The sequence below is a fragment of the Solimonas sp. SE-A11 genome (genome assembly GCF_030345715.1).
Classification (GTDB): Bacteria; Pseudomonadota; Gammaproteobacteria; order Nevskiales; family Nevskiaceae; genus Solimonas_A.
The window spans coordinates 1-55,519 of record NZ_JAUASX010000012.1 but is presented as its reverse complement, the minus strand read 5'-3'; the positions used below and the strand labels follow the sequence as shown (position 1 = coordinate 55,519).

59 protein-coding genes (1 of these 59 cut by a window edge) are annotated in these 55,519 nt (G+C 65.0%); 19 read left to right on the top strand and 40 right to left on the bottom strand.

The genetic code is table 11. The features are described from left to right. Together QT386_RS14530 and dmeF are read right to left on the bottom strand one after the other, a co-directional pair. Positions 1-270 carry the 5' portion of a hypothetical protein gene (locus tag QT386_RS14530; RefSeq protein WP_289274479.1) on the bottom strand. It extends 99 nt beyond the left edge of the window, so only the first 270 of its 369 coding nucleotides appear in the window; it begins with the start codon at positions 268-270; the stop codon falls past the left edge of the window. Between the two features lie 97 nt (positions 271-367). Next, positions 368-1,291 (bottom strand): CDF family Co(II)/Ni(II) efflux transporter DmeF, encoded by a 924-nt coding sequence (gene dmeF, locus QT386_RS14525; protein ID WP_289274478.1) that lies wholly within the window; start codon positions 1,289-1,291, stop codon positions 368-370. Positions 1,292-1,347: 56 nt separating this feature from the next. On the opposite strand from dmeF, the gene QT386_RS14520 reads away from it, so the two are divergent. Beyond that, a complete protein-coding gene (locus QT386_RS14520; protein ID WP_104231600.1) occupies positions 1,348-1,614 on the top strand; it encodes a metal/formaldehyde-sensitive transcriptional repressor in 267 nt (88 codons plus the stop codon). 127 nt (positions 1,615-1,741) lie between these two features. Here QT386_RS14520 and QT386_RS23455 read toward each other — a convergent pair whose 3' ends face one another. The 12 genes from QT386_RS23455 to QT386_RS14465 all read right to left on the bottom strand — a co-directional run bounded on the left by QT386_RS23455 (position 1,742) and on the right by QT386_RS14465 (position 13,888). After that, positions 1,742-2,032, bottom strand: coding sequence for a DUF411 domain-containing protein (locus QT386_RS23455; RefSeq protein WP_367401446.1), 291 nt, complete (start codon positions 2,030-2,032; stop codon positions 1,742-1,744). Positions 2,033-2,270: 238 nt separating this feature from the next. Continuing rightward, positions 2,271-3,242 carry a cation diffusion facilitator family transporter gene (locus QT386_RS14515; protein ID WP_289274477.1) on the bottom strand — a complete coding sequence of 324 codons (972 nt, stop codon included), beginning with the start codon at positions 3,240-3,242 and terminating at the stop codon, positions 2,271-2,273. Between the two features lie 81 nt (positions 3,243-3,323). Then, positions 3,324-3,938 carry an isoprenylcysteine carboxylmethyltransferase family protein gene (locus QT386_RS14510; RefSeq protein ID WP_104231597.1) on the bottom strand — a complete coding sequence of 205 codons (615 nt, stop codon included), beginning with the start codon at positions 3,936-3,938 and terminating at the stop codon, positions 3,324-3,326. Then, complete coding sequence (locus QT386_RS14505) at positions 3,938-4,255, bottom strand: P-II family nitrogen regulator (protein ID WP_104231596.1); 318 nt, start codon at positions 4,253-4,255, stop codon at positions 3,938-3,940. Before QT386_RS14505 ends, QT386_RS14510 begins: the two co-directional genes overlap by 1 nt. Continuing rightward, a complete protein-coding gene (locus QT386_RS14500; RefSeq protein ID WP_289274476.1) occupies positions 4,252-7,401 on the bottom strand; it encodes an efflux RND transporter permease subunit in 3,150 nt (1,049 codons plus the stop codon). The genes QT386_RS14505 and QT386_RS14500 overlap by 4 nt, the downstream gene beginning before the upstream one ends. Before the next feature lie 76 nt (positions 7,402-7,477). Next, positions 7,478-8,479 (bottom strand): efflux RND transporter periplasmic adaptor subunit, encoded by a 1,002-nt coding sequence (locus tag QT386_RS14495; protein ID WP_104231594.1) that lies wholly within the window; start codon positions 8,477-8,479, stop codon positions 7,478-7,480. Positions 8,480-8,498: 19 nt separating this feature from the next. Beyond that, positions 8,499-9,773, bottom strand: a complete 1,275-nt coding sequence (locus QT386_RS14490; RefSeq protein WP_104231593.1) for a TolC family protein — start codon at positions 9,771-9,773, stop codon at positions 8,499-8,501. A gap of 95 nt (positions 9,774-9,868) precedes the next feature. Next, complete coding sequence (locus QT386_RS14485; RefSeq protein ID WP_104231592.1) at positions 9,869-10,264, bottom strand: hypothetical protein; 396 nt, start codon at positions 10,262-10,264, stop codon at positions 9,869-9,871. Between the two features lie 177 nt (positions 10,265-10,441). Next, entirely contained in the window at positions 10,442-12,337 is a 1,896-nt protein-coding gene (locus tag QT386_RS14480; protein ID WP_243393653.1) for a cytochrome c/FTR1 family iron permease, read from the bottom strand. Positions 12,338-12,352: 15 nt separating this feature from the next. Beyond that, positions 12,353-12,976 (bottom strand): cation transporter, encoded by a 624-nt coding sequence (locus QT386_RS14475; protein WP_243393647.1) that lies wholly within the window; start codon positions 12,974-12,976, stop codon positions 12,353-12,355. Positions 12,977-12,996: 20 nt separating this feature from the next. Beyond that, the gene (locus tag QT386_RS14470) at positions 12,997-13,272 is read right to left on the bottom strand and encodes a hypothetical protein (protein ID WP_289274475.1); all 276 of its coding nucleotides are present in this window, start codon (positions 13,270-13,272) and stop codon (positions 12,997-12,999) included. Then, on the bottom strand, positions 13,256-13,888 hold the full coding sequence (locus QT386_RS14465) for a cation transporter (protein ID WP_104231589.1): 633 nt from the start codon (positions 13,886-13,888) through the stop codon (positions 13,256-13,258). Before QT386_RS14465 ends, QT386_RS14470 begins: the two co-directional genes overlap by 17 nt. A gap of 94 nt (positions 13,889-13,982) precedes the next feature. Here QT386_RS14465 and cadR point away from each other — a divergent pair, with 94 nt between their 5' ends. After that, a complete protein-coding gene (cadR, locus tag QT386_RS14460; protein ID WP_104231588.1) occupies positions 13,983-14,423 on the top strand; it encodes a Cd(II)/Pb(II)-responsive transcriptional regulator in 441 nt (146 codons plus the stop codon). Between the two features lie 103 nt (positions 14,424-14,526). On the opposite strand, the gene cueR is transcribed toward cadR, so the two are convergent. The 3 genes from cueR to QT386_RS14445 form a co-directional block, all read right to left on the bottom strand. Next, positions 14,527-14,979: a Cu(I)-responsive transcriptional regulator gene (gene cueR, locus QT386_RS14455; protein ID WP_104231587.1), complete on the bottom strand. Its 453-nt coding sequence runs from the start codon at positions 14,977-14,979 to the stop codon at positions 14,527-14,529. Position 14,980: 1 nt separating this feature from the next. Continuing rightward, positions 14,981-17,380, bottom strand: a complete 2,400-nt coding sequence (locus QT386_RS14450; RefSeq protein ID WP_289274474.1) for a heavy metal translocating P-type ATPase — start codon at positions 17,378-17,380, stop codon at positions 14,981-14,983. Positions 17,381-17,476: 96 nt separating this feature from the next. Then, entirely contained in the window at positions 17,477-17,668 is a 192-nt protein-coding gene (locus QT386_RS14445) for a heavy-metal-associated domain-containing protein (RefSeq protein WP_289274473.1), read from the bottom strand. Between the two features lie 183 nt (positions 17,669-17,851). Here QT386_RS14445 and QT386_RS14440 point away from each other — a divergent pair, with 183 nt between their 5' ends. The 11 genes from QT386_RS14440 (at position 17,852) to QT386_RS14390 (ending at position 30,797) form a co-directional block, all read left to right on the top strand. After that, complete coding sequence (locus QT386_RS14440; protein ID WP_289274472.1) at positions 17,852-20,017, top strand: TonB-dependent receptor; 2,166 nt, start codon at positions 17,852-17,854, stop codon at positions 20,015-20,017. Positions 20,018-20,146: 129 nt separating this feature from the next. Further along, entirely contained in the window at positions 20,147-20,584 is a 438-nt protein-coding gene (locus QT386_RS14435) for a hypothetical protein (protein WP_289274471.1), read from the top strand. A gap of 56 nt (positions 20,585-20,640) precedes the next feature. After that, positions 20,641-22,458: a TolC family protein gene (locus QT386_RS14430; RefSeq protein WP_289274470.1), complete on the top strand. Its 1,818-nt coding sequence runs from the start codon at positions 20,641-20,643 to the stop codon at positions 22,456-22,458. A gap of 49 nt (positions 22,459-22,507) precedes the next feature. After that, a complete protein-coding gene (locus QT386_RS14425) occupies positions 22,508-22,822 on the top strand; it encodes a hypothetical protein (protein WP_289274469.1) in 315 nt (104 codons plus the stop codon). Continuing rightward, the gene (locus tag QT386_RS14420) at positions 22,822-24,258 is read left to right on the top strand and encodes a multicopper oxidase family protein (protein WP_289274468.1); all 1,437 of its coding nucleotides are present in this window, start codon (positions 22,822-22,824) and stop codon (positions 24,256-24,258) included. Before QT386_RS14425 ends, QT386_RS14420 begins: the two co-directional genes overlap by 1 nt. Before the next feature lie 18 nt (positions 24,259-24,276). Further along, entirely contained in the window at positions 24,277-25,347 is a 1,071-nt protein-coding gene (locus QT386_RS14415) for a c-type cytochrome (protein WP_104231582.1), read from the top strand. Positions 25,348-25,399: 52 nt separating this feature from the next. Continuing rightward, on the top strand, positions 25,400-27,727 hold the full coding sequence (locus tag QT386_RS14410; RefSeq protein WP_207766128.1) for a heavy metal translocating P-type ATPase: 2,328 nt from the start codon (positions 25,400-25,402) through the stop codon (positions 27,725-27,727). Continuing rightward, positions 27,724-28,719: a rhodanese-like domain-containing protein gene (locus QT386_RS14405; protein ID WP_289274467.1), complete on the top strand. Its 996-nt coding sequence runs from the start codon at positions 27,724-27,726 to the stop codon at positions 28,717-28,719. Before QT386_RS14410 ends, QT386_RS14405 begins: the two co-directional genes overlap by 4 nt. A 20-nt stretch (positions 28,720-28,739) precedes the next feature. Continuing rightward, a complete protein-coding gene (locus tag QT386_RS14400; RefSeq protein ID WP_289274466.1) occupies positions 28,740-29,768 on the top strand; it encodes a transporter in 1,029 nt (342 codons plus the stop codon). 19 nt (positions 29,769-29,787) lie between these two features. Continuing rightward, positions 29,788-30,300 carry a DUF411 domain-containing protein gene (locus QT386_RS14395; protein WP_289274465.1) on the top strand — a complete coding sequence of 171 codons (513 nt, stop codon included), beginning with the start codon at positions 29,788-29,790 and terminating at the stop codon, positions 30,298-30,300. Further along, a complete protein-coding gene (locus QT386_RS14390; RefSeq protein WP_289274464.1) occupies positions 30,297-30,797 on the top strand; it encodes a MerR family transcriptional regulator in 501 nt (166 codons plus the stop codon). Before QT386_RS14395 ends, QT386_RS14390 begins: the two co-directional genes overlap by 4 nt. Positions 30,798-30,904: 107 nt before the next feature. Here QT386_RS14390 and QT386_RS14385 read toward each other — a convergent pair whose 3' ends face one another. Then, positions 30,905-31,282, bottom strand: coding sequence for a four-helix bundle copper-binding protein (locus QT386_RS14385; protein WP_289274463.1), 378 nt, complete (start codon positions 31,280-31,282; stop codon positions 30,905-30,907). Positions 31,283-31,536: 254 nt separating this feature from the next. Between QT386_RS14385 and QT386_RS14380 the strand changes: the two genes are divergently transcribed. After that, on the top strand, positions 31,537-32,787 hold the full coding sequence (locus tag QT386_RS14380; protein WP_289274462.1) for a type II restriction endonuclease: 1,251 nt from the start codon (positions 31,537-31,539) through the stop codon (positions 32,785-32,787). Between the two features lie 51 nt (positions 32,788-32,838). Here QT386_RS14380 and QT386_RS14375 read toward each other — a convergent pair whose 3' ends face one another. The 11 genes from QT386_RS14375 to QT386_RS14325 all read right to left on the bottom strand — a co-directional run bounded on the left by QT386_RS14375 (position 32,839) and on the right by QT386_RS14325 (position 42,817). Next, on the bottom strand, positions 32,839-33,951 hold the full coding sequence (locus QT386_RS14375; protein WP_289274461.1) for a hydrolase: 1,113 nt from the start codon (positions 33,949-33,951) through the stop codon (positions 32,839-32,841). 74 nt (positions 33,952-34,025) lie between these two features. Beyond that, positions 34,026-34,451 (bottom strand): DUF305 domain-containing protein, encoded by a 426-nt coding sequence (locus QT386_RS14370; RefSeq protein WP_289274460.1) that lies wholly within the window; start codon positions 34,449-34,451, stop codon positions 34,026-34,028. Between the two features lie 79 nt (positions 34,452-34,530). Continuing rightward, positions 34,531-34,731, bottom strand: coding sequence for a hypothetical protein (locus QT386_RS14365; RefSeq protein WP_289274459.1), 201 nt, complete (start codon positions 34,729-34,731; stop codon positions 34,531-34,533). Further along, a complete protein-coding gene (locus tag QT386_RS14360; RefSeq protein ID WP_289274458.1) occupies positions 34,728-35,087 on the bottom strand; it encodes a hypothetical protein in 360 nt (119 codons plus the stop codon). Before QT386_RS14360 ends, QT386_RS14365 begins: the two co-directional genes overlap by 4 nt. 252 nt (positions 35,088-35,339) lie before the next feature. Further along, complete coding sequence (locus QT386_RS14355; RefSeq protein ID WP_289274457.1) at positions 35,340-35,720, bottom strand: hypothetical protein; 381 nt, start codon at positions 35,718-35,720, stop codon at positions 35,340-35,342. 22 nt (positions 35,721-35,742) lie between these two features. Then, complete coding sequence (locus QT386_RS14350; RefSeq protein ID WP_289274456.1) at positions 35,743-36,027, bottom strand: hypothetical protein; 285 nt, start codon at positions 36,025-36,027, stop codon at positions 35,743-35,745. A 102-nt stretch (positions 36,028-36,129) separates the two neighbouring features. Continuing rightward, positions 36,130-36,474 carry a hypothetical protein gene (locus tag QT386_RS14345; protein WP_289274455.1) on the bottom strand — a complete coding sequence of 115 codons (345 nt, stop codon included), beginning with the start codon at positions 36,472-36,474 and terminating at the stop codon, positions 36,130-36,132. A 101-nt stretch (positions 36,475-36,575) separates the two neighbouring features. Continuing rightward, positions 36,576-39,719 (bottom strand): efflux RND transporter permease subunit, encoded by a 3,144-nt coding sequence (locus tag QT386_RS14340; RefSeq protein WP_289274454.1) that lies wholly within the window; start codon positions 39,717-39,719, stop codon positions 36,576-36,578. Then, entirely contained in the window at positions 39,716-41,098 is a 1,383-nt protein-coding gene (locus QT386_RS14335; RefSeq protein ID WP_289274453.1) for an efflux RND transporter periplasmic adaptor subunit, read from the bottom strand. Before QT386_RS14335 ends, QT386_RS14340 begins: the two co-directional genes overlap by 4 nt. Continuing rightward, positions 41,091-42,404, bottom strand: a complete 1,314-nt coding sequence (locus QT386_RS14330; RefSeq protein WP_289274452.1) for a TolC family protein — start codon at positions 42,402-42,404, stop codon at positions 41,091-41,093. The genes QT386_RS14335 and QT386_RS14330 overlap by 8 nt, the downstream gene beginning before the upstream one ends. A gap of 71 nt (positions 42,405-42,475) precedes the next feature. Further along, positions 42,476-42,817, bottom strand: coding sequence for a hypothetical protein (locus tag QT386_RS14325; RefSeq protein WP_289274451.1), 342 nt, complete (start codon positions 42,815-42,817; stop codon positions 42,476-42,478). A gap of 237 nt (positions 42,818-43,054) precedes the next feature. Here QT386_RS14325 and QT386_RS14320 point away from each other — a divergent pair, with 237 nt between their 5' ends. From QT386_RS14320 to QT386_RS14310, 3 genes are all read left to right on the top strand, one after another. Further along, positions 43,055-43,822 (top strand): AraC family transcriptional regulator, encoded by a 768-nt coding sequence (locus QT386_RS14320; protein ID WP_289274450.1) that lies wholly within the window; start codon positions 43,055-43,057, stop codon positions 43,820-43,822. Positions 43,823-43,858: 36 nt separating this feature from the next. Next, positions 43,859-44,503 carry a hypothetical protein gene (locus QT386_RS14315; RefSeq protein WP_289274449.1) on the top strand — a complete coding sequence of 215 codons (645 nt, stop codon included), beginning with the start codon at positions 43,859-43,861 and terminating at the stop codon, positions 44,501-44,503. 133 nt (positions 44,504-44,636) lie between these two features. Then, positions 44,637-45,482, top strand: a complete 846-nt coding sequence (locus tag QT386_RS14310) for a sterol desaturase family protein (protein ID WP_165797503.1) — start codon at positions 44,637-44,639, stop codon at positions 45,480-45,482. A gap of 100 nt (positions 45,483-45,582) precedes the next feature. On the opposite strand, the gene arsH is transcribed toward QT386_RS14310, so the two are convergent. The 9 genes from arsH to QT386_RS14265 form a co-directional block, all read right to left on the bottom strand. After that, a complete protein-coding gene (gene arsH, locus QT386_RS14305; RefSeq protein WP_104231564.1) occupies positions 45,583-46,332 on the bottom strand; it encodes an arsenical resistance protein ArsH in 750 nt (249 codons plus the stop codon). Then, the gene (gene arsC, locus QT386_RS14300; protein ID WP_104231563.1) at positions 46,329-46,772 is read right to left on the bottom strand and encodes an arsenate reductase (glutaredoxin); all 444 of its coding nucleotides are present in this window, start codon (positions 46,770-46,772) and stop codon (positions 46,329-46,331) included. The genes arsH and arsC overlap by 4 nt, the downstream gene beginning before the upstream one ends. A gap of 10 nt (positions 46,773-46,782) precedes the next feature. Beyond that, on the bottom strand, positions 46,783-47,190 hold the full coding sequence (locus QT386_RS14295; protein ID WP_104231562.1) for a low molecular weight phosphatase family protein: 408 nt from the start codon (positions 47,188-47,190) through the stop codon (positions 46,783-46,785). Positions 47,191-47,192: 2 nt separating this feature from the next. After that, positions 47,193-47,897 (bottom strand): MIP/aquaporin family protein, encoded by a 705-nt coding sequence (locus QT386_RS14290; protein ID WP_289274448.1) that lies wholly within the window; start codon positions 47,895-47,897, stop codon positions 47,193-47,195. 42 nt (positions 47,898-47,939) lie between these two features. Continuing rightward, entirely contained in the window at positions 47,940-48,449 is a 510-nt protein-coding gene (locus QT386_RS14285; RefSeq protein ID WP_104231561.1) for an ArsI/CadI family heavy metal resistance metalloenzyme, read from the bottom strand. 1 nt (position 48,450) lies between these two features. Continuing rightward, positions 48,451-48,771: a helix-turn-helix transcriptional regulator gene (locus QT386_RS14280; RefSeq protein ID WP_104231560.1), complete on the bottom strand. Its 321-nt coding sequence runs from the start codon at positions 48,769-48,771 to the stop codon at positions 48,451-48,453. A 96-nt stretch (positions 48,772-48,867) separates the two neighbouring features. Further along, positions 48,868-49,257 carry a helix-turn-helix transcriptional regulator gene (locus tag QT386_RS14275; RefSeq protein ID WP_104231559.1) on the bottom strand — a complete coding sequence of 130 codons (390 nt, stop codon included), beginning with the start codon at positions 49,255-49,257 and terminating at the stop codon, positions 48,868-48,870. A 26-nt stretch (positions 49,258-49,283) separates the two neighbouring features. Further along, complete coding sequence (locus QT386_RS14270; RefSeq protein WP_104231558.1) at positions 49,284-49,565, bottom strand: hypothetical protein; 282 nt, start codon at positions 49,563-49,565, stop codon at positions 49,284-49,286. Between the two features lie 65 nt (positions 49,566-49,630). Further along, positions 49,631-50,131: an arsenate reductase ArsC gene (locus QT386_RS14265; RefSeq protein ID WP_104231557.1), complete on the bottom strand. Its 501-nt coding sequence runs from the start codon at positions 50,129-50,131 to the stop codon at positions 49,631-49,633. A 162-nt stretch (positions 50,132-50,293) separates the two neighbouring features. Between QT386_RS14265 and QT386_RS14260 the strand changes: the two genes are divergently transcribed. Both QT386_RS14260 and QT386_RS14255 read left to right on the top strand, forming a co-directional pair. Then, entirely contained in the window at positions 50,294-52,447 is a 2,154-nt protein-coding gene (locus tag QT386_RS14260; RefSeq protein ID WP_104231556.1) for a PhoX family phosphatase, read from the top strand. Between the two features lie 80 nt (positions 52,448-52,527). Continuing rightward, positions 52,528-53,268, top strand: coding sequence for a hypothetical protein (locus QT386_RS14255; RefSeq protein ID WP_104231555.1), 741 nt, complete (start codon positions 52,528-52,530; stop codon positions 53,266-53,268). Here QT386_RS14255 and QT386_RS14250 read toward each other — a convergent pair. Both QT386_RS14250 and QT386_RS14245 read right to left on the bottom strand, forming a co-directional pair. Then, positions 53,265-54,356: an NAD(P)/FAD-dependent oxidoreductase gene (locus tag QT386_RS14250; protein ID WP_104231554.1), complete on the bottom strand. Its 1,092-nt coding sequence runs from the start codon at positions 54,354-54,356 to the stop codon at positions 53,265-53,267. The genes QT386_RS14255 and QT386_RS14250 overlap by 4 nt on opposite strands. Then, complete coding sequence (locus QT386_RS14245) at positions 54,353-55,354, bottom strand: TauD/TfdA family dioxygenase (protein ID WP_104231553.1); 1,002 nt, start codon at positions 55,352-55,354, stop codon at positions 54,353-54,355. The genes QT386_RS14250 and QT386_RS14245 overlap by 4 nt, the downstream gene beginning before the upstream one ends. Positions 55,355-55,519 lie beyond the last annotated feature (165 nt).

The following is a 55,519-nucleotide window of genomic DNA, read 5'->3' as shown; positions in this document are numbered from 1 at the left end:
TGGGACGCCATCGACGTCGATGGACAGAACGGCACTAGGTGCCGGTCCAAGCTGGGGCAGGTCCAGGGAAACGCGGGTCCCCAGCTTGTTGCTGTCATCATCCTGGCTGCCCTCGGCGTGGGCCTGGGCGTGGTCGATATCCAGCGCAGAAACAACGTAGCTGTGTGCCTCATCATGCCCGTGCGCATGCCGGTGCACATGCGGGCCCAAGCCGCTCAGGCCCGCCAGCAGGCACAGCGACAGCAGGATGGGGGCGAGGCGCGCGAACATCAGCGGACAATAGTCGATTTAGATTGAAGGTGGCCAGCAGGCTGGACGGCCGCAGGCCGAAAACCGCCGTGGACGTCAGAGCTGGGCATGGTTGTCCCTACGCTGCGGCGATCTCGACCGTGACGTGGACCAGTTCTTCATGCACCGCCAGTTGCCGGTGGAACTCCTCGGCCGTCGCATGGCCAGCGACCGAAAGCCGCAGGATGCATGCGTACTTGCCCGTGGCCACGCGCCAGACATGCAGATCGGAGATCGAGGCCTTGACCGGGCTTTGGGCAATCACCTCGCGGATTTCCTCGACCACGGGCGCATCCATCTCCGCATCGAGCAGCACGCGGCTGGTGGACTTCAGCAGGCCAATGGCCCAGGTGCCGACCAGCACGGCTCCGACGATGCCCATCGTGGGGTCGAGCCAGTCGGCCCCCCACAGCTTTCCACCGAAAAGCGCGACGATGGCCAGAACCGAGGTCATTGCGTCGGCCACAACATGGAGGTAGGCCGACCTGAGATTGAGGTCGTGCGCGCCGTGGTCGTGGCTATGGCTGTGTCCATGATCGTGCGCGTGATCATGGCCATGCTGCTGATGTCCGCCGGCATGCAGGAGCTTTGCGCAGACCAGATTGACCGCCAGACCGACAAAGGCAATGACGATCGCCTGGTCGTAGTGAATCGGAGTGGGTGAGTACAGACGCTCGATCGATTGATAGGCCATCGAGAACGCCACGAGCAGGAGCAACAGCGCGCTGGTGAAACCACCCAGGATCTCGATTTTCCAGGTCCCGAATGCAAAGCGATGGTCGTTGGCAAGCCGGCGGGCCAGCGAGTAAGCGAGTGCCGCCAAGCCGAGCGCAAGAGCGTGGGAACTCATGTGCCAGCCATCGGCCAGCAATGCCATTGAATTGTAGAACCAACCGCCGGCGATCTCGACCACCATCATCAGCGAGGTCAGTGCTACCGCCCAACGCGTGCGGCTCTCCGCCAGAGGGTTGCCTTCGTTGAAGGCGTGGGTGTGTGTCGACATTTGGCGGGGACCTGCGGTTTCAATATACTCACCCCCAGTATACAGGACGATCACCCATGGCGCATACCTCCGAGAACAAGAAACCGCTCCTGAACCGGGTTCGGCGTATTCAGGGCCAGCTCAAGAGTCTGGAACTGGCGCTGGAGGAAGGCTCGGAATGCAGCGGCGTGCTGCAGCAGATCGCCGCGGTGCGCGGCGGCATCAACGGGCTCATGATGGAAGTCGTCGAGGGCCATCTGCGCACCCATCTGGTGCCGGTGGATGGCGGCCATGCCGACGAGCTGGACGACCTGATCAAGATTTTTCGTTCATACATGAAGTAACCGCGGGGGGCTACTTCACCGCCATGGGGGCATGTCGGCAATACGACGAGTTGGTGGCCTTCCTCGCGACTGTCCACTCCACAAGGTCGCCCTCGCCTCCCTGGTCAGCCCTCTTTCGGAAACAAAGTCAGGCGCCGAGTCCACTCCACCAGGGATGGGCATTTCCGTTCTGGTCGTAAAGAGTAACCCCTGGGGTCCCGCCTGCATGCGAGGATGACGGAGGCTCATGTCGAGCTGCAGCCGATTCTGCCCCTACCCCAAGCCCGGCAGGGTGCTGGCGCGCCAGCACTCCCAGCGCTTCGGCGGGCACATGCCCCTCGACGAAATACTCCATGTACCGTCCTACATGGCATCCCCGTAGAGATGGTGGAGTCTTCAGGGCCCCACGGATGGTCTTGAGCGTTTCGGGCTCATACATCGTGACGACGTATCCCTTGGATTCCAGATCCCGTGCCCAAGTGAAGGCGCAGCGACAGCCATGCGTGCGATAGATGGTGACCTGCCGCATGGGATCAATGGGGAACCACCGGGGCCACTGTGCCAGGATTCCCGCAAGCACACTGCAGGCAAGGGCGAGTACCACCCACACCTTCACCGTCCTGGATACCCCTTTCCAGCCCCGAGGACGTTCCCGCGGCCGAATCTTCTTGGCCATGTCAGTGCTCCGGCGATGCGCAGCGCTCAAATTCAACCTGGACGGTAACGTGCCGAGCCCCGAATTCCGCATGCAGGTGTTCCCGAACATCAGCGATAACAGCATCCACGGACAGTCCCACTGATGCCCTCACATGCAGGGAAACATAGATATCGTCAGCCGCGACCGTCCAGGCATGCACGTGGTGGGCGTCCAAGAGTCCGGGAATGGTTCTGAGGAGGGACTTCCGCACACGATCAACGTCGTAGCCGACAGGACTCCCTTCGAGCAGTGCATGTGCCGATTCGCTTGTGATGCGCCAGCCGGTGCGCACGATAAGAACGGCAACGACGACCGATAGCAGCGGATCTGCAGGGCTCCAGCCCGTCGTCAGGATGATCACGGCGGCCCCAATGGCGGCAACTGACCCCAATAGGTCGCCAACAACATGAGCCAAGGCTCCGCGGCTGTTCAGGTCGGATCCACCCCGAAGAATGAGGTATGCCAGAACATTCACGCCCAAGCCGGCCAGGGCTACGCCCAGCATCGGCCCTGCCAGGATCGGTACCGGCTCTTGAAGGCGCTGCGCCGCCTCGATCGCGATCCAGGCCGCAATCAGCAGCAACGATAGCCCGTTGACGAAAGCCGCCAGCACGCGAGCACGGCCATAGCCGTAGGTGCGGCGGTCATCCGGGCTGCGTCGGCTGGCTTTGGCTGCATATAGCGCCAGCGCGAGCGAACCGGCGTCAGTCAGCATATGCCCGGCGTCCGCCAGCAGAGCCAGGGATCCGCTCCACAAGCCTGCGACCACCTCCAGCCCCATGAAGCCCGCGGTCAAGGTGAGCGCCCATTTCAGGCGGGCGTCCGAGGCAGTAATGGCGTGATCATGTTCGACACTGTCGCCAGGGGCATGCTTCTCACCCTTTGCATGGTCATGTGACATATCACCTCCTAGACTCAACATCGGCAATCCCGTCGTGCCCAGCGGCCGCATACGGGACTGCATCCAGAAAAGTGGGGCCGCACCCGCGTTCTCTACGGCTGCGGCCCCGAACGTATCGCTACGCCTGCGCCCCTATGGAAGAACCAAGAGCGTCGGCAGGCTCAGCACCCCGCGCAAATCGTGAAGCGCATGAATCGACACTGCGGCGATGACAAACCAGATCACTTCGCCCATCGACCGGCGAAGCGCCGATGGGCTGATCTCCCAGCGCTGTGGCTCCACGTAGGCAGTGGTGCGCGGGATGAAGCGCGGGACCATAACCTGATAGGTCGCATAGTCCTCTCCATGGTCAACCTGCAGCCGCTTTTCCTCCTCCGTGATCACAAAGTGGTAGTACAACGCAAAGCCCGCTACGAACAGCGCCGGAATCGTGAAGGTTTCCGTCGTGATCGCGACCCCCAAGCCTCCCAGGAAGGAAAAGCCGTAGAGCGGATTGCGGGTCAGCGAGTACGGTCCCTCCCTTAAAAGCCGGGCGTTCTTGTTGCCTGCCGCGTAGCTGCTGCACCAGAGGCGCCCGATCGCACCGATGGAGGCCAGAATCAGCCCCAGCGGTGTAATCAGGTGAGCCATCAAGCTTTCCTGGTCATGCCAAGCAGGCAACGAGACTAAAAACAGCCCGACAATCGCCACGCAGAACAAGCGTGTGATCCAGATTCGCCAGCGGGAAAAGAAGGGTTGCTTGCTCATTAATCCCCTCCAATGGGCAAGGCCATATCCACCGGGCTGACGTAAACCCAGCCGGAGATATGGGGCCCCACTTTCGCGACGAACTGGATGATGGAAGTGACAGCTTCCACGTCGCTGTCCTCGCAGACCAGCGAAAGCCGGGTTTCGGAGATGACAGGTCCCGCGGCATCTCGGGAGAATTCCCGCTCGTCGTCACTGAGGGGCTTGAGGATGCCCTTCACGTCCTGCAGCGTGATGTTGCGAAACCCCGCGTCGGCGAGCGCCTGAACCACGTCCGGCGTCCGGACGTGGTGGATAAAGGCCTTGATCAGTTTCATGCATGGGACTCCTGAATGCGCGCCGAACCGTCAACCGGCTCCGGCCGGGGCCGCCAGGCCATCCGGTACAAGCCCGGCAGCACCAGCAGCGTGAGTAGCGTCGAAGAAATGATTCCGCCGATGACCACGGTCGCCAGCGGGCGCTGGACCTCGGCGCCTGTGCCGGTGTTCAGGGCCATCGGGAGGAAGCCCAAGGCGGCCACCAGGGCCACCATCAGGATCGGGCGCAGTCGCATCATCGCGCCCTCGCGGATGGCGGTCTCGATGTCGATGCCGTTGGCCAGCCGGTCACGGATAGCCGCCACCATGACCACGCCGGTCAGCACCGCCACGCCCGATAGCGTGATGAAGCCGACACCGGCCGTGATCGACAGCGGGATGCCGCGCAGCCAGAGGGCGATGACGCCGCCGGTCAGGGCCAACGGCACGCCGCTGAACACCAGGGCAGCATCCTTGGCCGATCCGAAGGTCATCATCAGCAGGGCGAAGATCATCACCAGCGTGATCGGCACCAGCACGGTCAGGCGCTGGGTTGCCGACTGAAGCTGCTCGAAGGTGCCACCGTAGGACAGCCAGTAGCCCGGCGGCAGCTTGACCTGCTGCTCGATCTTGGCCTGGGCCTCCGTCACGAAGCCGCCGAGATCGCGGCCCCGCACGTTGGCGGAAACCACCAGGCGGCGCTTGCCGTTCTCGCGACTGATCTGGTTCGGGCCCGGGGCGAGGTTGAGCGTCGCAACCTCGCCCAGCGGCACATAGCCACCGCGCGCAAGTGGCACCGGCAACCGTTCCAGCGCTCCCAGGTCATTGCGCAGACGCTCCGGCAGTCGGACGATCAGGGAGAAGCGCTGATCGCCCTCGAAGAGCTGGCCCGCCTCTTCGCCGCCCGTAGCCGCTGCCAGAACGTCCTGGACGTCGGCGACATTGAGCCCGTAGCGATACAGCGCCTCGCGCTTGGGCTCGATCGACAGGACCGGCAGACCGGCCACCTGCTCGACCTTCACGCCTTCGGCGCCCGGTATGGCGTTCAGCACCTTGGCGATGGCGTTGCCGTTCTGCAGCAACAGATCCAGGTCGTCGCCGTAGACCTTGATGCCGAGATCGGAGCGCACACCGGAGATCAGCTCATTGAAGCGCAACTGGATCGGCTGGCTGATCTCGAAGGCATTACCGGGGATTCCCTCCAGGCGCTTTTCGATCTCTTCAGCCAGCTCCGCCTTGGTCTTGCCCGGATCGGGCCAGTCCTTGCGCTCCTTCAGCATGATGTAGCCGTCGGAAATGTTGGGCGGCATGGGGTCGGTTGCGACCTCGGCCGTACCCACGCGCGAGAAGTAGGTCTTGACCTCCGGCATGGCCTTGACCGCCTTCTCCAGCTGGAACTGCATCTCCAGAGACTGCGACAGGCTGGTCCCCGGGATACGCAGGGCCTGGACCGCCAGATCACCTTCGTCAAGGCTCGGGATGAACTCCGAACCCATACGCGAGGCCATCCAGCCACAGAGGGCGACGAACAGCACCGCGCCCGCCAGGAACGGCACACGCAGACGCAGTGCAGCATCCAGGACAGGGGTATAGAGGCGCTTGGCACCCGCGACGAGACGGTTGTCCTTCTCCTCGATCTTCCCCGACAGGAACAACGCAACAGCCGCCGGCACGAAGGTGAGCGACAACGCCAGGGCAGCCAGCAGCGCCATGATCACGGCCAGGGCCATCGGGCGGAACATCTTGCCCTCGACACCCGTCAGAGCCAGGATCGGCAGGTTCACCAGGATCACGACCAGCACGCTGACCAAGCTCGGCGTGAAGACCTCGCGGGTCGCACTGAAGACGGTCTGGAAGCGTTCCTCTAGGGTCAACAGCCTCCCGAGGTGATGCTGACGATGTGCCAGGCGCTGGATGCAGTTCTCCACGATGATGACCGCGCCATCGACGATCAGGCCGAAGTCCAGCGCGCCCAGGCTCATCAGGTTGGCGCTGACCTTGGTCTCGACCATGCTGGTCATGAGCATCAGCATCGACAGCGGAATCACCATGGCGGTCAGCAGCGCCGCGCGTACGTTGCCCAGCATCAGCAGCAGCACGACCACGACCAGGATGGCGCCTTCCAGCAGGTTCTTCTGGACGGTTGCGATGGTCTTGTCGACCAGCACTGTACGGTCGTAGACCGGCTCGGCGGTGATGCCCTCGGGCAGCGTCTTGTCGATTTCCGCCAGCTTGGCGGACACCGCGCTGGAAACCGTGCGGCTATTGCCACCGATCAGCATGACCGCGGTGCCCAACACCGCTTCCTCGCCGTCGCGGGTCGCGGCACCGGTGCGCAGCTGCTTGCCGAAGGCTACTTCGGCCACATCGCGTACTGTGATCGGCACGCCGTCCCGGTCAGCCACGATCACGCGCTCGATGGCGGCGATGTCGGCGACCTGGCCCGGGGAGCGGATGAGGTACTGCTCGCCGTTCTTCTCGATGTAGCCCGCACCGACATTGGCGTTGTTCTTTTGCAGCGCCTGGACGACGTCATCGAAGGTCAGGCCGTAGGCCAGCATTCGCGCGGGATCAGGCGTGACATGGAACTGCTTCTCGAACCCGCCGATGGTGTTCACCTCGGTAACGCCCTTTACCTGGCGCAACTGCGGCCGGATCACCCAGTCCTGCAGCGTACGAAGGGCCGTGGCATCCCAGGGTTGGCCATTGGCCTGCCGGGCCTTTTCGTCAGCGTGGACGGTGTAGAGGAAGATTTCCCCCAAACCCGTGGCGATCGGACCCATCTCCGGCTCGATGCCGTCGGGCAGCTGGCTCTTGGCCGTCTGCAGACGCTCGTTGATCAGGTTCCGGGCGTGGAAGATGTCGGTGCCATCGTCGAAGGCCACCGTCACCTGCGACAGGCCGTAACGAGACAGCGAGCGGGTGTACTCGATTCCCGGCAAGCCGGCGATCGCGGTCTCGACCAGGTACGTAATGCGCTGCTCGACTTCCAGCGGTGAATAGCCTTCGGCCTGGGTATTGATCTGGACCTGGACGTTGGTGATATCGGGGACGGCATCGATGGGAAGGCGCTGGTAGCTCCAGGCACCCGCGGCGGCAACCGCGAGCACCAGGAACATCACGACCCAGCGACGCGCAATGGAGAAACGCAGAAGTGCGTCAATCATGGGGAAATCCTTTCAGAGCCGGCGCGCAGGCGCCGGTATTGGCTTCGGACATGGCGGAGATTCATAGCGCGCATGCTCAGTGGCCGTGCTCAGCTTCGCCCTTGCCGAGCTCAGCCTTCAGGATGAAGCTGTTGTGCGTGGCATAGGTTTCGCCCGCGCGGACTCCGCCCAGAACCTCGGAGGTCTCGCCGTCGCTGCGGCCGAGCTTCACGGGACGCGGCTCGAAACCCTTGCCCTCGGCCACGAATACGACGTTGCGGCCTTCCATGTTCTGGACCGCCTCGTTGCGAATGGCCAGGTTTACCGGCGACTCCGCCAGGGTGACGTCCGCCGTCACGTACAGGCCCGGGGACCAGCGGCCTTCGGCGTTGTCCAGAAGCACGCGTGCGGTCAGCGTCTGGTTGTTGCTGCTGCCGAAGGGCGCCACGTAGACCAGCTTGCCGGTGGCATTCAGGTTGGTGTCGGAGTTCTTCACGCGGACCTCCTGGCCAACTCGGACCTTGGCCACGTCACGCGGGAACAGCGACAGTTCAACCCAGACGGTCGACAGATCCGCGACCGTGAACAAGGCCTTCTCGCCGGTTTGCTCGCCGGGGTTGGCGTTGCGCGCGGTGACAACCCCGGACAGCGGTGCGGTCACGGTGTAGGTCTCCAGGCTCTCATTGCTTTCGACCGTTGCGAGGCTTTGGCCCTGGCGGACGGTGCTGCCAATCGCAGTCGTGACGCTGCGGATGACGCCCGGGTAGCGCGCAGCGACTTCACGTACGCGTTCGGCGTTGGGTGCGACGACACCGTACAGCGGCAGGGTCTCGCGGATCGTGGCGGGTCCGGCTTGGGCCAGCTCGATACCGGCCGCCTTGATCTGCTCAGGGGTCAACGCCAAAACGCCCTCTTCATGACCGCCTTCACCCTCCTCGTGCCCTTCCTCACCTTCTTTGTGGCCGGCTTCGCCTTCTGCGTGCTTGCCGGACTTCTCGGCACTTTCGGGCTTTGCCTCCGCCGAGGCGGGTTCGGAGCCACCGCAGGCGGAGAGCGCCAAGGGCAGCAGCAGCGTCAACATAATCAGCTTGGAATTCATTTCAGGATCTCAATTCGTTTCAAGGGGTCGATGCCGCCAGGGGCGCGTTGGTCAGGCGCTCAATTTCGGCTCGCAGGGAATGGGCGTTGGCGCTGGCCTCAATCAGGCTGGCCTGCAAGTCCAGGTACTCGCGCTGGGCGTCCACCAGCTCCAGGTAGCTGTAACGACCGCGCTCAAAGGCGTACTCGGTCTCACGCAGGGCTTCTTCGGTGCGCGGCAGGATGTCGGTCCGCAGCGACTGTGCTTCGGCCACCGCCCGGGTCAGCTCGCGATGCAGCTCATAGAGCATCGCGCGGGCCTTGACCTCGGCCACACGCTGTTCGGCACCCACGAGGTCGCGGTTGGCCTGGGCTTCGGCGATGAAGCTCTCGGCTCGGCGGCCACCAAACAGCGGAATGGACACGGACGCCACGAAAGCCTGGTCGCCGCCCTCCTGGAAACGGCGGAAGCCACCGCCCAGCGTCAGGTCAGGTTTGCGCGTCGTGGCGGCCAGTCGCAGCTCTGCGTCACGCAGGCGGGCTTCCGAGGCGAACCGCAGGAAGTCAGGACTGGAAGCCAGGCGCGCCGATAGAGCCTCATAGGCGTCAGGAGACGGCAGCGAAAACAAATCAGCCTGCACCTCACCCATCAGCCGCCCGTTGATGACCGGCTTGGATTCGCCCCAGGTGGCCGCCAGCTGTCGCCGGGCGGTGTCCAGTTCGGTCTCTGCGCGACGTTCGTCCAGCTTGGCCCGGTCCAGGGCGATGCGTGCCCGGTCCAGTTCAGCATGGGGAGATTTGGCGGCATCGACGCGACGTTGAGCGCCGTTGACGGTGCGCTGCGCCAGCTGGGTGGCCTTGCGGGCCAGCTGCAATTGCTCCTGCTGGGTAGCCACCGTGATGAAACGGCGGGTGACCTCCGCCAGCACATCCAGCTGGCGTGCCTGGCGCTCCAGATCCGCAGCGCTACGGCCCGCCTGGGCTGCAGCGATGCGCGCGTCGCGCTTGCCGCCAAGCTCGATCACCTGCGACAGCGCAAAGGTGTACTCGGCGGCGTCCGTGCCCTTTACGGCACCGGTGCCGAGCACATTCTCGACGTCGATCGAAAGCTCCGGTGCCGGCCGCAGTGCGGCCTGCCGGCTGCGGGCTTCCAGGGCCTGGAATTGGAACGCAAAGGTTTGCAGCTCGGGATTGCCACCCAAAGCGGCATCAACAGCCTGCCGCAACGTCAGGCCGTCAGCGGCCTGTGTCCCCGGCGCGAAGGCGGCCAGGGTGAAGAGACACGCGCCCATGGCACGTGCGGAAAAACGATTCATTGAAACCTCCCATCGGCACCGCGCGTTCAGACGCGCGAATGCCCCAATGACGCCGCAGCAGCGCAATGACGCGCGCGCGGGAACACCTCAAGACTTCAGAGGGAGGTCAGCTGGGGAGGTCCGCGCAAGGGCGGCCGCAGGAAGGCGGGGCTTGCCGGAATGAGTGCCGGCAGCAGGGGGAGAACGAACCGGCGCGGAGTCTGGAAGAGAATCCAGACCAGCAGTGCCGCGAGCAACACAATCGGCAAATCATCAAAGCTGATTTGCTTGCCGGTCTTGGAGACGCCGTCCACCGCCAGGGACACATCTGTGTCCCGGTGTGGGGCACCGTGACTGGCCGTATGGTGCAAGCCAACGTCCAGGAAATGGACACTGGCAGGCGCTTCCTGCCCGTCAAAGCATAGGTGCAGATGAGGCCCCGCGACGCGCACGATCAACAGCAGGACGCACATCAGCGTCAGCAGCCGTTGGAGTGTCGGAGCGTGGGTCATGAGAGCTACTCTAGCAAAATTGGCCGAGGATCGATCCCGGGCCGTCAAAGACAGTCGTGACGACCTGCCCGCTTAGTACGTAGCCCCAGTATCTGAGTTCCGCGTACTGGCCTGTCCCCATTCTGGTCTCCAGAAAACTCAAGGCCTTGCACTCCATGGCGGGCATGCGTACCGGCATCAGGCGACGGCTTGGCGACGGTTGTAGGCAAAGCCAGCCGCCAGCACCAAGGTACAGGCCACCTGAGCCACAAGGCCCTGCAAGGTGGGATAGAACCCAATCCAGTCAAAGCGCGGCAGGTCCAGCAGCCGGGCTGAAATCATGTTGGCCTCCTGCAGGGCGGCGATGCCCTTGCCGGTGAGCATGACCGCCAAGATGGCCATCAGCACGGCGCTGATTGTGAAGAAGGTACCTACGGGCAGCTTGCGCGAATAGCGCAGCATCAGCCAGGCGATCACCGCCAATGCGGCGACGGCCGCTACGGCGCCCGCGATGACCGCTCGCTCGGCTCCCTGGCTCCAAAGCGCGACATAGAACAGGATGGTCTCGAAGACCTCGCGATAAACCACGACGAAGGCAAGCAGGAACAGGAACCAGGCCGAGCGGCGCGACAGGGCTGCACCGATCTGCTCTTTGACATAGCGCTGCCATGCCCCGGCTTGGCTCTTGCCGTGCATCCAGATACCGACGAACAGCAGCACCGCCGCCGCGAACAAGGCCGCGACGCCTTCAGTCAGCTCGCGGCTGGCACCGCTGATATCGATCAGGTAGGTCGCCACCCCCCAGGTGGCCACACCCGCCAGCAGCGCTACGCCGGTGCCGGCGTGGACGTAAGGCAGTACCTCGGTGCGGCCAGCCTTGCGCAGGAAAGCAATGATGGCGACCACGATGAGCAGCGCCTCCAGTCCCTCGCGCAGCAGGATGGTGAAGGCGCCGACGAAGGCCGAGCCGGCATCCGCACTGGAGTCCTTGAGGGCCTGCTCCGCAGCGCCGAGCCGGGATTGCAGTTCCTTGACCCGCCCCGCTACCTCGTCTGCCGGTGCGCCGGCCGAAATCCGGCCCCGCAGTTCGGTCATCGCCATTTCGAGGGTGCGCATCAACTCGGGATTTTTGACGGCGAGGATCGGCTCCACGGGCTCGAATCCATCGAGGTAAGCGGAAACAGCTGCCTGGGAGGCGGTATCACGTTCCCCCGCCCGATAGGCAACGACCGCCTGCTCCAAGCGGTCGCGCACGAGCTGCAGAGAGCCTTCAGTGGACCGCAACAGAACAGACGGATCACGACGCAGGTATGCCGTCACAGCCCGCGCCTGTTCAGCACCCAGCCGCGCCTCCAATGTAGCGGGCGTCAAGGTGGCCAGTGCAGCCAGATCGGGAATGGCTTCATGAGTCGATGCTTGCTGCCAGAGCCGTGCGCCAGCCTCCACCTGCCCCTGCGGGAATGCGAACTGCCCGACAATAAAGGCCAGCGCCCAGCGCTCGGTATCCGGCAGCTGAGCGAACGAGGGCATTGCCGTACCTTCCAGGCCCTGGCTGATCACCTGGTAGAGCGCGAAGATGCTGCGCTCCCGCGCCCGGTCTATGGCGGTGAAGTCCACTGGAGGCGGATCCATGCCGGCGGCGAGCTGCCCATCGCCATGGCCGCTGGAGCCATGACAACCCGCGCAGAGTGTGGCGTACTGAGCCAGCCCTTTTTCGAGGTCCGGCGCGGCCTTCGGTGACAGAGGCACCGGGTAGGCTTCCAGGAGTTTCGCGCCCAGGGCGCGCGCCAGTTTGGCGACAGTGTCGGGATCGGCCTTGGCGTCGATGGCAGACTTCAGCCCCTGCGCATCCTGGACCAGCGTTGGCTGTGCCGGCGTTGTCGCCAGCGTGCCGAGCTGACGATTCACCGAATCGGCGAATTCACTCATTTCCGCGTATTCGGCCGCATCGGCCACATTCCCGCTCTTGTCCACCGCGCCGGCATAGTCGACGGCGATGTAGTCGAGCAGACGCCAGGTGGTCTGGGCATCGCCGGCTGCCAGCGACATCAGGGGCCACAGGAGCAGCAGAGCAAGCAGGGAGCGCAGGCGCATCACGGTATTGTTCTTTTAAGAGGTAGAAGAGGATTTGGACGCTTCTTCGGCGATCTCGAGGATTTCGCGGCCACCGCGGAAGGCGATCGCAGCCACGAGCAAGCCGATCACCAGATCGGGAAGCGGTGATTCGAGCCAGAGCACGAGGGCGCCGGAGGCCACGATACCCAGGTTCACCAGCGTGTCATTGCTGGTGAAAATCCACGAGGCCGCAAAGTGCGCGCCCTCCCTCCGGTGGCTACGCAGCAGCTTCAGGCACACCAGATTCAGGGCTGCATTGCAGGCCGCCCAGATCATCATGGCAACGCCGATGGGCTCGGCACCAGAGAAAAAACGGCGCAGCACCTCGAACGCCAGCATCAGGCTGAAGCCGACCAGCAGCCAGCCACTGATGCGTGCCGCACGGGCCTTGTGCGCGGCACTGCGGCCCTCGGCATACAGGGAGATGCCGTAGACGCCGGCGTCGCCGAGATTGTCCAGGGCAGCACCGACCAAAGCTGTGGACTGTGCCCAGGCACCGACGCCCCCGCCGGCCAACGACTGGAAGAGATTGATGGCCAGCACCTTGCGCAGCGCAGACCGATTGGCTTGCGCGGCCATCTTGCAGGGGTCACCCGGCTTGCCGCAGTTGTCGCTCATGTCGGCTTCCTAAGTCGGGATCAGCCCAGGGTCGCCCAGAGGCTCTTTTCGTCGCCGCAACCCGGCGACAGGCGCCGAATCCAGAGGCTGCCGACCAGTTGGACCAGGATCAGGCCCACGTGGAGGATCATCAGCAGCAGTCCGGCCGCCGCTCCTGCCGGAATCGGGATGAGCAGTGCGGCTCCAGCCAACACCTCCACAATACTGATGTGGCGCTTGGCCAGCAGATGATGCAGCAGGTGCAAGGTCTGGACGGCCAGCAGTGCCATCCAGGTGGTTTCAGGCGTGAGCGACATGGGCGATCTCCTTCAGTTCGGCGCGAGCCTGGGTCATGACGGAGCGGGCCGCCGACAGGCCCAGACCCGCCATGATCACGGCGACCATCAAGTCCGGCCAGGCGGCACCGAGCCCGAACACACCGCCGGCGGCGAGGATCACGGCGATGTTGCCGATGGCGTCGTTGCGCGAGCACAGCCACACTGAACGCATGTTGGCGTCGCCATCACGGAAGGCATAAAGCATGACCGCCACGGACAGATTGGCGGTCAGCGCCAGGGCGCCCACGACACCCATGGTGTACGCCCCCGGCACGACGCCGTTGAATCCATTCCAGGCAGCCTGGGCCAGCACGAGGACCCCATAGAGCCCCATGGTTGCGCCCTTCGCCAAGGCAGCCCGTGAACGCCATACCAGGGCCATGGACAGCACCAGCAGGGAGATGCCGTAGTTGGCCGCGTCCCCGAGAAAATCGGCCGCATCGGCCAGCAGGGAGACGGATCCGGCAGTCCAACTGGCTCCCAACTCGACCGCGAACATCGCCGCGTTGATGGCCAAGGCGATCCACAACGCCCGGCGGTAGCGCGGGGTCACCTCGCTCTGGCAGGAATTGCTGGCGCAGCAGGAATCGCCCATGGCGGTCTCCAATGAATCTGGGCGCCATTGAACACCCTGTAGCCGCTACAGGGTCAAGGGGCTAGTATTGGGCTCACTTTTCCGGAGAGGCGGCATGCGGATCGGCGAACTGAGTGAAGCCACCGGCGTGGACACCGAGACCATTCGCTACTACGAGCGCTCCGGCCTCTTGCAAGCCCCGGAAAGACAGGCCAACGGCTATCGGGCCTATGGTCCTGTCCACTTGGAGCGGTTGTCCTTTATCCGGCATTGCCGGGCCTTGGACATGCCGCTGGCGGATGTTCAGCGCCTACTAGGCTTTGTTGACCAGCCGCAGGCGGATTGTGGGGACATCAACCGGCTGATCGACGAGCAACTAATCCGGGTCCGGGCCAGGCTAAAGTCGATGCGCGCCTTGGAAAAGCAGCTGACGACTCTTCGAACTCATTGCGAAGCCGGCCATACAGCCAGTAACTGCGGCATCTTGCAAGAGTTGGTGTCCGCAGCACACGGTGAGGCCTGCGCATGCCATACAGCACCCTCGTCGGAAAGCTGAAGGAGCCTCAAGCCTGGCTTTACGCGCATTTTGGCGGATTCGACGCTTATGACTTCGTGCTTCTTCGGCTACCTGGATGCGTGACGAAGGCTAGTTCAAGCAATCAAACCAATGGCGAACGCCCGAGATCCTCAAGAATCGGACAATCCGGTCGGTGATCGCCATGGCAGGCACCGACCAGGTGCGTCAGCGTGTCGCGCATGCCTTGCATCTCGGCGATCTTGGCATCGAGCTCCTCGATATGCCGGGCGGCCAGGCGTCTCACTTCTATGCTCTTGCGGCGGCTGTTCTGCCATAGCCCCAGCAAGGCCTCGATTTCCTTCATCGAAAAGCCGAGGCTGCGGCCGCGCTTGATGAAACGCAGCACATGCAGATCGCGATCGGAGTAGATGCGGTAGTTGGACAGCGTCCGCTCGACCCGGCTCAGCAGGCCGAGCGACTCGTAGTGACGGATCATCTTCGCCGTCACGCCCGTCGCCTCGGCGGCCTGGCCGATGTTGTGATACCCGCTGCTGAGCGCTTCAGCGGTCTCCAGAGTCGGCTTTGAACGGCGCATCCTAGTCTCCCCGTCCCTGGTCTTCGGGACGCCATCTGGCCAGTGTAAGGGCATTGGCGACGACGCTGACGCTGCTGAGGGCCATCGCGGCGCCGGCAACCATGGGGCTCAGCAGGCCGAAGGCGGCCAGTGGAATGCCGGCCACGTTGTACAGAAAAGCCCAGAAGAGGTTCTGGCGGATCTTCCCGTAAGTCTTTCGCGAAATCTCGATCGCTGCCGATACCAGGGCGGGATCGCCCCGCATCAGCGTGATGCCGGCGGTGTGCATCGCCACATCCGTACCGGTTGCCATGGCAATGCCGACGTCGGCTGTTGCAAGCGCCGGGGCATCGTTGATGCCATCGCCGACCATGGCCACGCGGCCGCCCTGCTCCTTCACCCTCTGGACCTCATGCGCCTTGGCTGCAGGCAGGACTTCGGCACGCACCTGATCGAGTCCCAACTGCTGGCCGACCAACCGCGCACTGCCCCAGTTGTCGCCGGTCAGCATGACGGTACGTATGCCCTGACGACGGAGCACGTCAACGGCGAACCGGGCTGTCGGCTTCAGCGGGTCCCCGAATGCCAGCAGCGCGATCAGGCGCGGCGCCTGCGCGGCTTCCGCCAGCCAGGAGATCGTGCGCCCCTGTGCCTCCAAGGCACTGCTGTGCTGCCGCAGCATTGCCTCGGGCAGACCCAGTTCGATCATCAGACGCGTACTGCCGAGCACCAGGCGGCGTTCGGATACGACGCCCTCCAGCCCCCTGCCCGGCAATGCCCGAAATTCGGTGACCTGCGCCGGGATCAGGGTCTTCTGGGCAGCGGCCGCCACTACCGCTCGTGCCAGCGGGTGCTCGCTGCCGGACTGCAGCGCGGCCGCGATGGCCAGGCTCGCCGCTTCGTCACCCTCGAAGGCTTTCAGGGCGACCAGTTCAGGCTGGCCGGCCGTCAGCGTGCCGGTCTTGTCGAAAATGACGGTGTCGACCTGGTGGCCCATTTCCAGGGCTTCCGCATCCTTGATGAGGATGCCGTGGCGCGCGGCCACGCCAGTGCCGGACATGATGGCCGTAGGGGTCGCCAGGCCCAAAGCGCAAGGACAGGCGATCACCAGCACGGCAACGGCATGCAGGATGGCCGCCTCCCAGTCGCCTGATACCAGACCCCAGCCCAGCAGCGTGGCCAATGCGATCACCAGCACGACGGGAACGAACACCGCACTGACGCGATCAACCAGCTTCTGAATCGGTGCCTTCTTGGCCTGGGCCGACTCCACCATGCGGATCACCCGGGACAGCGTGGATTCGGCGCCCACGGCGATGGTCTCGGCAACCAGCAGGCCCTCGCCATTGACCGCGCCGCCGGTCAGACGACTCTCGGGCTCTTTGGCCACCGGCATGCTTTCGCCGGTGATCAAGGACTCGTCGACGTGGCTGCGTCCCTCCAACACCTTGGAATCAACCGGAATGCGTTCGCCCGGCCGGATCACGACGAGATCGCCGATCGCGACCTGCGCCAGCGGCACCTCCCGATCTTCGCCTCCTCGGCGCACACGCGCGATTTCCGGACGCAGGGCCTGCAGCGCCCGGATGGCCTCGGTCGTCTGCCGTTTGGCGCGCGCTTCCAGCCACTTGCCGAGCAGCACCAAGGTGATCACGACAGCCGAGGCTTCGAAATACAGGGTATCCGCCGGACGTCCCTTCAGGATCTGATACACCGAAAGGCCGTAGGCCGCGCTGGTCCCGATGGCCACCAGCAGGTCCATGTTGCCGGCGCCTGCCTTCATAGCCTTCCAAGCGGCTCGATAGAAACGGGCGCCGAGCAGGAACTGCACGGGAGTGGCCAGCGCCCACTGTATCCAGCCGGGCAGCATCCAGTGCTGTCCGAAAATCATGCCGATCATCGGAAGCAGCAGCGGCGCCGAAAGGACTGCGGCCGCCGCAACCGGCGCCCAGCCAGGCCACCCACCCCTGCCGGGCACCGACGGCGCAGCCTGTGTCGCCGGGCTGGCGGCATAGCCGGCATGTTCAACCGCCACGGTCAGGGCCGATACGGGCGTTTCGCCGCTGACCCGGACGGTCGCCCGCTCGGTCGCAAGGTTCACCGAGGCGTCGAGCACACCGGGGATCTCACGCAGCGCCTTCTCAACGCGCCCGGCGCAGGACGCGCAGGTCATTCCTTCGATGGCGAGTCCCACCGTGTTCTCAGCGATCCCGTACCCCGCGTCTCGGACCGCGTTCTGCAGGGACTCGATCGATGTGCCCGGTGCGGCACTGACCGTGGCATTTTCCATTGCCAGATTGACCGTGGCTTCTTGGACGCCCGGAACTTTCAGCAGGGCTTTCTCTACCCGGCTGACACAGGAGGCGCAAGTCATGCCCTCGATCTGGAACTGCCAGAGTTCGGATGCTGTGGTCGTATTCATGGTCAATCTCGCTGATATGCGGACAAGCTAAGGGTTACCACCATGGCAAGGTCAAGGCACCGCGAGTTGTTCTCGCCGAGCGCCTCGAGGGTTGGGTCAGTGCACCGGGTAGCCGGCGTCGCCGAGGGCCTTGCGCAGTGCGGCGTCGCTGACCGTCGATTCGACGCTGACGGTCTTGCTGGCCAGGTCGACTTGGACTTGCGCGCGGTTGTCGGCGGACTGCAAGGCCTTGGTGACACGCGCAACGCAGTGGCCGCAGGTCATGTTGGGGACGTGGAACTGGTACATGAAATTCTCCATCTGTTGGTTATCCGCGGATCGGACGGTGACACTTTCCAGCTTCCCATGGTGGGAAGGTCAAGCACTCGTTCCGCAGAGCCCTCAAAACCTTGGAGTTCACTTCACCGGTGCGAATGACAATCGTTCTCGTATATTCTCCGCGCCGCCATGAACAACGATTGGACAACGAACATGAAACACAAGATGGCGTGGGGTTTGGCGTCGGCCGCATTTACGGCGAACCCGGTCGCAGCAGAGCCGATCGAGTCGGCCGCCGGACGGACAGCGCCCGTGGTCTTGGAAGCAGTCACCGTCGTCGGCTCGCCGCTGGAGGCGGACGCCCTGGCGGGCAGCAACGCCACGATCGACTCGGAGACTCTGGAAGCCTCCCGGGTCTTCACGACCAATGAGGCACTCCGAAAAGCCCCCGGCGTAAACGTGCGCGATGAGGAGGGACTGGGACTGCGTCCCAACATCGGCATTCGGGGCCTGAACCCGACGCGCTCCACGAAGATCCTGCTCCTGGAAGACGGGATACCGTTGGCCTATGCGCCCTACGGCGACAACGCGAGCTACTACCATCCTCCCATCGACCGGTTCGATCGCATTGAAGTCCTGAAGGGTTCGACCATGAACCTCTATGGCCCGCAGACCATCGGCGGCGTCATCAACTACATCACCCCCATTCCACCGCAGGAACTGTCTGCCGGCGTCGCCCTGACGGGAGGAAGCCGGGACTACTTCAATGGCCATGCCTTCGTCGGCGGCAAGGGCTTGCTGCTGGACTACGTGCGCAAACAGGGCCAGGGCGCGCGCGACAATACGGATACCGAGCTCAACGATCTCAACCTGAAGGGCGTTTTTGACCTGTCGGCCGAGCACCAGCTGATTGCCCGGGCGAACTACTACACCGAAGATTCGACCGTCACCTACTCGGGCCTGACGGACGCCGAGTACGCCAATTTCGGAGCCCGCTACAACCCGTTCAAGAATGACGAGTTCGACGCTGAGCGGATGGGGCTGTCCTTGAGCGAGCGCTGGACCATCAATCCCGCTTCGTCTCTGACTACCCAGGTGTACTGGGCCGATTTCTCGCGAGACTGGTGGCGACAGGCTTCCAGTACCACGGATGGCCAGTGCGGCGCGGCCTTCACCGCGGCCCGGCGTGCCGGTACCGTGGTCGACCCGGATACCTGTGCGAGCGCTCAGGGACGCCTGCGCGACTACTACACCTATGGTGTCGAACCCCGATACCGCCTCAGCCACGGGCTGTTTGGTCTGAACAATGAACTGCAAGCCGGGGTGCGCGCGCACTTTGAATACCAGGACCGCCTGCAGTTGAACGGTACATCGCCCACCGCCCGCACCGGCGCGACTGCCGAGAGCAACGAGCGGCGGACCGACGCGTACTCTGCCTTCATCCAGAACCGCTTTGGCTTCGGCAAGCTGTCGCTGATTCCCAGCCTGCGACTGGAGAACGTCCGATATGAGCGCAAGAATCGGTTGACCGGTGACAGCGGTGACTCCGACCTGACCGAACTGCTGCCTGCCCTTGGTCTCAATTACCAGATCAGCGATGCCTACACCGCGTATGCCAGCGTGCATCGCGGCTTCGCCCCGCCCCGTACCGAGGACATCGTCAGCAATAGCGGCACCAGCGTGGATCTGGACGCAGAGCAGAGCGTCAACTACGAACTCGGCCTGCGTGCGCGACCGGTTGCCGGCGTCGCCCTGGAGCTCACCGCCTTCCGGACCGACTTCCGCCGGCAGATCGCCGTGGGCTCGATCGCGGGCGGCAGCACCCCCTTGGCCGTGGGAGAAACGCTGTACCAGGGCATCGAGTTCTCCGGCCGCGCGGAGATCGGTCGCCTGCTCGGCTGGAACCAGCGACCCTTCATGGAGATCGCCTACACGCTGTTGCCGACGGCGAAGTCGGAAACGCCCTTGCGCTGCGTCGTCGCCTCCGGAACCACCTGCGCGGCCGGCGATCCGGTTCCGGGCAGCGCGGCTGGCAAGCGGCTGCCGTATGCGCCCAGGAACCTCTTCACCGGGACCATCGGCTATGAACACACGGCTGGCTTTGACCTGCGCCTGGAGGGCGTATTCATCGACGACCAGTTCAGCGACTTCGCCAATACAGAGCAGGCCCCGGCGGACGGAACTGGCCAGATCGGGAAGATCGACAGCAGCCTGATCTGGAACGCCGCCGCGAACTACCGGGTGCCATCGGTCGCGGGTCTGAGCCTCTTCATCACCGGAAAGAATCTGGCCGACAAGGACTACATCGTCGATCGAACCAGGGGCATCCTGACCGGTGCGCCTCGCCTGGTGCAGGGCGGTTTCGAGTACAAGTTCTGACGCAGTGGGGCCCGGGCGAGTCAGCTCGGGCCCTATAACCCCGGAGTCGGCTCCAGACTCAAGCCTTTAATGTTCAGGCAGATGATGAACTTTCCCCACTTGCCAGCGACTAAGCGCTGGTAAGACACTATGACGATGCGCCTGCTCAAGCCCTTTCTGGCCGTACTGCTCGCCTGGACGTTCTCGTTCCAGGCGATGGCCGGCGTCGTGGGCATGTCCTGCAGGCATCCACCGGGCGCTATGTCGGCTCCGGCCGCACAGGCGATGCCGGCGGATCATGCGGCCATGCATCACGACCACGCGGCCATGATGCAGCAGCAGGCAGAACACGCCGGCCATATGATGGCCGCCGCTGATGGCGAGACCAAAACCATCAAGGTCCCTGGCTGCGAGTGCGGCTGCGACTGCGCCAAGGTAGGCTGCAGCGGCGCCTGCCCCGGTGTCGCGGCGATCTTCTCTCCCTCCACTCTCGACATTCCCGTCGGGAGTCAGCACGCCGCTCCGGCGTCTGTCGCGCCCTCGGGCGCGCATATCCTCGCCCTGATCCGTCCCCCCAGTATGTCCTGAGTTGAAGCCGCGTTTGCGGCGCAGGAGACCCCTGCGCGCAACCCCGTGGCTATGCCGTGGCCCCAGCGCCGCGGAACAACGCTCATGGATTCCTGGGAGGATTTGTGGTTCCCCGAAAATATCTCTATGTACCAGCGCTTTCCGCAGCGCTGCTCAGTGGCTGCGCCAGCATTCCTTCGGACTGGGGACGCTCCGACGTCGCCGACCTGGCCCGCTCGCATGGTCGATCGGCGCCGAGTGGCGGCGATGCGGCCGCCTTTACGCGACAGGCGCTGGACCGACCGCTGACCCCGGAGATCGCGGTCCAGTTGGCCCTGCTCAACAACCCCGGCTTGCGCCGCGATACCGCCGAGCTGGGGTTCGCCGCCGCGCAGGTCTATGACGCCGGGCGCCTGGCCAATCCGGTCCTGAGCGCGGTGCGCCTCTCACCTGGCGACCCCACGGCAGCCAACGCCAGCCTCACGCTCGGCATCGCCGTGAATTTCGTCAACCTGCTGTTTCTGCCAGCCAACTCCCGCTTCGCCGGCGCGCAGTTCGAAAGCGCCAAGCTGTCCCTCGCCTCCCGGACATTGAATCTGGCGAGCGAAGTCGAGGCGGCCTACTACGAGGCGGTGGGTGCCGAGCAGCTGGCGCAGATGCGCGAGGCGGTCGCGAAGGCCGCTCGCGCCTCGGCGGGTCTCGGTCAGCGCTTCTTCGATGCCGGCAACATCAACCGCCGCGAACTGGCCATGGAACAGGCCTCGGCCAGCCAGGCGGAGCTTGACGCCCTCGCCGCCAGAGCCGAAGCCATCGAGGCGCGCAGCAAGCTGCACCGCTTGATGGGCCTCTCATCCTCCCAGGACGTTTGGGCGCTCGAGGCCCGCCTGGCCGAACCGCTGCCGCGCGAGGACGAGCTCGATGCCCTGTCCAAGCTCGCTGCCGAGTCGCGGCTGGACGTCGCGAGTGCGCGCAAGAACGCCGAAGCCCTGGCTGCCCGGTTCGGATTGGAGCGCCGCACCCGCCTGATCAATGGCACCCAGATCGGTGCCGAGCGCGAAAAGGACTTCGACGGCTCGATCAATGTCGGCCCCACGCTGGAGCTCGAGTTGCCGCTCTTCAACTGGGGCGGCGGTCGCGTTGCGGCCGCGCAGGCCTCGCTCGCCCAAGCCGAGGCCAGCCTCGACGAGGCGGTTCTCGACAGCGGCAACGACGTCAAGCTGGCCTACGCCAAGCTCGTTTCGGCCAAGACCCGGGCGGAGCGCTACCGCGATGCCCTGATTCCGCAGCGCGAAGCCGTCGTGGCCCGCATGCAGGAAGAGGTCAACTACATGCTGGTGGGCATCTTCGAACTGCTCGTCGCCAAGCAGCAGGAGTACGAAGCCTATGCCGGCTATCTGGAAGCCGTGCGGGACTACTGGATCGCCCGCGCCGAACTCACCCAGGCCGTCGGGCGCAGGCTGCCCAGTAGCGATCAGCCGGTCGAGGCGACCCTCGATCCGGCCGAGCTGACGCGCCCCAAGGGCGCTGCTGCGATGGACCACTCGAAGATGGGCATGCCGGGCATGGATGGCATGGAAGGGATGGACGATATGGAAGGGATGGAGGGCATGGAGGCCATGCCAGGAATGCCGGGCATGAAGTCCTCGCAACCCGATTCCGCGCCTTCCAACTCCGGCCACGCCGGTCACGGCATGAAACCTGGCAACGGCCCGGCAATGCCGATGGACCACAGCCAGCACGGCCAATCCTCCACGCCCGCCAAGGACGCCCAAAGCAGCGATCACGACATGGGCGACATGCCGATGCCCGGCATGAAGCACGAAACGCCGGCGCCGCCCAAGCGACGCAAGGATGTCGAGCAACCCGTGATCCAGGAGCAGCCGCATGCCCACTGAAACCTTTTCCCCCGACGCCCCCCGGCGTTTCTCACGTAGGAGTTACCCGATGAACACGCTTTTCCGCAGCACCCTGGTCGCCGCCGCCGTTCTGTTTGCGCAGGGCAGCTGGGCCCACGATCCGGCCGAGCACGCCAAGGAAGCCGCCGCCGCGAAGGCCGGCCCCGATTGCGCCTCGATGAAAAACATGGACATGTCGAAGATGGACATGAACGACCCGGTGGCCAAGGCGATGCACGAAAAGTGCATGGGCCAGAAGAAGCCGGCCGACGGCATGGGTGGCATGGACCATTCCCAGATGAAGGGCATGGATCAGAAGTCGGGTAGCGGCAAGCCGCCTGCCGACGGTCACGGAGGCCACTGATGGTCACACGACGCGACCTGCTGCAGATGATGGGCGCGAGTGGCGCTGGCCTTCTGGCCAGCGCTCCTGCCCTCGCCCAGCACGAGGGCCACAACATGGCCGACATGCCGGGCATGAGCGGCGCCGGGACGGCCAGCACCCCTGCCCCTGGGCTGAAGGTGCCCTCCACGATCAAGCGGCATTCGCAGGGCTACCTGCCGGTGCGCACGCTCAATGGCTGGACCCTGCCGTACAAGATGAAAGGCGGCGTCAAGGAGTTCCACCTGGTCGCCGAGGAGATCGAGCACGAGTTCGCGCCGGGATCCCGAGCCAAGTGCTGGGGCTATAACGGGACGACCCCGGGGCCGACGATCGAGGCCGTCGAGGGCGATCGCGTGCGCATCTTCGTCACCAACCGCCTGGGCGAGCCGACCAGCGTGCACTGGCATGGCATCGACCTGCCCAACGGTTTCGATGGCGTCGGCGGTCTGAACCAGCCGCACATCCAGCCGGGCGAGACCTTCGTCTACGAGTACACGCTCAAGCAGCACGGCTCGCACATGTATCACCCGCATGCCGACGAAATGACGCAGATGGCGTTCGGCATGATGGGCATGTTCATCATCCATCCCAAGGACGGTGAAGGCGTCCAGATCGACCGCGACTACACCTTCCTGCTGCACAACTGGGCACTGCACCCGGGCACCTATCGCCCCGACCCCAGCATCATGCAGGACTTCGATCTGTGGACCTTCAACAGCAAGACCTTCCCGGCGATCGAAAACCTGGTGATGCGCACCGGCGAGCGAGCGCGCATCCGGATTGCCAACCTGTCGATGTGGAATCACCCGATACACCTGCACAGCAATCCGTTCTGGGTCACCGGCTCGGATGGCGGTCGTTGGCCCGAGGCGCAATGGCGTCGCGAGGTGACCGAGATCGTAGGTGTCGGACAGATCCGCGACATCGAGTTTGTCGCTACCGAACCCGGTGACTGGGCCTTCCACTGCCATATGGCGCATCACACGATGGGGCCGATGGGACATGGCATCCCCAACCTGGTCGGCGTCGACCAGTCCGGCGTGGAAGCCGACATCCGCAAGATGCTGCCCGGCTATGGGGCCATGGGCCGCTACGGCATGGCCGAGCACGGTGGCCATGTGGCCATGGGCCTGAAGGGTCCCGAGAACACGCTGCCGATGATGACCGGCGAAGGACTGTACGGCCCCATCGAGATGGGCGGCATGTTCACGGTCGTGAAGGTGCGGGACAACCAGCCGGCCGGGGACTACCGCGATCCGGGCTGGTACCGCAATCCACCCGACAAGATCGCACGGCGTATCTCCAGTGATCCCGACTTCGGCAATCCGCCGCGGCGTGATCCGTATGGACCGCGGCAGGAGCCGGCAGCGACGCCGGCCATGCCGAAGATGGACCACTCCCAACACGGCGGCTGATCTCCCAAAGGCCTGGTCATGAAATTCCTCAAACCCCTGCTCCTGCTATTGGTCGTCGGCGTACTCGGCGCCATCGGCTTCATCTACTCCGGGGCCTACCCCATCGGGGCCGACGACGCTCACACCAGGCCGGTCTACCTGGCCCTGGAGACCCTGCGCGAGCGCTCGATCGCGGTTCGCACCAAGAACATATCTGTACCGGCGCTCGACGACTCGCAGATGCTGCTGGCCGGCGGCGCGGACTACAACGACATGTGCGCCGGCTGTCACCTGAAGCCGGGGAAGAGCGAATCGGACATGTCGATCGGCCTGTATCCGAAGCCTCCCAACCTGGCCATGCCGGCCGGCATGCACGGGGAAGGACAGGATGAGCACGACCACGGCGACGAGAAGGCCAGCGCCGCCCGCCAGTTCTGGATCATCAAGCACGGTCTGAAGATGACCGCGATGCCGGCCTGGGGCGCGACGCACGACGATCAGCGCATCTGGGCGATGGTGGCGTTTCTCCAGAAGCTGCCCTCGCTGACCCCGGAGCAATACCAGATCCTCACGGCGCGGGGCGAAGGGGATTCGGGCATGGATCACGACGACGCGGCGCCGGCTGCGGCGCCTCCATCGGGCGGCGATGCTCACGGTGGCCATGGCGGCATGGACATGTCGCAAATGCAGATGCCGGAGGCTGGATCGGCCGCGCCGGAGGCCGAGAAGGCCGTGGAAGCCTTCCGATCGGCCTTGAAGGCGGGCGATCGGGCGGTCCTCTCGTACTGGCTGACCGACGACCTGCTGGTCTACGAGGGCGGCGGCGCCGAGCGCTCGCGCGACGAGTTCCTGGCCTTGCACGCCGGCGCGGATGCGGCCTTCCTCAAGGCCTCGAAGATCGATCTGCTCAAGCGCGTTTCCGGCAGCAGCGGCGACAGTGCCTGGGTCAACTCGGAGTACCGCATCCGTGGACAGTCGTCCAAGGGCCGGCCCATCGACGTACTGAGTACCGAGACGATCCTGCTGCGCAAGACCCCTCAGGGCTGGCGGGTGCAGCACGTCCACTGGTCCTCGCAGGACTACGCTGCCGTCGCGGCGCCTTCGACCTGAGCGCGGGGATAGAGCCATGAGCGACTGCTGTGGAGACTCCGGAAGCACGCCGATGGCACGCGATCCGGTTTGCGGCATGAAGGTGAACCGGGTCACGGCGCTGCGCCACGAATTCCAGGACAAGGTCTTCGTGTTCTGCAGCGAACGCTGCCGCCAGAAGTTCATCGCCGATCCGGCCCGGTATCTGGCGCCGCCGTCACCGCCCGCCGGTGATGGCTCTCCCTCGCATGCTCCGCGGCTCGACAGCAGCGTGATCTATACCTGCCCCATGCACCCCGAAGTGCGTCAACCGGGACCGGGAAGCTGCCCCAAGTGCGGCATGGCCCTGGAACCGGAAGCGCCGTCGCTGGAGCAGGACGACAGCGAATTGCGCGATATGCGCAAGCGCTTTCGCATCGGGCTCGCCCTGACCCTGCCCCTGCTGGTCCTGTCGATGGCCGAGTTCGTTCCCGGCCTGGACCTGATGCGCCGCCTGGGGCACGGGCTGTGGAGCTGGAGCCAGCTCATCCTGGCCTCGCCGGTGGTTCTCTGGGCGGGCGCCCCCTTCTTCGTCCGCGGCTGGCAGTCGATCCGTCAGCGCAGTCTCAACATGTTCACGCTCATCGCGCTGGGCATCGGCGCGGCCTACGCCTTCAGCATCGTGGCGACCCTGGTGCCGGGGTTTCTGCCCGAGACGTTCCGCATGTCAGGCGGTGCGGTGCCGCTTTACTTCGAGGCCGCCGCGGTCATCACGGTCCTGGTGTTGCTGGGACAGGTCCTGGAGCTGCGCGCACGCTCGCAAACCTCCAGCGCCATTCGCTCCCTGCTCGAACTGGCGCCCAAGACCGCCCACCGGGTCGACGACCAGGGCAACGAGTCGGATGTGGATGCGCGGCACCTGCAAACGGGCGACCGCCTGCGGGTGCGGCCGGGCGAAAAGATTCCGGTGGATGCCGAAGTCGTCGAGGGCGAGAGCCATGTCGACGAGTCGATGATCAGCGGTGAACCCGATCCGGTTCGCAAGCAGGCCGGGGACAGTGTCACCGGCGGCACCATCAACGGCCGCGGCAGCCTGCTGGTGCGCGCCGCCCGCGTCGGCAAGGACACCCTGCTCGCGCAGATCGTGCAGATGGTCGCGGAGGCACAACGGTCGCGTGCGCCGATCCAGCGCCTGGCCGATGTGGTTTCGGCCTGGTTCGTGCCGGCGGTCATCGCCGTGGCCGTGGCCGCCGCGGTGATCTGGGCCTTGGCAGGCCCACCGCCGCAGCTGGCGACGGCGCTGGTGGTCGCCGTATCCGTCCTGATCATCGCCTGTCCTTGCGCGCTGGGCCTGGCGACGCCGATGTCGGTGATGGTCGGGATCGGTCGCGGCGCCCAGGCAGGCGTCCTGATCAAGGACGCCGCCGCCCTGGAGCGCCTGGAGAAGATCGACACTCTCGTCGTCGACAAGACAGGCACCCTGACCGAAGGCAAACCCAGCCTGCGCTCGGTGCTGCCCGTGGGTCGGTTCTCCGAGGCGGAAGTATTTTCCCTGGCTGCCGCCGCGGAGGCGCTGAGCGAACATCCCCTGGGTCGCGCGATCGTCGAAGCGGCCGCGCAACACACTTCGGGGTCCATCCCTGCAGCCACGGAGTTCGGCTCCGATCCGGGACTCGGCGTCTGGGCAACCGTCGGCGATCGCAAGGTCCTCGTGGGGAACCAGCGTCTGCTTGAAGCTCGCCGGATTCCGACGGAAGCCCTGATCAGCCCCGCGGAACTGGCCCGGCTCAAGGGACAGACCGCAGTATTCGTGGCCATCGACGGCCGGCCCGCCGGCATCATTGCTGTCGCCGACGCGATCAAGGCCTCCACGCCAGAGGCCGTTACGGCCCTGAAATCCGCTGGCCTGCGAATCCTGATGCTGACCGGAGACAATGAGCGCACCGCACGCGCGGTCGCCCAAGAACTCGGCATTGACGAGGTCATCGCCGACGTCCTGCCCCAGGACAAGGCCGGCGTCGTGCAACGCCTGCAGCGCGAAGGCCGCCGCGTTGCCATGGCGGGTGACGGCGTCAACGATGCTCCGGCGCTGAGCTCGGCCGATGTCGGCATCGCGATGGGCACGGGCACCGATGTGGCCATGCAGTCTGCCAGCGTTACCTTACTCAAGGGCGACCTGCGCGGCATCGCGCGCAGCGTGGCCCTGTCCCGCGCCACGATGCGCAACATTCGCCAGAACCTGTTCCTGGCCTTCGTCTACAACGCCCTGGGCGTGCCTATCGCGGCCGGTGTGCTGTATCCGTTTTTCGGCCTGCTGCTGTCGCCCATGCTCGCCAGTGCCGCGATGAGCCTGTCCTCCGTGTCGGTCGTGGCCAATGCGCTGCGGCTGCGTTCGGCACAGCTCTGGCCGGAGGCCACTTGAGCATCGGCCGCATCACGCCCGCAGCGTTGAGCGAGCGGCTTCGGCACTCTCCCGCGCCGCTGCTGCTCGATGCCCGGCGCCGTGACGCGTTTCGACGTGAGCCGCTGGCGCTGCCGCATGCGGTTCCGATCCATATGGACGAGCAGCCGCCACAGCTTCCCGATCTGCCGCGCTCGACGCCGATCGTCGTCTACTGCCTGTGCAACGGACAGGCTTCGAGCACTCGCGTCGCACGTTGGCTCGACGCGGCGGGATACCGCGACATCGCGGTCCTGGACGGCGGATGGCCCGCCTGGCTTGCCGGCGGCGGCGTCACTGCGGTGCTCGCCCCCGAAGCCCGGCGTCAGATTGCCGGGTGGACGGTCCTGGCCGAGGAACCGCAGGGCGATCTCATTGCGGAAGCCGCATTCCTGAGAGGCCTGGCCCTGCCCGCCCGCCGAGACCTGGCCGTGCTGTTCGTCGACATGGTCGACTCCACGCGCCTGTTCGCGACCCATGCCCCCGAGCAGGTACTCGGCCTGGTGCAGGCCTTCATGGAGATCGTGACGGAGATCGCCGTAAGCCACTGCGGCGATGTCCATGACTTCGAAGGTGACGGTGCCATGCTGTACTTCGCCAGTCCCACGGAGAGCCTACCCGCGGCCTTCGCCATTCGTGATGCGCTCGCCGAACGCCGCGTAACCCGCCCCGACCTCCCCGAGGTGCGCATGGCCCTGGACTTCGGTCCGCTGGTTATTGGCCGGATTGGCGGCCGCGAACGCCGTGGACTTTCCTTCATCGGCACGGCTGTGCACACCGCGGCACGCCTGCTCAAGCTCGCCCCTCCGGGCGGCATTGCCGCAACCGAAGCGGTCATGAACCACGCGCGTACTAGCCACCAAGAACATGCCGATGCCTTGGTGCTGCACGCAGAGCCGCAACACCTCAAGGGCTTCGATGCCCCCGTCTCGGTGTATCTGACTCATCAGTCGCCCAAGAGGAGAAAAACATGAAGCCATACCCGCAGGCTTCTGTGCTGACCGCATTGCTGGTCAGCGCCATTCCGGCGCTCGCCCAAGATCGTTCCGCACCGGAGCTCGGGACCTATCCCGTCATTCCCGTGCCGTCACGGAACATGGACCAAATGGCCACCATGACCCATGGGTTACAGCCGGCGGCGTTCATGCTGGGTCATGGCAGCAAATGGATGGCGGCCTACGAATACGGCTACGAGCGGATGAACCGAAACCTTGATGGCACCGGGCGGATCAGCGAGGGTGAAATCCTGCAGAACTACTTCGCCGCGCCCACCAAGATGAGCATGCAGATGCATATGGGCATGCTGATGTACGCGGCGACCGACGATCTGGCGCTGATGGCAACGCTGCCCTACCTCGTCAAGTCGATGGAGCATCTCACCGCCGACGGCGAGCGATTCAACGAACGCACCAGCGGCATCGGCGATGTCGGACTGCGTGCGCAGTACGTCGTCTATGCGCAGCCCGATCTGCGCCATCGCGTTGTGCTCAATGCCGGCCTCAGCCTGCCGACCGGCTCGATCGACGAGCGCATGAACGGCATGCGCCTGGAATACCCCATGCAGCTGGGCACCGGCACCGTTTCCCTGAGTCCGGGAGTCGCCTACCTGGGACAGGCCGCGCAATGGGGCTGGGGCGCGGAGTTCCTGCCCAATCTGCGTGTCGGCGACAACGACAACGGCTATCGACTCGGCAACGACTATCGGATGGGCCTGTGGTTGATCCGTCGCCTCAACGAGGTGGCCAATGCCTCGGCTCGCGTCGAGGCCCGCCGCGTCGAGAACATCCGAGGCGCCGATGCGGAACTCGATCCTGCGGACGAGCCGACCAAGGATCCGTCCCTGCAGGGCGGCAAGCGGCTGGACTTCCTGGTCGGCTTTGACCTGAGGCCAGGCCAGAGCCCCAGCTCCGAGCAACAGCGTGTGTTTCTTGAGGTCGGCGCGCCGGTGTACCAGGACCTGGATGGACCGCAGCTCAAGACCACTTTTCTCGGACGGCTGAACTGGCAATGGCGATTCCTGTAGTCCTTATGAGATGCCAAGCATGAATCCACGCACTGCCCATCGGGACCGCCGTCCCCTCCTCGTCGCTCTCGCCGCTGGCCTGACCGCGCTGCTCCTCATTGCCGGGGCCTACTGGCAGCTATCCACGCCTCCCGCGGCGGCGGCCGCAGATTCCGTGGTCGTCTACAAAAGCCCCACCTGCCACTGCTGTTCCAAATGGGTCGAGCACCTTCGGAACGCTGGCTTCTCGGTCGACGTGCGCAATGAAAACGCGATGAATCCCCTCAAGACCCGGCTGGGTGTGCCCGGCGACCTGGCGTCCTGTCATACGGCCATCGTGCGGGGATACCTCATCGAAGGCCATGTGCCCGCGGAAGACATCCGACGGCTGCTGGCCGAGCGTCCCAAGGCCAAGGGTCTCGCGGTGCCGGGCATGCCGATCGGCTCTCCCGGCATGGAGCAAGGGGATCGCGTCGACCCCTACGAGGTCCTGCTGTTCAGCGATGATGCCCCGCCGGCGGTATTTGCTAAACACGGACCGGCGGCGCCATGAGCACGCACCGACGAGGCACCCCGCCGCGACGATCGGGTGGACTCTCTGCGCTGCCGACTTCCGAGGATGCTCAGGCGCTGCCGCGCGTCACCATCGGCCGTCTCGCCAAGCTGACGGACACCACGGTCGACACGATCCGGTTTTACGAACGCCTGGGGCTTTTGCCCAAGGCGCGTCGTGCGACATCGGGATATCGCAACTTCGGCGCGGAAGACGTCGATCGATTGCGGTTCATCCGGCGCGTGCGCGCCCTGGGCTTCAACCTGGACGAAATTGCCGACATCCTGCGCCTTGAGCATCAGGGTGACCTCAGCGGCAAGTTGGAATCCGGTATCGAACCGAGGGTTCGCGAGATCGAGCGCCGCATTCAGGATCTCACCGCCATCCGGGACCGCTTGCGGCAGCACACTGGCAAGGCAAAGGGCCGCGCCGCGGGTCGCGCCTCCATCATCGCCGCGCTGCTGGGGCCTGACAGCTACCAGGCCAAGGTCCGATGAACGCCGCCATGCCAACGCCGGCATCAGCGGTCCACACCCTCTGGTTCCCGACGAAGGGCCCGGCAAACGTCACTGCCGTGCCGGACCCTCTCGCGAGCCTGCATCGACTAGTGGGCGGCGGCGGCCGTGCCCTGCCCGGTACCGCGTGCCGGAGCCTTGCTCGCCATCTGGCGGCAGGCCTCCGCGCAGCGCCGACAGGCCTCGGCGCACTGCTGGCAGTGGTCAGGCGGATGGCGTTCGCATTCCTCGCCGCAGGCCTCGCAAATCTCCGCGCAGATCTGGCAAATCGCGCCAGCGAACTCACTGCCGCGCGCCATCACCGAAGCGGCAAAGCGGCAGACCTGCGCGCAGTCCATGTCGAGCGCGATGCAGCGGGCCATCTCCCCGACGTCGGGCTCCTGCAGGCAGGCCGTGGCGCAATGGTCGCAGGCGTCGGCGCAGGCCTGGCAAGCCTCAATGCATTCTCGGAATTGATCGTGGGCCATGTCATTGTCTCCGTAAAAAGTGGGCTACGGACCGACAAGGCCCGCCGCCTTTCGCGTGCAGCAGCCATGCCTGCTCCAGAAGGACAAGCGCTTCAGGTGCTTGGCCCGCAATCTCTGGACCATGATCCGACGCCGTTCCCTGCAATATGGAGAGGTTCTGCCGCAGGCACTTGCAGACTGCAGGCTCTCTCCCAACAACGCGCTCCTCAATGAACCTCCCTGAACCCGAAGACATCGCTGCCGCGACCCGGCAAATGCTGGAGGTCTGGCGTGAAGACCCCGCCGCAACCTACCGGAGCTGGTTCCTGTGGGAGGAGCGACTCAAGAACTTCCGCTCCATCCGACGAGGCCTCGCCGCAGTCGTCGAGGAAATCGACGCCGGGCGCTTCGGCAACGCCTATCGGGGATCATCGCTGGAGACGGTGGTCAGCAGCATCGCAGAGCAGCGCCAGATCTTCAGGGGCGCGGATCACGCCTTTCTCTGGAAGCCGAAACTACGCATCCCGGATATCTACGAGAACCTCGACAATCAGCGCGCTTTCGGCCGCTTCCTGCATAGCTGCGCCTGCTGCCAGACTGAAGAACCGGTGCTGGCTGCGATCCAGCAACTGGACGCGCAGCGCATCAAGGGTCTCGGCCCTGCGGCTGCGAACCTGCTGTACTTCCTGCATCCCACCCTGATACCGCCCTTCAACACCGCGATCGTGCGCGGCTACAACCTGCTGACCGGAGCACAGGCCAAACTCGGCAGCTGGAAGGAATACCTGGCCATGCGCCTGGGCATCCTCGAATTCAACCAGCGGCATCGCCAGTGGCTCTCCAATGACCTCGGCGCCATCGGCGGGCTGCTGTTCGATATCGGTTCCGGCCGCTATACGGCGCCGGCGATCGGTGGCGAAGAGGAGCTGATCGCCCAATGGCGGGCGGACCTCGCCCTGGTGCGCGAGCAGTCGGCCCGACTCAGCAACACGCTGCGCACGGCGGCCGAGAGTGATCTCACTCATACCGAGGTGCAGGGCTGGCTAAGGGACCTGGGTCAGGCGCTGGGCTATCTGGTCTGGATCGCCGCCAATGACCGATCCAGGCCCTACGGCGGTGGACGCCTGTCCGATGGCTGCGTCGACACTTTGCCCCCCAGGATCGCCGCGACCGGCAGTGCTGAATCGATCCGGCTGATCGATGTGCTCTGGATCGACCCCGACCAGGAGCGGATTGCCGCAGCCTTTGAGGTCGAGCACACGACCAGCATCTATTCAGGCATCGTGCGCATGCTGGATCTCGCCCTCTCGTTCGACGAACCGGCGTCCGGCAATTATTTCCTCGTCGCCCCCGACGATCGGCAGGAGCAGGTGCGTGCGCAACTGGGTCGGCCGGCCTTCAGCCGGGTTTCCGACCTGAAGCTCCACTACCTGCCCTACGGCGCCCTGCGCGAACACCGCACTGCCTTGGCGCGGTTCGGCACCGGGCTCAAGGGCATGCTCAGCCTCGCCGCCCCGTTGCGTTAACCTCGGGTCCGGGCACCAGTACGGGCTTGCGGCGAATTTCCTAGCGGAGCCTCAGGCCCACCGAGGCCTCAAGTGCGCGGGTATCCTCGCTATAGGTCCACAGACGATTGAAGCCGCCTCCGTCCAGCCCTTCACATCCCAGGTGCGAGGCTGCGTGGCAGCCTGACGTTCAAAACCAGCGGGCAAAAATTCCGCCAGTCTGCGTCCGAGCCAGCAGTAGGGTCGGCCAAGCGTGCCGGCACTGACAAAGCCGACATGCCCGCCGTTGTGCGCCAATTCCAGTGTCACATGGGGCGACAAGGCTTCCACATTGGGAACGATGTCGGCCGTCATGAAGGGATCATCCAGCGCGTGTACCACGAGGGTCGAGCGCTGAATATCCTTTAAAAATTGACCGCAGGAGGCGTTCGCATAGTAGTCCTCCGCGCTGCGGTAACCCGCCAGTGGCGCGGTGCAGGCCTCGTCGTACTCGATGAAATCCTGCGCCGCTAGTGCGGCGGACAGATTGACCAGAGGCGATAGCGGAACCTGGCTATGCTTGCGCCGCAAAGCGATTTTCACCGCGTCGAGCAAACGCTTCTGGTAAACGCAAGAGAAGCCGGTGCGCAGGCGCTCTGCACATGGTCGGATAATGAAGGGCACGGAGGCCGCTGCGGCGATATTGATCGGCGCCAACTGGCCCTCCTCCGCCAGCGCCTTGAGGGTGACGTTACCGCCCAGAGACCAGCCCAGCGAAGCGATGAACGCCTTGGGTTCTCGCTGACGCAACAGATGCCAGAAATAGCGCAGGTCTTCGGTATCACCCTGGTTGTAGCAGCGGTGCAAGCGGTTCGGCTCTGGACCCGCGCCGCGCAGTTGCAAGATCACCGTGCGCCAGCCTTTCGCTATCAGTTGGCAAGCAGTACCCAGCAGATACTTGGACTCGAAGCCGCCGGCAAGGCCATGTACCAGCACCGCCAAGGGACCACTGGCGTTGTGGTCCCCGCTCCAGCCCAGATCCACGAAGTCTCCATCAGTCAATTCCAGCCGCTCGCGGCGAAGGACGAGCTTGGGTGCGGGCCGCAACAGCGTCGCGATGGTTTGCAGATGCGCGCCCGGCAACAGAGGATGCGGCCGGAAACGGCTTTGCAATATTTGACCGTAGCGCTGGCCACGCGGCGTCATGCATTGGTCCTCGGGTTCAAGTCGGCCCGGGTGCCATATGCCGTCCAGACCGGCGGGGTGACCGTCGTCAACTGCTATTTCGGCCCCTTGTGCGCCGCGAGCCAGCGATCCAGTTCGGCGATTTCCTTTTTCTGCGCGGCGATGATGTTCTTGGCCATCTCCAGCATCTCCGGATTCTTGCCCTTCTTGAGCTCGGCTTCGGACATTTCCACGGCCATCTGGTGATGCTTGCGCATATTGGCGGCGAAGTCATAGTCCGCGTCACCGGTCATGGACATACCTTCCATATGCTTCATGCCGCCCATGTCCTTCATGCCTTTGCCGCCTTTTGTCCCCCCGGTCTTAATGGCTTCGGCTGCGGCCAAGTATTGGCCGTTGCCGTAGTCGATGGCTTTGAACATCGAAGACTGATCCGCATTCGCGGGCGCGCCGACGAGCGCACACACCAGGCCAAGCGCGAGTACCGCGGTCTTTCTGGTGAAAAAATTTGACTTTGTCATGATAATTCTCCGTGGGTGAGATGACCCGGTCGGGTCGTAGCAAACGATCTTTTGAATGTGAGCCGGGGGTGCGTCCAAGCTACGTTCCCTGGCGATGCCACCACGCGTCGGCAAACATGCCCAGCGACAGCAGAGCGAGGACCGTGGCGTCCGCGAAAAGATGCGCAGAACTCAGTCCCAGCAGCGGACCGAACAAACCCGCGATCCAGGCGCCGACCAGCGCTACGAATGCGGCAACCCACAAGAGCCGCGCACAGCGCACGGCGAAGGTGGGGCTCATGCCACGGCCCTCCTCGGCGGGGCCGGGAGACGAAGTAGTTGCAGGCAGCTCTCGGCCAGTACCTGGCAAATCTGCGCACAGTCCTGCAAACCCGTCAGGTCTTGAAGCGCCTCGGCAGAGGTGCGGCTCACTGTCGCGCAGGCCTGGACTACCGCGTGCTGCTCAGGTGCCCTGGCCATCAGAAAGTGCGCGTTCACCATGCTGAGTTCCGCACAGTTGAGCAAGGTCGCGGCAGGGTCTGAGCCGATCCGGATGCCGGCCGATTGCGGTCGCAACGCGGCCTCGGAACACAGGCGGTGGCATTCGAGAGAGGCCTCGATACAGAGTTGGATTGAAGGCGCTTCGACATCGGGCATGGCGGTCACTCCCACTTTTACGGTTGTTCGTCAGCCATATGGGGGCAGTTGGCGTGCCATCGCTGGAAGGGCTTTCTGCGTCAGCGTCTTATGGCTGAAAACCTTGGATAGCCGTCCATTCGTAGTGCGTGAGCTTTGCAGGCCTGAGGCTGCCTTTCCATGCAAACTGCAACCCGTGGCTCAGCAACGTCGGCGGGCCCGGAAGAAAGCGGGGCGCCCCTGTGGCGCCCCGCTTGTTTACCAATGACCTCCTTAACGCCGACAGGGCTCAGGGCCGAAGCGCCCCGGATCCTTCACCGCCATGACGGCTTCGTAGGAACCCGGTGACGCGGACTGTGTCGGGCAACCGTCATGGTTGACGCCGGCCTTTGGCCCCCAATGCGCGGGGTCCTTGACGGACATCACCGCCTCGAACGATCCCGGGAGCCCCTCGCCGCGCGGTGATATCGGGGCATCACTGACGGCTTTCGGACCGTAGTTGCCCGGGTCCTTGACGCTCATGATGGCCGCGAAGCTTCCGGGTGCCGGGGGTTCCTGAGCCGGATGTGCCCAGGCACCGGTGGCGGCCGCCCCCAGCAACGCAGCGGCGGCCATGGCGCGAGTGAAGCGAACAATTAACAAATGGATGTTCATGATGATCTCCTTGAGAGGAAACTTACGGAGCGACAGGGATCGTGCCCCGAGGGCCGATCCATCTCGTCGGTTGGGGTTGCGGCGCGATGTCGCAGGGTTCCAGGAAAGCGACCTCGACACGGCGCTTGTTGGCGCCGTCCCAGAGCTGCCGCGTAACCGCAGGGGCCGTGCAAGGCGTCGCTGGCGCACTGACCTGGAGGGTATTGCGGGGGCCGTAGGTCGGCGCGGCTTGCGCCGCCTGGACCAGGCTGATGATCGCGACCAGGCCCAGGCCGAGCCGGCGGATCGGGATGACTGTAGTGTTCATGGATGACCTCTTCGGGCAACAGGAATGCAAGGCATGACGGGCATGCCGGTCTTTGTCGTCGAGGTGAATCCAGGCCCGCTGGCACGCGGGCCCTCGCCGCTCCTACAGTCGCAGGCGGGCCGTAACCAGGTAGGTGCGGGTTCCGGCGAAGCGCGGCGGAAACGTGCCGGGAGCCGTCAATGGCGGTGGATGCCCAATCCAGTCGGGCGCAAGATGCGACAACGGTGGTGGAGCGGGCGTCTTGTCGCCGGAGAAGGTCGGAAGCGCGTCGGCTTCGGCGTCCTTTACCTGCGCCTGCAGGGCGACGACCTGCTTGCAGCATTTGCCGACGCCGCTGCTGACCTGCGGGCACGGCGCCATGGCGTCGGTGCAACAGCAACGCTGCTGCATGGATGCAGCGTCATGGGCACAGGCCAGCGCGACCCGCCACGGCAGCAGCGTCGCCATGACGATCAGAACGGCCCAGACTCCTCGGCGCACGCGGTTACTCCTGCTCGGCCTACAGGACTTTGACCGGGTGCTTGCTGTCCCGTTCCGGCGAAGGCCTGTCACGGACTCTCTTCCTTCGATAGCCGACGTCCACGGAGCAGCAGATACGCCGCCGGCAGCACGATCATGGACAAGAGGGGCGCGGTGATCATGCCCCCCACCATCGGTGCCGCGATGCGCTGCATGACCTCGCTGCCGGTTCCCGCGCCGATGAACAAAGGCAGCAGGCCGGCGATGATGACCGCCACGGTCATGGCCTTCGGACGCACCCGCAGCACGGCCCCCTCGATCAGAGCGTCGCGCAGGTCGGCCTGGGTCCGCATCCGACCGCGCTCCTGCCGCTCCCCAATGGCGTTGTCGAGGTAGATCAGCATCACCACGCCGAACTCGGCGGATACGCCGGCCAGGGCGATGAAGCCGACACCGGAGGCGACCGACAGATGATGGCCCAGCAGGTAGATCAGCCAGAACCCACCGACCAGGGCGAAGGGTAACGTCGCCATGATCAGTGCCGCGGAGGCGGCGCTGCGGAAGGTCAGGTACAGCAGCAGGAAGATGATCGCCAACGTAAACGGCACGACGACCTGCAGGCGCTTGGTGGCCCGTTCGAGATATTCGAACTGGCCCGACCAGGCGACCGAGTAACCGGCCGGCAGTTGCACCTGCTCGGCCACGGTCTTGCGAGCCTCGGCGACATAGCCGCCGAGGTCGCGGCCACGGATGTCGACGTAGATCCAGCCGTTCGGGCGGGCGTTCTCCGACTTGATCATGGGCGGACCATCGGTGATCTGCACGGTCGCGAGGCTGCCCAGAGTGATCGTCTCGCCGCGCATCGTCACCAACGGCAGGTCCCGCAGGTCCTGAACCGAATCCCGCAGCGCCCGCGGATAACGCAGGTTGATCGGAAAGCGCTGCAGGCCCTCGACCGTCTCGCCGATGTTCTCGCCGCCGATGGCCAGGGAAACGATGCGTTGCACATCGGCGATGCTCATGCCGTAGCGAGCCGCCGCGAGGCGATCGGGAACGACCTCGATGTAGCGCCCACCCGAAACCCGCTCGGAGAAGGCCGAGACGGTGCCGGGGACCTGCTTCACCACGGCCTCGATCTGCGCACCCACCCGCTCGATCACCGCCAGATCGGGGCCCGCGATCTTGATGCCCACCGGCGACTTGATGCCGGTCGCGAGCATGTCGATGCGGTTGCGAATCGGCTGGACCCAGACATTGCCCATGCCCGGAATCTTCAGTGCCGCGTCCATCTCCTCGATCAGCTTCTCGGTGGTCATGCCCTCCCGCCATTCCGAGTGCGGTTTGAGCCTGACTGTGGTCTCCACCATCTCCAGCGGCGCGGGGTCGGTCGCCGACTCGGCGCGCCCGATCTTGCCGAACACCCGCTGCACCTCGGGAAAGGTCTTCAGGATGCGGTCGGTCTGCTGCAGCACCTCGGCGGCCTTGCCGACCGCCAGCCCCGGCAACGCCGTCGGCATGTACAGCAGGTCGCCCTCGTCGAGCGGTGGCATGAATTCGCTACCGAGACGCGTGGCCGGCCACAGCGTCGCCAGGGCGGCGACCAGAGCGATTACCAGCGTCGCACGGGGATGCGCCAGCACCTTGTCGATCACCGGGCGGTACACGGCGATCAGCGCACGGTTCAGGGGGTTGGCGGTCTCGTCGACGATCCGCCCGCGGATGAAGGCGACCATCAGGACGGGGATCAGCGTGACCGACAGGGCAGCCGCGGCGGCCATCGCGTAGGTCTTGGTGTAGGCCAGGGGCGCAAACAGCCGGCCTTCCTGGGCCTCCAGCGTGAAGACCGGCACGAAGGACAGGGTGATGATCAACAGCGAGAAGAACAGCGCCGGTCCCACTTCGCCGGCGGCGTCCGCCATCAGTTTCAGCCGCTCCGCGCCAGCCGGGTCCTGGCCCTCATGCGCGTGTCGCCACTGCTCCAGCTTCTTGTGGGCGTTCTCGATCATGACCACCGCCGCATCGACCATCGCGCCGACCGCGATGGCGATGCCGCCCAGCGACATGATGTTGGCGTTGATGCCCTGGGCGTGCATGACGATGAATGCCGCCAGGATGCCGATCGGCAGGGTGATGATGGCCACCAGCGCCGAGCGCAGGTGCCAGAGGAACAGGGCGCAGACGAGCGCCACCACCAGGAACTCCTCCAGCAGCTTGTGCGAGAGGTTTTCCACGGCCCGGTCGATCAGCGCCGAACGATCGTAGGTCTCCACGACTTCGACACCCTGAGGCAGGCTGGCCTTCAGGGTTTCGAGCTTCTCCTTGACGGCTTCAATCGTCGACTGGGCGTTCTCGCCTGAGCGCAACACGATCACTCCGCCGACGACCTCTCCCTCGCCGTCCAGTTCGGCGATGCCGCGCCGGGTCTCCGGGCCCAGTTGCACGGTCGCGATATCGCGCAGCAGGATCGGCGTGCCGTTGTCTCCGAGGCCCACGGGAGTCTCGCGAAAGCCGTCGAGCGACTTGAGGTAGCCCCGCGCGCGAACCATGTACTCGGTTTCGGCCAGTTCCAGCACCGAGCCACCCGATTCGCCATTGGCGTCCTGCACCGCGGCGACGACGGTTTCCAGCGGCAAGCGATAGGCACGCAGCCGGTCCGGATCGAGCACGATCTGGTACTGGCGGTTGAAGCCGCCGATGGTGGCGACCTCGGCCACGTTCGGGACCGTCTTGAGTTCGTACTTGAGAAACCAATCCTGCAGCGCGCGCAGCTGGCTGATGTCGTTCTTGCCGGTGCGATCGACCAGGGCGTACTCGTAAATCCAGCCGACGCCGGTCGCGTCAGGGCCCAGGGCCGCACGCGCCGTTGCCGGCAGCCGGCCCTGGACCTGCGACAGGTACTCCAGCACGCGAGAACGCGCCCAGTAGAGATCGACGCCGTCCTCGAACAGTACATAGACGAAGGACTCGCCGAACAGCGAGTAACCGCGGACCGTCTTGGCGTGCGGCACCGATAGCAGGGTCGTCGTCAGCGGATAGGTGACCTGGTCCTCCACGACCTGCGGTGCCTGGCCAGGATAGACAGTGCGGACGATCACCTGCGTGTCGGACAGGTCGGGAATCGCATCGAGCGGCGTGCGCGCCGCCGAGTACAGGCCCCAGGCCATTACCAACACCGTCGCCAGCAACACCAGGAAGCGGTTGTGGACCGACCAATGGATCAGGCGGGCGATCACGGTGCCGCCTCCGGTGCCATTGCAGCCTTACCCATGTTTGCCGGACCGCCCATGCGCTGGTAAGCCCCGCGCAGGCTGGCCTCGGAGTCCAGCAGGAACTGGCCGGAGACGACCACCTGCTGCCCTTCGGAAAGCCCCGACAGGATCACCGTCTGGTCCTGCCGCTCGGGGCCCAGCTCGACGTGAACCGGCCGGTAGCGGCCGGCAGCCTCGGCCACCAGCACTACACTGCGATCCCCGGTACGGATGACCGCCTCGCTCGGGACCATGACGACGTCGCGCTTCGCCCCGCCGAAGAGGGTCACGTCGGCGAACATGCCGGGCTTGAGCGCCAGGTCGGGATTGTCGAATACCAGGCGCACTTTCAGCGTCCGGGTCTGGGTGTCGAGCATCGGGTACACGTAGTCGACAGTGCCTTCGAATACCCGCTCCGGCTGGCTCTTCAGGCGCGCCTCCGCGGCCTTGCCTACGGCGACCCAGCCGGCCTGCGTCTCGGGCACCTCGACCAGGATCCAGATGCTCGACAGGTCGGCGAGCTTCATCAGGGGCATTCCCGGGGTCACCTGCCCCCCTTCGCGAACCATCAACTCGGTGACGACGCCGCCTTGCGGCGCGACGATGCCGACCTGACGCTGCGGACCACCCGAACCGCCTCCGACACCCAGCAGATTGAGCCGGGTCCTGGCGGCATCGATCAACGTCGGGTCGCCCAGTTTGCGCGCCAGGGCCAGTTCCTCCTGAGCCGCCAGCAGATCGGGGGCATAGACGCCGGCCACGACCTGGCCGCGGCGCACGGTATCGCCGGCCGCCCGGACTTCCAGGCGCTCGACCCAGCCGGCGGCGCGGGCTTCCAAGGACACGATGCGACGCTCGTCGACCGCGACGCTGCCGACGGCATCAATACGCTGCCAGAAGGTGCCGCGCTCGACCGGCGCGGTGCGCATGCCCAGGTTCTGGGCCATGCGCGGATCGATCTCGATATTCATGCCTTCGTCGCTCGAAGCGGCCGACTCCTCGGCATACTTCGGCATCAGGTCCATGTCCATGAAGGGCGACTTGCCGGGCTTGTCGAAATGCACCTCCGGCTTCATGGGGTCGTACCAGTACAGCACCCGGCGCTCGGCCGCAGAGGACTTGGCAGGCGCGGCAGGGGGCTGGTCCTCCCGCTTCACCAGCTTCATGCCGCAGATCGGACAGTTGCCCGGATGATCCTGGCGTACCTGCGGATGCATCGGACAGGTCCAATACGCCTGGCCCTGGGCATCCACCTTCTTCACCAGCTCGTGGCGGTGCCCTTCTCCCTTCTGTGCGTACCACCAGCCGAAGCCTGCGGCTGCCGCGAGCACGAGGGTCAAAGCAATCAAGATTTTCTTATTCATGGTTGGGGTCTCCGGTACCCGAGGCGTCCTCGAAGGCACCGAGATAGCTGAGTTGGATGGTGTGCATGGTGAGGTCGGACTGCAGGTCCAGGCGGGCCATCTGCAGTTCCAGGGCGCCGCGGCGAGCGTCGATCACGTCGCGCAGCAGCCCGCGTCCCGACCGCCAGCCCGCAAGCGAAGCGGTGATGCGACTACTGCTCTGCGGCAGCAGGCCCTCGTCGTAGGCCTTCAGGCGCGCGATCAGGCGTTGCCAATCCTGGTGATTGAGACGGGCTTCCGAGAGCAGTTGCCGAGCGGCATCATCGACCGCCGCGGCCGCGGCCTCCTGCTGAGCATGAGCCGCAGCAACGGCGCGGTCCTGGCGGTTGCGGGTGAAGACCGGCAGGTCGATGCCGACCTGCAGCATGGCCATCTCGGAGAACTCCGGCCGGTATCCGTAGCCGACTTCGACGCGCCAGTCCGGCTTGTAGGCGGCGAAAGCCAAGTCGGCACTGGTCTGAGCCATGGCGACCTGCGCCGCGGCACCGGCCAGGTGCGGGTGCTGTCGCACACGCTCCAGCACCACGTCCAAGGACGGCAATGCCGGCAGCTCAGGCAGATCCGCGGCGACGGGGCGGAACGCTTCGTCACCGATCCAGCGGGACAGCCCATTGCGGGCGTGCGCCATGCTCTGTTCGGCGGCGGCTGCAGCGTCCTTCAGCCGGTCCACTTCCTGGCGCGCGGTCAGGAACTCGGCTTGCGTGGCGCTACCGGTGCGCAGCGCAATTTCGACGACCTGCATCTGGGTCTCGGCCTCCCGCAAGCTCTCCCGCGTCAGGCGCAGGGTCTGGTCGTACTTCCAGACCTGCAGCCAGGCCAGGGCCGCGTCCCGCCGGACCGTGCGCCAGGCCAGGTGATGCTCGGCCTGCAGGCGCCCCGCTTCGCGTTCGTGCAACTCGCCTCTCAGGCGGCGCTTCTCCGCGCGCGGAAACTCCTGCATCAGGCCGGCCTGGATCTGCGTGTCGGAATCGCGCCGCAGGGACCAGGCATCGGACGTGTTGACGGGAACGTCCTGGATGCCCGTCACGAATTGCGGGTCCGGCAGCTGGCGCGTGGCCACCGCGGTCTCTCGCGCGGCGCGTGCCTGGGCTTCCAGGCCGATCAGGATGGGCTGGCCGGACACCGCCAGGCGCTCGACTTCACCGAGCGCCAGCGCGGCGCTGTCGGCTTCGGCCAGGGACGGCAGGACAGCCGCCGCCAACAGGACCGCGGCGACGGCCGGCGGCCATCGGTACCGCGCCGGGGCGCGGCGATACAAGGGATACATGCACTCTCTCCACGATAGGGCCGCGCAGCGGCCCGGAACAACTCAGGCGGCGCCCGAGTTGCGGCTATGCATCAGCCGAGGGAGAGGATGGGAGGTCGCAACAGGGATGTCGACGTGCGCGCAATTTCACGCACTGCAAGCGGATCGGGCTCAGCGATGCCGCCGCGAGGAGGTTCCAGCGTCAGGCTCACCGCCGAGGCGATGTGCCCCAGGGCGCAGGTGGTCATATCCGGGCAGTCGGCGTTGCAGCAGGAAGGCTTGCCGGCTTTCTCGGCATCGGCCTTCTGCCCATGGCAAGGCATGTCCATCTGCATGGCCATGTCGGCGTCGAGTGCCTTGATGAGGTTTGCCCGGGGCGCCGCAGACACGGCATAGCCCTGCAGCAGGAGCACCAGCCCCAGCAGCACGCTCAACCATGTCCGGCCCATTTTCATGACGCCTATGAGTCTAAGTCCCGCTACGGCGTTCCGCAATGATTTTCATGCGGTTGCACGTCCCCGCTGGTCAGCGGCCCAAGGGTAAAGACGGAGTCAGGTCCCGGAGCCCACTCCAGGCAATCGGCCGCATGTCCTTGAAGCCTGGATTATTGCTGAGACATATCCGCTACCTATGCGCTGGCCCGGCCGAAAATGCTCCTTGAACCTCCAGCCATGGGCCATGAAGATGCCGCCATGTGGACAGGCAAGGCCAGCATTCAGCCCGGGTGGGCGCTATTCAGCGGCACGGCCGGGGATCACTCCCTCCATCGCCATCACGCCGTTCAACTCGCGATAGGCCTGAAGGATGCCGTCGAGCTACGGGTGGGAACGGGGAGCCTGATCCGGGTTCCCGGAATCATCATTCCTGCCGATCATCCCCACCAGCTCACCAGCGGGCCGAATCCGCTGCTGTTGCTCTATCTGGAACGAGAGTCGAGCCAGGGGCGAAGACTCGATCAGTGGTGCGGTCCCGGACCGCGCGCCCTGACGGAAGCTCAGTGCCAACGCCTGGTCGAACTACTGTCAGCCGACACGGATCGGATGCTTGAACGCGCTATCGCTAGTCTGCTGGGATCTGCCCCGGCGGCATCGGAGCAGCCCTTCACGGACTCGCGTATCCAGGATTGCCTTGGCGCGCTTCCCAGGCCCTTGCCCGAATCCCTGTCCGGCGCTCAACTGGCGAAAAAGGCCGGCCTGTCGTCTGGCCGCTTCGCACACCTGTTCCGCGCGCACACCGGCATGCCCCTGCGTCCGTACTTGCGTTGGCTGCGCCTGCAACACGCATTGGCCGCCATCGCCAGTGGCCTCAATCTCACTGAGGCCGCCCATGCCAGTGGCTTTTCCGACTCCGCGCACCTGTCGCGCAGTTTTCGCAGCACGTTCGGGATTGCACCGAATGTCCTGCTGCACCCTCTTCTGACCCTGCGCGCAAACGCCTGAGTCCCCCACCGCCTTTCGGCACTGGAACGAACCGCCATGATCATGACGTCCAACATCCGCAAGCTGATGCTGACCTTCCACGTCACCGCGTCGATCGGCTGGGCCGGCGCGCTGGCCGTGTTCCTGGCGCACTCGCTGGTGAGCCTGTCCAACCAGGATCCCGCCATGGTGCGGGCGGCCTGCCTGATGATGGGGATCACGGCCTGGTTCGTCATCCTGCCGCTCGCCGCGACCTCACTGGTGACAGGGCTGATGCAAGCCATGGGCACCGCATGGGGGCTGTTCCGGCACTACTGGGTGACGATCAAACTCCTGCTCACGGCGTTTGCCACCGCCGTACTTCTGCTGAAGCTGACACCGATCAGCGCACTCTCGGCCGCCGCTCAGACCGCCTTCTCGTTACAGGATTTCGCCGGCCTGCAGCTCTCGCTGTTGGTCCATGCCGCGGGAGGCCTTGGAGTGCTGCTCGTGACTACCGCCCTGGCTATCTACAAGCCCGCCGGCCTCACCCCATACGGTACCCGGATGCTGGGCACTCGCAGCACCGATAGGCGTGATGCTGGATCAATCGCTGGATTGCCCCGTTGGGTGAAAGGCTTCCTCGCGGCCGCGGTGGTCTTCTTGCTCTTGCTCGTTGCGATGCTCATGCACGGTGGACACGGTCCTGGGGCGCACATGTAGGCAGCCAGCTCGTCTGCGGGAAAGCTGCCCCAGCCGCGTCAGGGCGCCGTGCCGAAGCGATAGCCAATACGTTCAAGCCCGGTACCCGGCTCCTGCGTAGTCTGCATCCCATCGCAGAATCCAAGGAGCCCCCATGCGGACCGCAATTCGATACCTCGCCTATCCCCTGATCCTGGGGACCTTGGCCGTTTTCCTGGTCGTACTGGCCGGTCGCGGCGTCGCGTACTGGCCGGCCTTCCCCCTGCTCGTGGTCATCGGCATCGGCACCTTGGCAGTGCTGGAGCGACTCGCACCGTATGAGCCGGCATGGAACCGTGACCATGGGGGCGATACCCGGGTCGATGTCCTGCACCTGCTGGTGAGCCACGCGCTAATTCAGGGAGCCGTCGCTTCCGCTTTCGGACTGCGGGCGCTCCTCCCCGAACTGCCCAGCTTGTGGCCCACCTCGGTCCCCATGTGGGCGCAGATCCTTTTGGCGGGCGCGATCATGGACCTGGGCCTCTACACCATGCATCGTGCCAGCCATATCAGCGGCTTCTTGTGGCGGCTGCACGCCATCCATCACATGCCCGAACGGCTCTACTGGCTCAATGGTGGACGCCGCCATCCGCTGTCGGCACTGGTCCTGGCGGGGCCCGGCTTGATCACCCTGCTGGCGCTAGGCGCAACACCCATCGCCCTGGGAGCGTGGCTCAGCATCATGAGCATCCATCTCGCATTCCAGCATGCCAATCTGGATTATCGGCTGGGGCCTTTCCGGCATGTACTCGGCGTGGCGGAAATGCACCGGTGGCACCACAAGCGCGAGTTCGAGGATGCGCAGGTGAACTTCGGCGAGGTGTTCCTCGTTTGGGACCTACTGTTCGGCACCCATCACGACGCACCGCGAAGCCCGGCGCGCGGCGAGGTCGGCCTCAAGGATGACGATATTCCCTCGACCTACCTGGGGCAGATTCTCTGGCCGATGCGAAATCGCTGATGGATCAACCTGCCCGTCCCAAGGCGGTTTAAGGACATGGGCCTTCCCCACTCGGCGGAACGTGCTCACGACAGAGCAGCAGCTCCTGAATCGCGACCGCTCAGCGCTGGTGAGCCGTGGCAATCGCCGAAAGGTCCGTCGCCATGTCGACCGGCCGGCCCTCTTCCTTGCGCTCGGAGTAGCGGTCCACCAGCAAGCCCGCATGGGGCCGCAGCAACACGGTGAAACGGACCAGCTCCTCCATCACGTCCACGATCCGGTCGTAGTACGCCGAGGGACGCATGCGCCCCTCGGCGTCGAACTCCTCGTAGGCCTTGGCGACACTCGACTGGTTCGGGATCGTGAACATGCGCATCCATCGGCCCAGGAGGCGCAGGGTGTTGACGGCGTTGAAGGACTGGGAGCCGCCGCTGACCTGCATGACCGCCAGCGTGCGGCCCTGTGTCGGGCGGATACCGCCCATGTTGAGCGGCAGGTGGTCGATCTGGGCCTTCATGACGCCCGTGATCTGCCCATGCCGCTCCGGGCTGCACCAGACCTGGCCCTCGGACCACATCGACAGCTCCCGCAGCTCCTGCACCGCGGGGTGCTTGTCGCCCGCGACCTGGTCCGGCATCGGCAGATCGCCGGGATCGAATATCCGCGTCTCGGCACCGAACTGATTCAGCAACCGAGCTGCCTCTTCAGTCGCAAAGCGCGAGAACGAACGCGGCCGCAGCGATCCGTACAGCAGCAGGATGCGCGGCTTATGCCCTTCCGCGCCGAGCTCCTGTGCCGGCCGCTGATGCGCGAAGCGCGCATCCAGCGCCGGCAGATGGTCTAGATCAGCCAGCAGTCGAACGCGGCTCACGACCTGGTTCCCGGCGTCGTTCTCCGGCCGGCGGCATCGATGACCACCTCGCCATCCTCCTTCGAGAAGGGCGTCTGCTGGGCGGTCGGCAGCAGATCCAGCACCAGCTCAGAGGGCCGGCAGAGTTTGACACCCATCGGCGCAACCACGATTGGCCGGTTGATGAGAATCGGGTGTTCCATCATCGCGTCCAGCAGCTGGTCATCCGTAAGTGAAGGATCGGCCAAACCCAGTTCGGCGTACGGAGTACCCTTTTCGCGCAGCAGGTCCCGGACGGGGATGCCCATGCGCTGGATGAGCGAGGCCAACAAGGCCCGACTGGGCGGCGTCGTCAGGTATTCGACGACATGCGGCTCGATTCCAGCATTGCGGATCATCGCCAGCGTGTTGCGCGAGGTCCCGCAGTCCGGGTTGTGATAGATGACGATATCGATGCTCATGGGCTTTTCCTCAGGCATTGCGGGCCCAGCCCTCGGACTGCAGCAGTGACGCCACCCGGCCGCGAATGTCGTCGCGGATTCCGCGCACCAGTTCCGGCGTGCCGCCCTTGGGGTCCTGCAGCGGCCAGTCGTCCCGGCGGGCGCCGGGCACATACGGACACTCGTCGCCGCAGCCCATCGTCACCAGCAGCGAGGCCCCTGCCGCCAGTTCGGGGGTCAACTTGGTGGGCTGGGCGTGAGAAAGATCTATCCCAACCTCCTTCATCACCGCCAGCACCTCGGGATGCACGTGGTTTCCCGGATTGGTCCCGGCAGAGATCGCGCGAGCCTTGGCCGGATCGGCCAACTGGTTGAAGAAGGCGGCAGCCATCTGTGAGCGTCCCGCGTTGTGGACGCAGGCAAAAATTGCGGTCTTCACTTTCAGTTCCGTTCGTTGTGGGGGACGACGACGTCAGGGGCGGTGGCCGGAAGCGCCGGTACCAGCCAGCGGAACAAGGCCGTCGCGGCAAGAGCGCCGAGCAACTGCGCCAGGATGAACATCGGCGCATCGGCCGGGCGGATGCCGGCAAAGGTATCCGTCGCCGCTCGCGCCAGCGTCAATGCCGGATTCGCAAACGAGGTCGATGCCGTGAACCAGTAGGCCGCCGTGATGTAGGCCGCAACCGCGAAGGGCACCGACTCGGACCGGCGGCGCGAACAGCCCCAGATGACGGCCAGCAGGCCGAAGGTCGCCACGAACTCGCTGAAGGCCTGCGGCATGCCGGCGCGGACCTTCGTCGAGACCATCAGGACCGGCTCCCCAAACATGAGATGCGCCGAGAACACGCCCGCGAAGGCACCGACGACTTGAGCCACGATGTAGCCAGGAACCTCGCTCCAGGGCAGGCCGCGCTGCGAGGCGTCAGCCAGCGTGACCGCCGGATTGAAGTGGGCGCCGGAGATGGGGCCAAAGGTCAGGATCAAAGCGATGAGGGCCGCGCCCGTGGCGAGCGTATTGGCTAGAAGCGCAATGGCGACGTTTCCGCCCGCCAGGCGCTCCGCCATGATGCCGGAGCCCACGACGGTAGCCAGCAGCATGGCCGTGCCGACCGCCTCGGCGACAAGTTTGCGCGACAGCGTGGTCACAGGAACGGCTCCGGAGAAGTGTTCTGGCTCATGGTCGGACGATCAACCGCAGCAGGCCGTGGCCTTCGAGGCGGCCGGCTTTTCGTTCGGAACGCAGCAGGCGGCGGCAGGCTTGTCCATCGGCTGCTGGGCCAGGGGAACACAGCAGGCGCTGTCTGCGACCTGCTCGGCCTCATCCTCCCCGAACACGGGAATGCTACCGAGCGAATGGAAGGTTTCCCAGGCGATGCCCTGCGGATCCTCGACCCAATACTTGTCCGACTTGGCATAGCAACAGGCCGCGCCCGTCTGCTCCAGGGCGGCAATGTCCGCCAGCGCAACCTGCTCGCGGAGCTCCTTCAGCTCCGGCTCCGAGTCGACCTGGAAGCCCAGGTGGTTGAGACCCACAGCATGCCCGCGTTGGGAGATCGCGAAGTTGATCCTCGGGTCTTCCAGCATCCACTTGGCGTAGTCCTGCTTGATCACCGACGGGTCTGCTCCAAAAAGCTTGGAATAGAACCCGATGCTCTGGGTCAGGTCCTTGACCGAGACGTGGACGTGAAAGCGCTTCATATCAGCATTCCTTACAGGAGTTTGAGGGCGCGGTCGTTACGCCGCCGCAGCAGTTTTCGGTGAGATAGGCCAGCAGGCCGTTCATGGCCTTGAAGTCGGGGGCGTAATAGACGAAACGCCCCTCCTGACGGGACTTGAGCAGGCCGGCGTTGCTCAGTTCCTTCAGATGGAAAGACAGGGTGTTGGGTGCCACGCCCAGATGCTCGGCAATTTCGCCGGCGGGCATGCCCTCAGGACCTTTCTGGACCAACAGGCGGAACAGCGCCAAGCGCGAGTTCTGCGCCAGGGCAGCCAGGAGCGTCACGGCGGATTCGGGTTTCATGATTCGATTGTTGTCGAATCATTGTTTCAATGTCAATACTTCGAGAAATATCGAATATGACAGGTGCCCGCAGGGATCGGGGACCTTCCTGGAGGACTATCCGGCCCTGCGGCGCGGCGCGGCAACCTTGCGGGCCGCAGCAGCGCGCTTGGGCTTCGGCTTGGGGATGCTTTCGCAGGCGCTGCCCGGGAAACAGTCCGCGCGGCCGCCGCAGCAGTTGTGCGTCAGGTATTCGATCAGGCCATTCATGACCTGGAAGCTGGCGACGTATCGGATATGACGTCCCTCATGCTGGGCCTCGATCAGCCCAGCATGAGAGAGTTCCTTCAGATGGAAGGACAGCGTTGCCGGAGCGCACTGCAGGTCCTCGGCGAGCTGCCCGGCGTAGGCGCCGATTGCCCCGCGCTCGACCAGGTTGCGCACGATGGCAAGCCGCGACTCCTGGGCCAAGCCCGCGAGCGCCTTCAAAGCCGCCTTTGTGTCCATCGTACTTTTGGTCGCCACAGGAATCCTCAGGGAGCCGTCAGGTAAGCGTCGAGGGTTTCCAGGTCGGCGGACTTGACCGTCATGCCGCCAGGACCGGCGCCAACCTTGGTCGCCATCTTGGTCGGCTCGCCGTGCGCCTTGAAATCCTCAGCTTCCTGCGATCCTACCTTGAAAACCCAGAGGCGCCCATCCTCAACGAAGGTGATGAAGCCTTCCTTGCTGTGCTGGGCGCTTGCTTCCTTGGCTGCGGCAACCGGGGCCAGCAGGGCGAATACGAGGGCAGCGGCGGTGATGCGAATCGGGGACATGGCTCTCTCCATTGTGGGGTGGAGAGTCAATGGTGACCAACGTCGGTGACATGCCGACGAAGGTTTTACTTCGTTCCGATGTCCTTGAGTTGCTTCTGCAGGGCCAGACGGTCCAGCTTGTCGAAGGGCAGGCTGGCGAAAAGCTCGATGCGGCGGCGCAGGACGATGAACGCATCGGCGAAGGCGTGACGTTTCTCTTCGTCAGTGCCTTCGACGGCCGCAGGGTCTGGTGTGCCCCAATGTGCGGTCATCGGCTGGCCCGGCCAGTACGGGCATTGCTCGCCGGCAGCCTGATCGCAGACCGTGAACACGAAGTCCAGCTCGGGCGCCCCGGGTGCAGCGAACTCGTCCCAGCTCTTGCTGCGCAGGCCCTCGGTCGAGATATGGCTGCGTTTCAGGAGCTCGATGGCAAACGGATTGGGCTCCCCCTTGGGGTGGCTGCCAGCACTGTAGCCGACGAACTTGCCGTTGCTGATCGCCAGGTTGTTCATGGCGGCCTCCGCCAGGATCGACCGGGCCGAATTGCCGGTGCAGAGGAACAGGACGTTGAACTTGCGATGGGCCATGGAGTGCTCGGGCGGTGGTTTAACTATTCGATTATGGTCGAATAATAGTTACTGTCAATATTTCCAAAACTGTCTAAATTAATTCACGGAAGATTCCGCTCGGTGCAATGAGCCGCTCCTAACGTCGGCCTGCTATTTCCCAGCCACCGCAAGGACCCGGACATGACCTCAGACCTCGTGAAACACGGCATCGATCCCGATGACGTCGGCAGCAACACCTCCAACAATCCCACGCTCGAATCGCTGCTGGCGGCCCGCCTGACCCGCCGCAAGACGCTGCTGGGTGGCCTGGCTGCCACCACGGCGGTCTTCACCGGCACCGGCCTGGTCGGCTGCGACAGCAATGACGACGAATCCGGCGACACGGGCACTCCGGCGGCCACCCCGCCGCTGGGCTTCACGGCTGTCCCCAAGAACCTCGCTGACAAGGTAACGGTGCCGGCCGGCTACTCCGCATACGTGCTGTTCGCGCTGGGCGACCCCCTCGTGGAAGGCGTGGCGGCCTACACCAACGATGGCACGCAGGGTGACTTCGACAAGCGCGCTGGCGACCATCACGACGCCCTGGCCTATTTCCCCTTCCCCAAGGGCTCGACCAGTTCGACGGAAGGCATCCTGGCGATGAATCACGAGGCTCTGACGGACATCTACCTGCACGCTGCCGGCCCCACCCCGGACCGCACCGGCGCCACCGGACCGCGCCCGCTGGCCGAAGTCCTCAAGGACCAGCATGCTCACGGCGTTTCCGTCATCAAGGTCAAGAAGGGTGCCACGAAGTGGGCGATCGACAAGTCCGCCGCCCTCAACAAGCGCTGGCACATCAACAGCGAAATGGCCCTGACCGGCCCCGTCGCCGGCAGCGTGTTCGCCGTGACCAAGCTCTCGCCCAACGGCCGCACCTGCTTCGGCACCATGAACAACTGCGGCCACGGTGTGACGCCCTGGGGCACCTTCCTCACAGGCGAGGAGAACTGGAACGCCTACTTCAACCGCGGCAACGACGCGGCGCAGAGCGATGCGGTCCGCACGCAGGCCTTTGCCCGCTACGCCATCACCCCGAACAGCAAGGGCTTCAACTACCGTGGCTGGGACACGCCGGTCGATGGCACCGACCTGCAGAAGCGCTTCAATGTGACGATCACCGGCGCCAGCGCCGCCGAGGATTTCCGCAACGAACCGAACCACTTCGGCTACGTCGTGGAACTCGATCCCTACGACCCGACCTTCACGCCGCGCAAGCGCACCGCGCTGGGCCGCACATCGCACGAGGGTTCCTGGTTTGCCCCGGTGAAGGCCGGACGGCCGGTCGTGGTCTACATGGGCGACGACTCGCGCAACGAGTACGCCTACAAGTTCGTTTCCGCCGCGAACTGGGACCCGGCGGATGCCACCAAGGGCCCGGCGATGGGCGGCAAGTACCTGGATTCCGGCGTGCTGTACGCCGCGCGCTTCAAGGACGACGGCACCGGCGAGTGGCTGGCGCTGACCCCGGACAACGCGGCGCTGTCCGGCAAGTTCTCCGGCCTGGCGGAGATCATCGTCAACACCCGCACGGCGGCTGACCTGGCAGGCGCCACGAAGATGGACCGTCCCGAGTGGGGTGGAGTCAATCCGAAGACCGGCGAGTTCTACCTGACGCTGACCAACAACAGCAGCCGTGGCACCGGCGGCCCGGCCGTGGATGCCGCCAACCCCCGCAGCTACGAAGACCCCAAGGGCGCTGCCACCCAGCGCGGCAACGTCAACGGGCACATCATCCGCCTGGCCGACAGCTCCGGCGACGCTGCGGCGACGACCTTCACCTGGGACGTCTACCTGTTCGGCGCCCAGGCCGATGCTCCGGCGGCCACGGTTAACTTGTCGGGACTAACGGCCGAGAACGACTTCTCCAGCCCGGATGGTCTCTGGTTCGACAATCGCGGCATCCTCTGGATCCAGACGGACGACGGCGCTTACACCGATGTCACCAACTGCATGATGCTCGCGGCGGTGCCGGGTAAGGTGGGCGATGGCGGCCAGAAAATGGTCGGCGCCCAGAAGACCTTCGCCGGCAAGGCGGCCACGCCGGACCTGGTGCGTCGCTTCCTGGTCGGCACGCCGGGCTGCGAGATCACGGGTGTGGACATGACCCCGGACTACAAGACCATGTTCGTCAACATCCAGCACCCGGGCGAGTCCGGCACGCTCACCACGTTCCAGAGCAACTGGCCGTCGATGACCACCGACGATGCCACGGTCACCGGCACGGCCATCACGCGCCCCCGCACCGCCACGATCGTCATCACGAAGAACGATGGCGGCCCGATTGGTGTCTGAGGCTTGAGGGTGACTCCTGGATCGGGTTGGGGTGACGGCCCCTCCCGGTCCAGGGGAAGCTCTTGCATTAGTCGAAGTCGATGCGTCGGTCCTCCCGAGACAAGGTTCCCTGCTCTGTCTGCGGCGAGCCGCGGCTGGTCTTTGGCCGCGCGGCGAAGGGCAACCCTGTCTGCCGGCCATGTATCGATCACCTGAACGTCGAGGAAGCGGTCGCCTGCCGAAAGCGGGCGTGGTTCCAGCAGGTCCAGGACCTGGTCCAGGCCTGTTGCACCCAGATCGACCAGGGGTGGGTACGGCTGATGTTCTCACACTTCGTGGCTCGGGAGCTTGAGCGACAGGACGCGAGATTGGTCGTCCGACGACTGCCGCGCCACCTACGATTTTTCCAGGTCCTGGACACGACGTTTGCGAACTGTCTGGACGTGACAGCAACGGGCCTCTTGTCCCGCTGCGATGCGCAGATGCTCAAGCACAGCAGGGTCTATCTCGAATTCCTGAAAGAGATCGGCTACACGGTGCCGTCGCGGGAGGCCATCGCCGACCTGCGCGTTACCCGAAGTGCCGACCGCCTCCTGGCTCAACGCCAGGATCATCGCTCTTATGCCGTGCTGCTGGCTTATCACGCAGAACTGAATCGCCGCCATTTGCGATCAAGAACGATCCATCGGCTCATTACGATCGCCTTCGAGTTTCTCCAGTACCTTCACGACCGAGACCCCTGCGAGGAGCTTATCGACACCTATGTCCGCCAGATGCCGACGCACCGCATCGGCCTTGGGGCGTTTACTGAATTCCTCCAGGGCGGGCGCCGCGCTATCTAGGTGGCTGGCTCACAGCAGATTCGGCGGTGCTCGCGCTGATGCCGCGAAGTCCCCGGTGCGAGCTGCGCTCGCAGGGAGCGCACGACCACCTCCGCGTCCGGACCCACGCCGCGCAGCGTGGCGGAAGCGAAGTTGCGCTGCTTCGGGAATCCCACGTAGTACAGGCCCGGAACGGTCGTACTGACGCCCTTGCGCTGTAGCAGTCGCCCCTCGGCATCGATAGCGCCCAGGCTGTCCAAGTAGGGCACCTGAGGGCGGTAGCCGGTAGCGAACAGCAGAACGTCAACGGGCTCATGCTGGCCCGGGGACCATTCAACACCGGTTGAGTCGACTTTCAGAAACATCCCACGCTGGTCGGGATGCCCGGACTTGATGGCGCCGCGGTACTTGCCCGTATCCAGAACCGGTGTGCTCTGGTCGTCCAGCCACCGGGTCCGGTCCAAGCCGGTCAGATTCAGCCAGAAATGGAAGTCCTTGCCGAGAACACGTTGCGGGGCAAACCGGATGGGACGGCGTGACGCCAGGGTGACGGTAGCCCTCGACGCGAGTTCTGCGGCAATCTGCACCGCCGAATTGGCGCCGCCTACCACGACGATGCGCTGGCCCTCGAAGCCTTCCGGCGACCGGTACTGCGCTGCGTGAAGCACCCGCCCCCGGAAGCTCTCCAGTCCATCGATTGGGGGCATGTAGGGCCGCGCAAAGGCGCCTGAGGCGGCTACAACGGCTCGGGAATGGATGATCTCGCCATCCGCCAGTTTGGATGCAAAACCTGCGTCCAGGCGGCCAACGCTGGCGACCCTTCGACCGAATTCGACCGGCAGCTCGTAGCGGGCGGCATAGGCCTCCAGGTAGCCCGTAACCTCGTCCCGGACGGGGTATCGCTCTGGGTCTCCCGGAAACGGCATCCCGGGAAGACTGGAGTACCCCGCCGGGGAAAACAGCGTCAGGCTGTCGTAGTAGTGCCGCCAGGAGCCGCCGACCTGGGTGGAGGCTTCGACGATGCGGAAGGGAACGCCCGCGCGTTGCAGGTGCCATGCGGCTGCCAGGCCGGCCTGACCGGCGCCGATCACCAGAACGTCGATGCTCATGCCGCCACCTTGTGACCCTGCCTCAGCGCCACGATGCCGTCCTGGAAATCCGGCGCCGCCAGCCACAGCCGGAGCAGATGCCGCTTGCGCTCCGGTTCCGGCCAGTCCTCGTATTCGCTGCGCTTATGCAGGATCACGGAGTTCTTGAGCCACTGAATGTCGCCCGGCTCGAAGTGCATGTCCAGGTATAGGTCGGCGCGGTTCGCGGTAGCCTCGTAGAGGTCCAGCGCTTCCTGCTGAGCCGGCGTCAGCGGCGGCACGCCTTCGAGCTGCTCTGCGTGCCGGATGTACCAGGCGATGAAGAAGCTGGAGAGCCGGCCGCCAATGTCATGGGCGATGGGCAGCTGGAAATAGGGCAAGGCGCCTGCTGCCTGCTCCCCCTTCATGTGGAAATACCAGGGCTCGAAGAGCAGCGCCGCCAAGTCAGTGCGAACCGCAGCGACCTCGTTGTACACCGTCACCGAGCTGACGATGCGACTGACGCCGCCCGACTTGGACTTCTGGAGACACAGCAGGCCGATCAGATCGGCTGCGTCGGTGTGGAAGTCCTGCTCCGCATTGGTGATCGATAGGCGCACGTTCGGATCGACCTTGCTGGCGCCGGTATCCCGCACGTCGTGGATCAGTTCGCCTCGCTTGTTCTGAGGCATCGCCGCACCCAGCATTGAACCCAGTGCGGCGTAGGCCAGCTTCGTGGCTTGGGGGGACAGCTCGGACACCGGAAATCCTCGCATCAGCACGAAGCCACGCCCTTCCCGAAGCTCCTTGCGTACATCACGCATCGCATCCTGCAGGATGGCCCATTGGCCCGCTTCGCTGGAGCTTGGTTTGTGGGCCTCCATCTCGGAAATGCCCCTGGACTCCAGGCTCAGCCCCAACTCCGCGATTGCGGCCCGCTGTGCTGGCGTCAGAACGGTAACCCAACGGGCGGAGTCGCCCAGTTCGGGGCCGCGCCAAGCGGCATTGGGGAATCGCCTGACAGTGGCTTCGGGACTCATCTTCACGTCTCCGGTTGGAATGGCGAGGAATCGTGGCAGCCACTATGTTGGCGCGCAGCGAAAGTTGACCCAGGGTGCGCAGCGAAAAGTGACCCACCTGTAAGGGTTGAGAGTCTAGTTCAAATCTGTGGGTAAGTTGGTCTTTCGTGCTTTGGATCTGTTCTC

Excerpts from the sequence above, each read along its gene's own strand:
- dmeF (WP_289274478.1), bottom strand. The coding sequence starts at position 1,291 with ATGTCGACACACACCCACGCCTTCAACGAAGGCAACCCTCTGGCGGAG.
- QT386_RS14520 (WP_104231600.1), top strand. The coding sequence starts at position 1,348 with ATGGCGCATACCTCCGAGAACAAGAAACCGCTCCTGAACCGGGTTCGG.
- QT386_RS23455 (WP_367401446.1), bottom strand. The coding sequence starts at position 2,032 with ATGTATGAGCCCGAAACGCTCAAGACCATCCGTGGGGCCCTGAAGACT.
- QT386_RS14515 (WP_289274477.1), bottom strand. The coding sequence starts at position 3,242 with ATGCGGCCGCTGGGCACGACGGGATTGCCGATGTTGAGTCTAGGAGGT.
- QT386_RS14510 (WP_104231597.1), bottom strand. The coding sequence starts at position 3,938 with ATGAGCAAGCAACCCTTCTTTTCCCGCTGGCGAATCTGGATCACACGC.
- QT386_RS14505 (WP_104231596.1), bottom strand. The coding sequence starts at position 4,255 with ATGAAACTGATCAAGGCCTTTATCCACCACGTCCGGACGCCGGACGTG.
- QT386_RS14500 (WP_289274476.1), bottom strand. The coding sequence starts at position 7,401 with ATGATTGACGCACTTCTGCGTTTCTCCATTGCGCGTCGCTGGGTCGTG.
- QT386_RS14495 (WP_104231594.1), bottom strand. The coding sequence starts at position 8,479 with ATGAATTCCAAGCTGATTATGTTGACGCTGCTGCTGCCCTTGGCGCTC.
- QT386_RS14490 (WP_104231593.1), bottom strand. The coding sequence starts at position 9,773 with ATGAATCGTTTTTCCGCACGTGCCATGGGCGCGTGTCTCTTCACCCTG.
- QT386_RS14485 (WP_104231592.1), bottom strand. The coding sequence starts at position 10,264 with ATGACCCACGCTCCGACACTCCAACGGCTGCTGACGCTGATGTGCGTC.
- QT386_RS14480 (WP_243393653.1), bottom strand. The coding sequence starts at position 12,337 with ATGCGCCTGCGCTCCCTGCTTGCTCTGCTGCTCCTGTGGCCCCTGATG.
- QT386_RS14475 (WP_243393647.1), bottom strand. The coding sequence starts at position 12,976 with ATGAGCGACAACTGCGGCAAGCCGGGTGACCCCTGCAAGATGGCCGCG.
- QT386_RS14470 (WP_289274475.1), bottom strand. The coding sequence starts at position 13,272 with ATGTCGCTCACGCCTGAAACCACCTGGATGGCACTGCTGGCCGTCCAG.
- QT386_RS14465 (WP_104231589.1), bottom strand. The coding sequence starts at position 13,888 with ATGGGCGATTCCTGCTGCGCCAGCAATTCCTGCCAGAGCGAGGTGACC.
- cadR (WP_104231588.1), top strand. The coding sequence starts at position 13,983 with ATGCGGATCGGCGAACTGAGTGAAGCCACCGGCGTGGACACCGAGACC.
- cueR (WP_104231587.1), bottom strand. The coding sequence starts at position 14,979 with ATGCGCCGTTCAAAGCCGACTCTGGAGACCGCTGAAGCGCTCAGCAGC.
- QT386_RS14450 (WP_289274474.1), bottom strand. The coding sequence starts at position 17,380 with ATGAATACGACCACAGCATCCGAACTCTGGCAGTTCCAGATCGAGGGC.
- QT386_RS14445 (WP_289274473.1), bottom strand. The coding sequence starts at position 17,668 with ATGTACCAGTTCCACGTCCCCAACATGACCTGCGGCCACTGCGTTGCG.
- QT386_RS14440 (WP_289274472.1), top strand. The coding sequence starts at position 17,852 with ATGAAACACAAGATGGCGTGGGGTTTGGCGTCGGCCGCATTTACGGCG.
- QT386_RS14435 (WP_289274471.1), top strand. The coding sequence starts at position 20,147 with ATGACGATGCGCCTGCTCAAGCCCTTTCTGGCCGTACTGCTCGCCTGG.
- QT386_RS14425 (WP_289274469.1), top strand. The coding sequence starts at position 22,508 with ATGAACACGCTTTTCCGCAGCACCCTGGTCGCCGCCGCCGTTCTGTTT.
- QT386_RS14420 (WP_289274468.1), top strand. The coding sequence starts at position 22,822 with ATGGTCACACGACGCGACCTGCTGCAGATGATGGGCGCGAGTGGCGCT.
- QT386_RS14415 (WP_104231582.1), top strand. The coding sequence starts at position 24,277 with ATGAAATTCCTCAAACCCCTGCTCCTGCTATTGGTCGTCGGCGTACTC.
- QT386_RS14410 (WP_207766128.1), top strand. The coding sequence starts at position 25,400 with ATGGCACGCGATCCGGTTTGCGGCATGAAGGTGAACCGGGTCACGGCG.
- QT386_RS14395 (WP_289274465.1), top strand. The coding sequence starts at position 29,788 with ATGAATCCACGCACTGCCCATCGGGACCGCCGTCCCCTCCTCGTCGCT.
- QT386_RS14390 (WP_289274464.1), top strand. The coding sequence starts at position 30,297 with ATGAGCACGCACCGACGAGGCACCCCGCCGCGACGATCGGGTGGACTC.
- QT386_RS14385 (WP_289274463.1), bottom strand. The coding sequence starts at position 31,282 with ATGGCCCACGATCAATTCCGAGAATGCATTGAGGCTTGCCAGGCCTGC.
- QT386_RS14380 (WP_289274462.1), top strand. The coding sequence starts at position 31,537 with ATGCTGGAGGTCTGGCGTGAAGACCCCGCCGCAACCTACCGGAGCTGG.
- QT386_RS14375 (WP_289274461.1), bottom strand. The coding sequence starts at position 33,951 with ATGACGCCGCGTGGCCAGCGCTACGGTCAAATATTGCAAAGCCGTTTC.
- QT386_RS14370 (WP_289274460.1), bottom strand. The coding sequence starts at position 34,451 with ATGACAAAGTCAAATTTTTTCACCAGAAAGACCGCGGTACTCGCGCTT.
- QT386_RS14365 (WP_289274459.1), bottom strand. The coding sequence starts at position 34,731 with ATGAGCCCCACCTTCGCCGTGCGCTGTGCGCGGCTCTTGTGGGTTGCC.
- QT386_RS14360 (WP_289274458.1), bottom strand. The coding sequence starts at position 35,087 with ATGCCCGATGTCGAAGCGCCTTCAATCCAACTCTGTATCGAGGCCTCT.
- QT386_RS14355 (WP_289274457.1), bottom strand. The coding sequence starts at position 35,720 with ATGAACATCCATTTGTTAATTGTTCGCTTCACTCGCGCCATGGCCGCC.
- QT386_RS14350 (WP_289274456.1), bottom strand. The coding sequence starts at position 36,027 with ATGAACACTACAGTCATCCCGATCCGCCGGCTCGGCCTGGGCCTGGTC.
- QT386_RS14345 (WP_289274455.1), bottom strand. The coding sequence starts at position 36,474 with ATGGCGACGCTGCTGCCGTGGCGGGTCGCGCTGGCCTGTGCCCATGAC.
- QT386_RS14335 (WP_289274453.1), bottom strand. The coding sequence starts at position 41,098 with ATGAATAAGAAAATCTTGATTGCTTTGACCCTCGTGCTCGCGGCAGCC.
- QT386_RS14330 (WP_289274452.1), bottom strand. The coding sequence starts at position 42,404 with ATGTATCCCTTGTATCGCCGCGCCCCGGCGCGGTACCGATGGCCGCCG.
- QT386_RS14320 (WP_289274450.1), top strand. The coding sequence starts at position 43,055 with ATGGGCCATGAAGATGCCGCCATGTGGACAGGCAAGGCCAGCATTCAG.
- QT386_RS14315 (WP_289274449.1), top strand. The coding sequence starts at position 43,859 with ATGATCATGACGTCCAACATCCGCAAGCTGATGCTGACCTTCCACGTC.
- QT386_RS14310 (WP_165797503.1), top strand. The coding sequence starts at position 44,637 with ATGCGGACCGCAATTCGATACCTCGCCTATCCCCTGATCCTGGGGACC.
- arsC (WP_104231563.1), bottom strand. The coding sequence starts at position 46,772 with ATGAGCATCGATATCGTCATCTATCACAACCCGGACTGCGGGACCTCG.
- QT386_RS14285 (WP_104231561.1), bottom strand. The coding sequence starts at position 48,449 with ATGAAGCGCTTTCACGTCCACGTCTCGGTCAAGGACCTGACCCAGAGC.
- QT386_RS14280 (WP_104231560.1), bottom strand. The coding sequence starts at position 48,771 with ATGAAACCCGAATCCGCCGTGACGCTCCTGGCTGCCCTGGCGCAGAAC.
- QT386_RS14275 (WP_104231559.1), bottom strand. The coding sequence starts at position 49,257 with ATGGACACAAAGGCGGCTTTGAAGGCGCTCGCGGGCTTGGCCCAGGAG.
- QT386_RS14270 (WP_104231558.1), bottom strand. The coding sequence starts at position 49,565 with ATGTCCCCGATTCGCATCACCGCCGCTGCCCTCGTATTCGCCCTGCTG.
- QT386_RS14265 (WP_104231557.1), bottom strand. The coding sequence starts at position 50,131 with ATGGCCCATCGCAAGTTCAACGTCCTGTTCCTCTGCACCGGCAATTCG.
- QT386_RS14260 (WP_104231556.1), top strand. The coding sequence starts at position 50,294 with ATGACCTCAGACCTCGTGAAACACGGCATCGATCCCGATGACGTCGGC.
- QT386_RS14255 (WP_104231555.1), top strand. The coding sequence starts at position 52,528 with ATGCGTCGGTCCTCCCGAGACAAGGTTCCCTGCTCTGTCTGCGGCGAG.
- QT386_RS14250 (WP_104231554.1), bottom strand. The coding sequence starts at position 54,356 with ATGAGCATCGACGTTCTGGTGATCGGCGCCGGTCAGGCCGGCCTGGCA.
- QT386_RS14245 (WP_104231553.1), bottom strand. The coding sequence starts at position 55,354 with ATGAGTCCCGAAGCCACTGTCAGGCGATTCCCCAATGCCGCTTGGCGC.